Origin of the sequence: Vibrio sp. 10N.261.45.E2 (assembly GCF_002875705.1) — a bacterium.
In the GTDB taxonomy this organism is placed as follows: domain Bacteria; phylum Pseudomonadota; class Gammaproteobacteria; order Enterobacterales; family Vibrionaceae; genus Vibrio.
The window spans coordinates 21,490-77,324 of sequence record NZ_MCZZ01000130.1 but is presented as its reverse complement, the minus strand read 5'-3'; the positions used below and the strand labels follow the sequence as shown (position 1 = coordinate 77,324).

Here is a 55,835-nt window from a genome sequence, read left to right as displayed (position 1 = left end):
CAAGCCGTATCGCTCATGGTGTTCCCGTTGGTGGTGAGCTAGAGCTGGTGGATGGCACCACGCTTTCGCACTCCTTACTCGGTCGTCATAAGATCTAAAAAAGCCGCTTGGTGAATCATCACCAAGCGGCTTTTTCTTTTATTACATTAGACGTTTTTTCAGAGCTTAATCTGATCCTCTCACCGCTTTGTATATCATTGCGCCAATTACGGCACCAATAATCGGTGCTATCCAGAATAGCCATAACTGTGATACTGCCCAGTCACCGACAAACACAGCTACGCCAGTACTTCGAGCGGGGTTCACTGAGGTATTGGTTACAGGGATACTGATAAGGTGAATTAGGGTTAAACAGAGACCAATCGCAATGGGTGCAAATCCCGCGGGCGCTTTAGAATCGGTTGCTCCCATGATCACGAATAGGAATACCATGGTCATGACCACCTCACAGACTAGAGCTGCAGTTAGTGAGTAACCACCGGGAGAGTGCTCTCCAAAACCATTCGATGCGAAGCCTGATGAGACAGCATCAAAACCAGCTTGGCCAGAAGCAATAACAAATAATACACCGCCGGCAATAATACCTCCGAGCACTTGAGCAATGATGTAAGGGACAACATCTTTGGCGTCAAAGCGACCACCACTCCACAGTCCAATAGTAACAGCAGGGTTTAGATGACAGCCGGATATGTGACCAATAGCGAAAGCCATGGTGAGCACTGTTAAACCAAAGGCGAGGGAAACCCCGAGCAAGCCTATACCTACATCGGGAAAAGCTGCGGCTAATACGGCACTACCACAACCACCTAACACCAACCAAAACGTACCAAACATTTCTGCGATATACCTATTCATAACTATCCTTATTAATCTGTACCAGTATCAACAAGATAGTTTAGATTTCGCAACTTTGTGAAATCTTGGGCATATAGGAGAAAGAAAAGGGCAAATACGCTTAAGTAATGGCTTCTAACTCGATCAAATTATCAAGGGCTTCTTGGTCGGTTTTACCACAAATGACAGGGCAGGCTTTGAACTGATGGCATACCTTAGGGCGTGAAGGTTGACCAAATAATTTACACAGGTCTTGCTCATTTAATTGGATGCAGCGTACGCCAGCAGGCTTACCATTAGGCATACCAGGAATAGCAGATGTAATACTTGGAGCGATACAACATGCTCCACAACCTAGGCGACATTCCATCAAATTAAACTCACAAAATAACAGGGTGCGCGATAGTAGCAAAAAATGACGAGAGTGACAGCTGTTGATTGAATCAAAGAATGAACAATTATTATCCTTGAACTTTTTATGGGCTAGCGGTATAACACGCACCCCAGTAAAAGAGTAAGAAGTAATCCTATGACGAATCCATTTTGGCAAGAAAAAACACTAGAACAGATGACCGAGAATGAGTGGGAATCACTTTGTGACGGTTGTGGTAAGTGCTGCCTGCATAAACTAATGGATGAAGATAGCGATGAAGTTTACTACACCAATGTAGCGTGTAGCTGGTTAAACGACAAAACATGTTCGTGTAAAGACTACCCGAACCGTTTCACTTCAGGTGAAGAGTGCTTGAAGCTGACTCGTGACAAGATCGATGAGTTCCACTGGCTACCAGACACTTGTGCTTACCGTCTTCTATCTGAATCTAAGCCTATCCCTGAATGGCACCCATTGATCACAGGTTCTAAATCTGAGATGCATGCTGCTGGTGAAAGCGTTCGTAATAAAGTGGTTTATGAAATTGATGTAGTGGATTGGGAAGATCACATCTTAAACCATCCTAACAGGAGCTAGGCATAGCAAGGTATGTCAAGGCTTTGCTTGTGGTCATTTCATCAATAACCATCAATATTTATCTATATTCTGAAAATTTGTGGACATAATGTGGACGTTTTAGTGTCCACATTAGCCACTTATTTGAGGTTCGCTAAAGGGTTTTTCGTGACCACATCTTCTAGGTGATCGGGGGCTAGGTGAGCGTATCGCATGGTTTGTTTTATGTCACTGTGACCAAGGATTCGTTGCAGGGCGATAATGTTACCACCGTTCATCATGTAGTAAGACGCAAAAGTATGGCGCAGAACGTGGGCAGCTTGCTGCTTTAATCTTGGAATGTTCTTGGTAATAAAGCGATAGATTGTAGTGTAACCGATGTTAAATAGTGGCCCTGAACCCTCTTTGTAAATCACATCATAAAGTTCTGGGCTGATCGGTACCGAGCGATTCTTTTTACCTTTCGTCTGCGTAAATGTGACTTTGTATTTAGTTAATTGAGAACCCGTTAAATTTGCTGTTTCTTTAAAGCGACCACCTGTCGCTAGACAAAGCTTAATGATTTTATGAATATCTTGATGGAACTCGTGGGCCTCTGCTTTTGCAATTAAGTCTTGCATTTCCTCAACGGTCAAAAACTCCATTTCCGTTTCATGTAGTTTGAATTGTCGAACAGACTGCAGAGGGTTTTCACCTTTCCATTCGCCCATTCGTTGCAGTTCAACAATCACCGCATTTAGCAAGTCTTGTTCGTTATTACAGGTGCGAAACGTTACCGCCACTTTTCGCCCGTTCAGGTCTGCGACTTCTCCGGCAATGCGTCGAGTTCGATAGTCGGTGAACATAGCTGGCGTGACTTTTTGATAAAGAGGATCGCCCATTGCTAACCCAATAACCTTTAGTTTGTTGTAGGTGTATTTGGAATGGGCTAATGACTGGCCGTGGCGTTCCTGCCATAAATCAATCATATCCAGTAGGCTGCGAGTTTGGCTTTTTTCACCTAACCACGGTTTATCGTCTGTCTCTTTTAAAACAAACTTTTCATAAGCCATCGCTTCGCCCTTAGTAGCGAAGCGTTTTCTTATGCGTTTGCCGTTGCGACCATTTGGCCGAACATCGCAAATCCATGGCTTTTTATTTCCATCTTCTAGTTTACGCACGCTCATTTTTGTTGAGGCCGAGTAAGCAAGCGTTGTTCGAATATCATTTCGTCTGGTTGGGTCTTGGTAAGGGAAGTTTGCCCTTGTGATGTGGCAACTTTAATGGTTATAGCCTCAAAACTAGATAAACCAATCTGAGGAAGAATTTTTCTAAGCTCTTTTGGAGTGGAGTTTCCTCTATCGAAATAGTCATAGAGACGAATTTGAGAGGAACATAAGTCATTTTTATTTTTCGCTAGAAGTTGTTTGAAATAGCCACCATGAGAAAAGGCTTTGCCGTCAGTAACTTCAAATTCAAGAGAGTATATGAGCTTTTCATTTTTGAATGGTTCATTGAAACAGATTTGAAATGAATCGTGTGACACCGCCTTAATTTCGTTAACTTCTGGATTAGAAAACCATGCTAAAGCCACGCTAGGCGCTAGCAGTGGAATCAGAGCTAATTTAAACGGTTTCATAATGTGGCTAGCCATATTTACACCTACTCTTTGACCATGCTCATGGTTACTCGACCAAGCACATTTATGTCTTCTTCTGATGCTTCAATGGTTGAGTTGCCGAAACTGATAGCAAGCTTTTTTCCGGGTAGTCGCTGAACATGATTTATTGAATGAGCACCGTCAATTTGAATCAGATAGCGTCCTGATGTGGCATGAGTTTCTTCTGAGTTGATAAAGCATCGCTGTCCGTCATGATCTACGATAATTGTCTTGCTAGCTTTCAGTCCGTAACCATCCAGTGTAAGAGAGTCCAAAGAAAGTGATCCCCTTTCTTCTAATTGACCATTTACTATTGAATTAACTTTGATGGAGTCAGCAGGGACTTGTTCGTCATCAAATGGCTGGCCCTCACCTAAAGCAAGGTATCTTACAGAAGCTCCAGATTTCAGATGTTCTCTGACAATAAGTTCAAACCCTGTTCGATCATGATGATGCCAAGTCGAGAATGTAGAACTTGGTATGCCGTAGTAGTCACTCATAAGCTCATATGTCTTACATCCAGTAACTTCTTTTAGCTTTTTTGTAAATTCTCGCCCTTTCAAATACTCAAATGGAGGGACTTTTGATTTTAGTCTGCTCATATAACAAGCCTGCTTTCACTTAAATGACAAACTGACTCCAAAAAAACACTTTAAATGAGATCTAAAAGTAATTTCTTATTTTAAATCTTGTAAATGAAAGAATTTGATCGTAAGTTTGTCTCATACGAAATGATGGTTAACCAATATCACTCAATTACCATCAAATACACTCAAACAAGTAGGATACCACTTATGGCAACTCTACAAATAGCAATTGATGCGCCTATCTGCACAAAAAAAGAATTTTTACGTCGCACTGGCATGTCCTCATCTACGTTCGACCGTCAAAAAGACCTTGGCAACATTCCTGTAGTTCCAAAGCAAGACACCAAGGGCCTGATTATGGTCAACATGGTGAAGTACATGGAAAAGCTAGCGGCGCAACAAGTATGAAGTTCGCTATCCCACCTAAAACCAAACTCACCCTGCAAGATGCAATGAGTGAGTCTTGGGAAGATAAATACCCGAACAAATGTCCGCTATGGCTCAATATCGTTGGCTGGTCATTCGTTTTCGCACCGTTCTTCTTCATTTGAGTATTAGTTATGGACGCAAATAACTCAATGTGCGTATTACGTGAACGCAAACAACAAGCTTTTGATGCAGCTTGCTGTGATTTTGTTGTCAATCACGATGTTGAAGCGATTGCCCGAAAGCTAGAACTTAGCGGCACTATGCTTCGCAACATGCTGAACCCAAACCAACCGCACGTGCTTAAACCTGTTGTGCTTGCTTCTATCAGCCGTGTTTCTGGTGACTACTCAATCGTAAATACGTTATTTGCAGATGATGGGGTGGTCACTATCCCACTACCAAAAGCAGAGGATGATCTGAACCTGCTTGAACGAGTTCTACAACTCAACACCCATTCTGGTGAGCTTTCTAGCGATGCGTTAGCCATGTGCACCGCAGAGCGTTTACCGCGATCTACCAAACGCAAAACACTAGCCAAGAAAAGGAGAGAAAACACCATGAGTCAGTTAGCTAATAAACAAGACCTACAACCGCCTGTTCATCAAGTAGGTACGCCAAGCGCACTAGAAAGTATTGCTGCGTGTAAGTCGCTTTTCGATAAAGGCGTAAAGCGTCAAAAGCTTCGCAAGATGTATGACGAAATGAGTGATCGCAGCCGTGGGCTAATCCTGATCGCAGGTGGTATGCCAGCGAAAGACTATAACCGTTCATTCGATTCATTTGATGATTTAGAGCTGCAGAAAGTCCGTTCTGGTATGCAGCTTTTAAAAGAAATGGTGTTGAAGTTTGACCGCAAAGTGGGCGATGTCCGCCGCTTGAAACACGCCGATATTTGTAATGTGAATTAGATAACGAGCCAGCCCCTTTGCCCCTGCAGTATTCCTCACGGAATAGGGGCTTTTTTCGTCTTAGCGTAGGAGCATAGAAGATGAGTGAACTAGAACAAGCCAATAAAATCTTGGCTCAAGCCGAAACCGTTTTAGAACAATCAACGCAGAATTTAGAAAAGTCACAGACATTCAATGAACTGATGGTGGAACAAAACCGCCTTCGTCCACTTGCGCTGTCTAATCTGTTGCCAAAGCAATATGTACTAACTCTTAACCCTTGCGAAGAGAAGCAGTTTACTGAATTAGCGAAAGCTATGAAGTCAGGTTCTTTTGAAGTGATTGCAGAAGAACTAGCAGAGAACTTTAAGCAAAGAGAAGCCTTTGACATTGTTCATGCTATCAATGTGTTAGCAATGGCTAACACGGATGTTATCCAAGTTATTGCTTGTTTCTCAGGGAACATTAACGAGTTCTTCGTTAACGCATTCGATGCCCCTGATGATCTCGGCGAGTATGTGGAGATTTTCAGAAAATCAGTGACGCTAAGTGATGAAGATGCACTTGAAAAGTTACTTGCTATTGAAAGCCAACTAACCGAGCTGATCATTGAAGCCCGTGAAGAAGCCGAAGCAAAAGCAGAGGTGGAAGCATGAGCAACATCTACGCACAACTATTCAACCAATCATTTGAGCAGATTGCCGCACGCTTTGAAAAAAGCAGCATAGCGCAGCAAGAAGAAATCGTGATTCAGCTTGATGCTATCGCTAAAGAGTTAACTCCTGTTCAAACACACCGTCCACTAGAAGACGTTTTAGCCGACATCAAAGAAGCGATGCAGGGTGATCGTGCAAGCGTGTTCTTCGCTCACACCTATGTGAGCTGGTACCGATCTTATCAAAACGAGAACGCCAAGCCACAGCTACACCATTGGTCACAGTTAGATATGAAAAACCGCAGCCTGTTTATTGAAATGCTTGCCTTGCGTGATCTTGGTCGTTGGGACGATGAAGCACTTTTTCAATTCGAACAGTACTGCTTGTCAGTCATTGGTAAATAAGGGAATAGGCATGGCATCACTAACGCAGCTACTTAATGAAATAGGTGACGAGAACGTAACCGTTCAAGCACTGCACCAGTGCATGGATTCAGCTCAGTTCAACAAAGGGCTAACCACTATCAAGTTTAAAACCGATGGGCTAGGAGCTACAGACCTAGCGGACAACAAGAAAACAGCTTTGATTGTTTGGGTTGATTCTGACCAGTACAACAACGCACTAGCAAAATGTAAGGGATAAATCATGAGTTCAACTAGCGGAAAAGTGCAACCTCGTGAGCTGTACCCAACGCCGCCAGAAGTTGTCGACGCATTGCTATCAAAGTTAACCGTTCGCCCAACCGACAAGTTCTTAGAACCTTGTTACGGTACTGGCGCAATATTCGACAAGATAGCTTTGCCACAAAGCCAAAAGTCATTTGCTGAAATCGAAAAAGGTATTGATTACCTAACAACTGACTTCGGTACTCAAGACGTGATCATCACCAATCCACCGTTTTCACTAACGGAAGAATTCATTCGCAAAAGCCTAAGTGAGTTAGCCCCAGACGGGACAATGGCGTACCTGCAGCGTGTTAACTATTTAGGCTATAAGAAGCGTTTGCCTTTCTGGTTTGAAATCGGCTTTCCGCCAAAGTGTCCAATCATCGTTCCTCGTCCTCGCTTTGTGGGCGGCGGTTCAGATTCGTGTGAATACGCTTGGTTTATCTGGGATAACGGCAACCGCTTCGATATTCCTCAAGGGCTGAGCCATATCGTTTCAGTTGGTCATGAGGTGGCGGCATGAGTGAACAACAAGTGATTTGCCAAGACTGCTTGAAGCTTAAGCCTTTCACTGTTGCTCGCCATAACTCAGAAGAGCAATGCGAATGTGGCGGTGATTTCTGCGGTTGTAGTGGTTGCCAGCACACTATCAAAGGTCTGTTGGCAGGTAAAACAAGTGCAAAAGAGCTAGGCACAGTAAAAGACATTCACGGATGGACACCAGAGGGAGTTGAATGATGAAAAGAGTTTTGCATCTTCCTCTCAAGAAAATCTATTTTGACCAAATTAAAGCTGGTACCAAAACGGAGGAATACCGCTTACAGAATGATTACTGGGCTAAACGTCTAGAAGATAGGGAGTATGATGAAATTCATATCAAACTTGGCTATCCCAAAGCGGATGATAGTGAGCGCATTATAGTTTTACCTTGGCTTGGAGTGACCAAGAAAACTATCGAGCATGAACACTTTGGTGGATTGGCTCATGTTTATGCAATCAAAGTTGATGTGCTTGCATGAACACCCTAATCGAACCAACTGAAATCGACCTATACGATTTTCCATGGCAAGCCCCTTTAACTGAGGTTGAAGCGGGCTGCTTTGGTTCGCGTCGATACAACTCAATTATTGAACCTGATGATCTTAGTGTTCTGGAACGTAAGCTATTTGATGCTAACCCAGACGATTTCGAGTGGGCGAAAGATAAGATTAAAGACCTGCCGGACTACCTAACCAAGTACTTTGTTACTCGTTACGTTTCAGTGTTCGAAAAGAAAGGTCGTAAAGATGCCAACATATTTTTGCGTGAGCGTATGGGGCCAGCCGCAGAACGTGCGCTGATGGTTTTACGCAAATACAAAAAGTTACCGACAACCCAAAAGGTTTCTTTGCTTAGTGAAGAGTTTAGCGACACTGAGCAAAGCGACTTTGCACAAAAAGAACAAATGCGCTTTGACTTCGAAAAGGCGGAGCGTAATCGCAAGCCAGTTAAAAGCCGACTACTGGCAGAACTTGAGCCGTCAGAAGTTAAAGACATGGCTTTCAAGATTAGCCAAATCACTAAGGCTAAATTCCCTCTTATCGCTGCTCGTGTGGCTAACCGTGATCTGGATGAAGACGAAATTCCAGAGGTGATCGGCTATGAAGAATTAGCCGAATTTGTCTGCCACTTTGGCATGACTCCGCCTCGCAAGAAAAAGAAACAAACCGACCTAACCGCACTGAATGACATTTCACGCATGTTAGATGAAAAGTGGTGGTATGGACGTCTTAACAAAATACGCAAAATTATGCGTGAACACCTAGCCATTGCTATGGGGCAAGTCTCTTCAAAAGCATCACCTTATGCGTCATGGGATTGTGTTCGTGAACACCAAGCGCAGCAAACTGCCAACTATGAATACATTAAGCAATGTCAGTTATTAGATGAAGAAACAGGTGAAGAAGCAGATCTATGGGATATGGTCAAAAAGAGTGTGGCTAACCCTGCCATTCGTCGTCATGAATTGATGGTGCGTTGCCGTGGTTGTGAAGACATTGGCAATGAGCTGGGTTTACAAGGTCTGTTCTTAACGTTGACCACTCCATCTAAGTATCACAACTCATACAAGAAAGGCGGCTTTATTGGTCACTGGAACGGTGCAAGCCCACGTGATGCGCAATCTTACCTAAACAACGTATGGCAGCGAATCCGCGCTAAATTAGGTCGTGAAGAAATCCGTTGGTTTGGTGTTCGTGTCGCTGAGCCACACCATGACGGCACACCACACTGGCATTTGCTTATCTGGGTAAAACCAGAAGACGTGATGCAAGTGCGTGACATCTTTATTTCTTACGCCACGCAAGAAGACCGTGGCGAACTGCACCCAGAACTTGAGAAAGAGAAGAAAAAGCCATTTCGCAAATGTGCTTACGTTGGGCCGCTAGATTACCGCCCACGTTGTGACTTTGGTTTTATTGACCCAGAGAAAGGCACTGCAACGGGCTACATCGCCAAATACATTTCAAAGAACATTGACGGCTTTGCAATGGACGGGGAGATCTCGGACGAAACAGGCAAGCCAGTCAAAGATATGGCGAAGAATGTTAGTGCTTGGAAAAGCCGTTGGAACATTCGCCAGTTCCAGTTCTTCGGTGGTGCACCAGTCACGACTTACCGTGAACTACGCCGCTTCGCTAACCAGAACAAAAAAGCGTTTATGGAATACCTCTTCATGCAAGAGCGTGTCGACCTACTCACTATTTACTCAATGCTGCAGCGTGATCTTGTTGGGCCTATTAAACCTAGCAAGCTGATCACTAATGAAGAGTTAATGAAAGTGATTGGTGATAGCTACCAGTCACGCATGAAGACCGAAGACGCAAGCATCACAGACACTTTAAAAGCTGCTGACCATGGTAACTGGCAAGGTTACATCATGGGACAAGGTGGCCCATTCGTTAAGCGTGAAGACTTACTGATCGTGAACTCTTATGAAGTACTGCCGTTCGCTTCACCACATGGAGAAGACGTCCGCAAAATTGAGGGTTTCACTACACCAGAAGAAACCATCAAAACACGCACCAAAGTTTGGACGATTCAGAAGAAGTCAAAGGTTAACGATGAAGCTAAAGCGTGCGCTCTTGGGAGCGAAGCGACCGCTTTTGGAGCCTCTGGCTCCTCTCGGAGTTCTGTCAATAACTGTACGGAGCCTGAGAAAGTACAGGTCTGCGATCAGCTAACCCGATTATTAGACCCACGTTCTTCACAGAGTAAAGAGGATAAACGGGCGAATAAATCACCAAATATTGATGAAGCGGCACTGGCCGCACTGCTAAAAGGCAGTTCAATTCGCATCGACGATGCAACAAGTATTCAAATCCGCCCTGCGGAGGTAGACGAACACGGCAATAAACGCCCTGCCCAGTTGGTAGAAGTGAGCCGTCAACGTTCGGACGACACCAATTGGATGGATTTCGAGGGTTGGGACAACCTATTCGCCCAACCAGAAAAGCAAGAGTATCAACAACCCGACTTGTCGATTTTCCCTGATGGGGACGACTGGCCGTTAATGTAGGAGAAAGGAACTATGAAATTGAACAAACAAGAACAACAAGCACTAGTTGTTTTAGAAAAGATTGTTGAGGCAATTAAGAACCCGGGCAGTTTCCCTTTAGATATTAGTGAGGGTGAAGATTCAGCATTGCTTAGAACTTTCGGATGGAGTCCTAAAATAACAACAATTAGTAAAGGGGAGCTTGAGAGTACTGTACGTGGTAAAGAAACGCCATTACTTACCGTTTCAGGCTATGGGCCAAGCGGTAGCTACAGTCGACAGTGTTTTTTCCCTTTTCAGGTGAAATCGAGAAAACCAAAGAAGATAGATCCTGAGCTGAAAGCGAGAAGAGAGAAATACGCAGCGTTAGAGCACCAATTGAGTATTACGGTGGTTCGAGGTGGCAAGAAAGAAGATATCGAAAAGCTGATAGATATGATTGGAATGACAACCACCGAAAAAAGAGAACGAGCTAGCTACTAACAGCCTTTATCAACTCAAGTATTGGTTGGCGGATATGAAGAGGGACATGCTTTATAGCTGCCGCCAAGTCCATATCACTGATTGACCGTTTACCAAGTTCTGCCCAAGCAAAGTCTAACCAAGTAATACCGTAGTACTCAAAGAGTCCTTGTAGTTCACTCAGCCTTGGGTCACGTCTTCCCTGTTCGATACGCTGGTAAGACGTAAGCGAGATGTCAATTTGATTCGCAATTTGCTCTTGGCTTTTGCGATTTTTCACCCTTAATTGGATTAAATACTCAACTATTGGCTCTAATTGTTTGTTTTTACTCGGCAAAGATTCAAATCCCTAAGTCAGTTCTGACTAGTAGTTGCGATTTATATGCCAACGGTGACGAGCCTTTATGGAATGGTGATCCACATATGTTTTGTGGTTATGCACCTTATGTATTATGCGCTGGCTAGGTAAAAAGCTAAGTCGCATAACACAAATTATAGGCGACAAAAATCCATAATAAATTTGTTAGATAAAAACTACTGTATTAATATACAGTAAATCGTCAGTTAGGAGGCTAAATGTCTGAACTACATAACAATGCGGAGGCGTTTGTTTTATGCGCTTTGGCTGAGGATACAAGCGGGAACCACGAAGAAAACCAAGACATTGGCATGTTCTTAATTTCGTTGATTCTTGCCCACAAAAAAGGACAGCTAAAAGCTGTCCATGTTAATGGGTCTGAATGCGAGAATGAATTGGTTAAAACAAAGCTAACTGCTGCTTTAAGTGGTCACGGTGATCAGGCTTTAGCACCTTGATTAAGCAGTTAGCCAGTTCACTGGTATCTTTCGATGATGGGCTTAGTGTGTGACTAAAATACAAAGACATAACAAACTGATGTTCACACGCTGGGTTCTTACACTCACAATACAAATCTGCACAGTCGTTCGATAGGCGGTTGGTTTTATTAATCACCGCCCGTTCGCCACAACCGCAAGTAATGCGACTACCAAATAAAGACGGCTTACTAGTCGCACCAATTCCGAAATGAAGCTTTGACTGTTTGAGTGAGTGGCGATAGCCGATAGAACTCACAAAGGTATGCCCACATTCTGGGTTAGAACAGGAACAAGATAAATCTGCGCAATTGGCATCTTTAGCGATGCTTCTACTTACAATCGCGCGTTCACCACATTTGCAATAAACTCGCATACATTGACCTAACTTAACTGACTGACAGCATAATATTACGTCAATGGCTGTGTTTTTGTACAGGTTTATGAGTTTTCCCCGGTAGTAACATCAAACTTTAGATGTAGGCTTTTTATGTTTCTGATTTCCGGGTCATTGTTCACTTCATCCATAATCAGTTCGCAAACAGGTATGATCTCGTCTTTGGCGTATTCACTACCAATCTTGATCGGGTCGCCTAAGCTAGTTGTCCCTTGTGGAATAATGCCAGCCTTACCCACTGGGAAACGATGCCCCACTAAGATGTCTTGCGCTGTAATATTCTTGATGCGTTCGAATTCATCTTTTGTTGCAATGTCACCTACAGGGATTAGCTGAATACCTTTCTCTGCACCACCGGGAATATTGACGAACATACTGCGGAAGTTACCAACGCCTTTAGAGCTGGCAATCTTATCTTTCAACATCTTTTCGTCATCATCACTCAAGTTTGGGTCAGTCGCATAGAAGATAAAACCCATGTGAGCACCGTTCTTGTAGTATCGGCGACGAAATAGTGTGGCGTCTTTGTTTAGTAAGCTGCTTTGTAAGCTGCCCAAATAGTCAGGTAAGCCATAAATCTGTTGCTGTAAGTCTTCTTGCGGTAAGAAAATAATGTCATTCGCCTTATAGACACGTTGCTTGTTGTCACGCTCAAGTAGCACAAAGTCACCGTTTTTACGTCGGCGTAAGTACATCGTTGGTAAAGGGAACAAACGAACAACACGCTTGAAGTGATCGCGGATTTTTAAAAAAGCAGCGTCACCAAAAGTGAAGTAGTTATTGCAAAAAGATTGAATCTGCCGACGTCTAGCACCTCCGCCAGTGGTGAAACGAGCAGCAACATAGTTTGCTCGAGCCTTTAAAAGTGAACCATGATAGGCGTTTGCGCGTGAAGTCTCTGCCAAACCTTGTCGTGAGATTGGCGGTTCCCAATAGTCGTCGGAGTCGTTGTAGAACAATTCAGAGTAAGACGTCATCCAACTGGTTGAGTCGATTGCTTCTGGCGAAGAGTCAATGTGGTAAACAGACTCTGCATGTTGTTCTTCTTGATTAACTAGTGTTTCTGTTGTGTCGGTCATGCTGCAGTGGCCCAAGTTGATTTCGTTGGAGTATCGTGATCTAACGGTTCGTTAATAATGGCGTGTGAAATAGCCCAAAAAGCATCGGCGTGGCCTGTTGTTTCACTTCGCTCAGCTTTAAAGGTCATAGCGTTACCGCTATTGGTCGGTACTCGCTTAATAGCCATAAATGCCATTGCAATGTCTTTGTGTTCGGCATCAAACTGCAGTCGCTTGGCTTCTACAATGTCGATCATCTTCATCACAAGGCGATTTTTGTTTTCGTTGCTGTAATGTATGGCGTGGGCTTCACGTGGGTGTTTTTTCTTGATTAAGTCCCAAACACCGCCGCCAATCCCAGTAGTGTCAACGCCTATGTAAGTGACTTTGTAGCGTTTAAATACCTTTTCAATTTCACTTACGTGGTACTGGAAGTTAAGGCCTTTCCAGTAGTGTTTCTCTAAAACACGGAATTTCTCACCTGCAACTGCAGGCGGGGCTATGACTACTAAGCAAGCATTGTCACGTGTTCGGCTTGGGTCATAACCCAGCCATACTTCACGCCCAGCAAACGGTGATTTTGTTTTCGGTTTAAAGTCCTGCCAGTGGGCAGAGTCAACCATGCCTTTTTCGAGGTCAGAGAATTTGAATACAGACAAAGAGCCGTCGACGAAGACACACATAAACAGGTTATCGAAATCGTCTTTACTGTATTCGTCCTGTAGTTCTTCAATATCAAATAGGTCACAACCGCCTGCTGCTGCGTCTTCAATAGTAACGACATAACGCCACTGCTTATCAGGACAAAGCACACCACCATCGCGGTATTCATCGAACGTTGGAAACTCAATCTTAGAGCGTGAATCTCTCCCTTTTCGCCATTGGTCGCCCGTCCAAAATGGGTATGCCTGGTGCATTTTCGATGATGGGGTCGAAAAGTAGGTTTTACGCCATTTCTTATGGGTAGCCATTGCCGAAGCGAGTTTGTTTAGTTCGTCAAACTTCGGTATCCAGAAGTATTCATCAACATACACATGGCCGTGGTAACTTTGCGCGGTTTTGCTGTTGGTTGATAAAAAGCGAAGTTCAGCACCATTAGAGAGAATGATCGGGTTCCCGGTCAGCTCTATGTCTAAGAACTCTTTTGCAATAGCAATGATGTAGCTGCGAAAAACTTCCGCTTGAGCGCGTGACGCTGACAAAAAGATTTGGTTGTCACCAGTCAGAATCGCATCTTCTAAAGCTTCACCACTGAAATAGTAGGTTGCACCAATCTGGCGGGATTTAAGAATGTTTCGAATACGCTGTTTGATGTTGTTGCGCATTACGTGTTGATAGGCGAAAAGCGAATCGTGCCACGTTGCAAAGTCTTCTTCACTCAGTTCGCTAATGTCATTCTTTTTGCCTTTACGTTTCTTATTCGACTTTGAGTTGCTGCCAGATTGCTGATCACCACGGTTACTTTTGTTCTCGTGTTTTTTGTTGCCAGCATTTAAAGGCTGTTCACCTTGCTGCTTTTCTTGTGCCCTTTGTTTCTTCAAAGCTGCGTGATGCTTGATAAGCCTATCGAGCATGTCTAGCTGGTTCTTGCTTGGGTCTTCCAACTCGAGCAACGTTTGAATGCGGTTTGCTATTGCTTCATCAATAGTTTGTTCACGCAACATATCGCGCCAACCGAATTTATCTGCCCAGTAATAAATGATGCGCTCATTATTCAGGTTCAGTTCGGTAGCGATTTCACGTGGCGTCCAAGCTTTCAAATAGAGTGCTCGGGCGGCTTGTCGTACTTCGGGAGAATATGCCATAAGCGCATCATACGCCCCGAAATCTCGCAAATGACTAACTTAAATTCGGATGAATTCGGATATGGGCTAAATCCGAATTTCTAGGAATTGAAGTGGCTGAAACCACCCATTCAAAGGCGTATTGTTTGCCGTGACCGAGATTTATTTGACGTGATTTAACTAGGCAAACGACAAACATGAGCAAAACCAGTGATTGGAAAATTGTTGCAACTGAGGGGGCTACTGTAGATGGTCGCCAAATAACTGCAGCATGGATTAAAGACATGGCATCGCTGTATTCAACTTCTGAGTACACCGCGATGATCTGGCCTGAACACGCACGTTCTCACTGGAATGTGTTTGAGGGTAAAAACTGGGGTGTGGTTGAAGAACTAAAAGCCGAAAAGAAAGACGGCAAGTTGAGACTATTCGCCAAGATTACGCCAAACCAATATTTGCTTGATGCTAACCAAGATGGACAAAAGCTATTTACATCTATTGAGCCTAATCCTGATTACAAGGGCGAGGGGCGATGTTACCTTATGGGCCTAGCTGTGACTGACTCCCCAGCATCTACAGGAACAGACCGCCTTGAGTTCTCACGCAAGCAAGGTGAAGTGACCAAGATTGAATGTAGTGATCTTGAAGAGTTAGACGTGTCCGAATGCTTCACAACAAATCCTATCTCTAAGTTTTTCTCAGATTTGGCAAAACATTTCCAATCTGGCGGGGCACTGCCAGAAATTACACCTGTAGAGCCTGAACCAGAGGACATTGACGTGACTCCAGAGCAACTAGAAGCACTATTTGATAAAAAATTTAGTGCCTTAAAAACCGAGCTGAAAGATGAACTCAAACAAGAGTTTTCGCAGCAAAACCCAGAACCAGAGCCGGAAGTAAATACAGGGGCAACTGTTGAACAGTTCTCTGCAGCTTTGGATGACAAGCTAAACCCACTGGTAGAAACAGTGAACGGTTTGGTATCGAAATTTAACAAACTTTCACAAGAAGTGCCGGGACAAGAGCCGGGTAGTGAGGGTGCGAGTGACAAAATGGAAGGAGTATTTTAATGCTGAATGCTGTTTCAACGAAATACTTAGCGGAGTTTAGTTTATCCGTAGCTCAAGCCGCTGGTTTAGACGTCCCTTATGGAACGTTTAACATCACACCGCCGATGGAAACTGCTCTACGTCAGGCAATCCTAGAGTCTCATGAATTCTTAAACATGATCTCTCTGCTACCTGTGCAGCAGATTAAAGGTCAAGTGGTAGATGTTGGTAATGATGGTCTTTCTACAGGTCGTACTTCATCAGGTCGTTTCAGTCGTGAAATGGGTCAAAGTGGTAATACCTACGAACTGACCAAAACGGATTCTGGTGCTCATATTCTTTGGGAAACAATGACCCAATGGGCGAACTCAGGGAAGAAAGGCGAATGGTTGAAACTAATGCTAAACGCGATTTCTCGTGTGTTTGCATTGGATATTCTCCGTGTAGGTTTCAACGGTACATCAATCGCAACGCCTACTGACCCAGATGCTAATCCACTAGGCCAAGACGTAAACAAGGGCTGGCTTACAGTTGTAAAAGAGAAGAAAGCTAGTCAAGTTTTGGCATCTGCGAAGCTAGACCCTACTGGTGCGGCAGCGGATTCGTACAAAAACCTTGATTCGTTGGTACAAGACCTAATCAACACAACTATTGCTCCAGAACATCGCCAAGACCCTGATCTTGTCGTGTTAGTTGGTTCTGATTTGGTCGCGGCTGAACAACATCGTTTGCTAGAAGCGGCAAATTCACCGACAGAACATAAAGCGGCACAAGCTCTTGCAAAAACCATTGCAGGCAAAAAAGCTTATACGCCTCCGTTCTTCCCTGCTGACCAAGTGTGGGTGACAAATACTAAGAACCTACAAGTTCTTACCCAAGCAAACACACAACAGCGTCGCCAGAAAAACAATGACGATGAGCTACGTTTCGAATCTAACCATATTCGTATGGAAGGCTACGCAGTGGGCAACCTTAAAAAGTTTGCTGCAATCGAAACTGTCACTGTTGTTGACCCTGCGCCAGCAGCATAAGGGGTGAAACATGGTTAGCCCATTAGCAAGACAGCGTAAACAAATGCTTGAAAAGCAAGCTAACCAGTCTGCATCGGAATTGATTTCCGGTGCAGATACCGAAAGCCTGCACATCAAGCTGATCGACTTTGAAGAAGATCGTAAGTATCTAAAACAGCTCAATGCTATCGAAGACAAAGTGAAGCATAAGCGAGAAGTTTTAGTGCCTAAGTACAAACCGTACGTGGAAGCTTACTTAGCAAAAGGCGAAGTATTCGAAAACCCAATTTTTACCAACATGGTGATCTGGCTGTTTGATGTCAACGACATGGAAACCGCTATTGATTGGTGTTTGAAAGCTATCGAGCTGGATTTGCCTACACCGGACAACTTCCGCCGTGATTGGCCGACTGTCTGTGCTGATGCAGTGCTTGAGTGGGCAGAAAAAGAATCTGGCCGTGGTCATTCAATTGAGCCTTATTTCAGCAAGGTGTTTGAAAAGGTCGAAAAAGAGTGGCGATTGCATGAAGAAGTTCATGCCAAGTGGTACCGATTCGCAGGGTTGTACCTTATTCGAAATGAAGAGGGCCAACCACAACCAACGGCTATCGGGTGCTTAGAAACACTAGAAAAAGCTTTGGTGCTATTGCAACACGCTAACGACAAGTACGACAAAGTGGGTGTGAAAACCAAGATTGGTCAAATCGAGCAACGCATTCGTGCCATTAAAGATGGCAAGAATTTGTAAAGACTCCTACGCCGCCGAGCCTCGGCTGGTGAGGTAAGAGTGCCAATAGGTTAACTCAATACCGTCGACCCAGTGGCTAGAGGCTCACTTATTCCTTAATACAAAGAGCAAGGGCAATTCGATGTTTAATGGTTCATCTGGAACAGATTATCAAGATACAAACATCACCAATGACGGCTTTTGGCCAGACATCAATGCAGGTGATTTTGAAAAACGTCGTGGTGTTCCTGCACATATGGACAAAGAAGCCATTGCCTACGCCGTAGCTGCTGCGATTGCACAGCTAAACATTGAATTACAAACGACCAAAGAGAAATACCAAGAAAGCGGATTCGCTAAAGCTTCTGATGTGACAGGGCAACCGAGTATCGGTGAAAAGAATCTTTTGGTCATTTTGTATGAAAAGGCTGTGTATGCGAGAGCTAAGGCCGATTTATTGCCAGAGTTCGCAACCCAACAAACTAAAGATGCCGGTGATCGAGTAGCTGAAAAAGAAACTGACACAAAGGATAGCTTGCTTGCAGAAAGTCAGCAGCACGTTAGAGCAATTAAAGGCAAAGGCCGAGTGGGTGTGGAGCTTATATGAGTATTGAGTCTAAAGGTCAAAGCGAGATGGGCTATTTGCTCCAAACGCTAACTGCTCACCTACTGACAGTAATCCCTAAAAAGTGCCACAAGTTACTTGAATCGTGGATGGATGGTGCAGAACTGCAACTTACACCAAAGCATCAAGGCTTGGGGTTTGATTTAGGAATGATGGAATACGAAGCCGTCATTTCAATAGAGCGGTTTCCCTTTAGAGAGTTTGAGCCAGCTATCGTCATGGCTTCGGTTATGGCTTGGTTACAAAGCAATGACCCATACCGTGAAACTTATGAACTGCAAGATCCTAGATTCAAAGTTGAGCCTGAAAGTGACAATACCGCCAATGTAGAAATTGATATTCAGTTTATTGAACCTGTCACGATGATCGAAGACGAAAGCGGGGCTATTCATTGGCATGGGAAGCAATACAGCTTAGCCGAATATGAAGTTTGGATAGCTGAGCGATTCACCTTGGATTTAAAACAATGATTGAAGTCCAGTGGGATCAAAAGGGTGTGCTTAGAACAGGCGAGATCTTGAAAACCCTTGCCATGCCAGCAAAAAAACGAGAGCGCCTTTTGCGAAGAGTCGCTAAAGAAGTTCAAAAAATATCAAAGCGGAATATTACCAAACAGCAAAGCCCTGATGGTAAGGCGTGGAAAGCTCGAAAGAACAAGCGTAAGGGTAAGAGCAAAAAAATGCTCACAGGCTTTAAGAAGCTGATTTATGTCGAGGCCAACAAAGACGCCGCGACAATCTCAGTGGGAAAAGGTAGTTACGGCATCCACGGTGCATATGTCGCCAATTTCCATCAGCAAGGACACAAGCGCAGAGCGCACAAAAACAACACTCCATCGGGGCGAAAAAATCAGCTTAGTGACACTGCTATGTGTACTCGTGGTCAAGCAAAAGCCTTACGGGATATTGGTTATGAAGTCTATGCAAGGCGAATTAACCCTAAAGCTAAAAGAGGCTCAAAGCGAGTCCCAACGATTAAGTGGATGACTCAAAACCTAACTCAGTACGAAGTTAGAGGCGCATTTAAGCAACTGAGGAAACTTGGTCTAGTTCGGATTAAGAGTACTTGGGAAATTGTTGTACCGCCTCGCAAGTTCCTAGGGGCTTCAAGAACAAACTTGAGAAAGGCATGGACAAGAGCTTTCCAAGGCATTGATTACGGTTGGAACGTTCAACCTAAACACCTAAAAAGAGGATAAATACTCATGGCATGGCCTACCGTCATTATTAAAATTCTGAACATGATGCGCGGCCCGATTCCGGGCGTTGAATTTCACTTTCTGTTTGTTGTGTACGGCACAGTCGCAGGAACAGAGCGCAACCTAATCATGGTGGACAACACCACGGATTTTGCAGATAGCACGTTCGATAACATCGACCCTGTGCACATGCTTACGCTAAAAGCTGCCCAGTTAAACGGGAAACAAAACTGGACTGCAGGTGTGATCGTCTTAGACCCCGCAGACAGTTGGCAAGCCGCAGTGTTTAAAGCCAATGAAACATCAAGCTTTGAAGCCGTAGTGCTTGATAAGCCAGATACAGGCACATCGACTCTTGAAGAAGCTGTTGCTTTCCGTACTGAACTGAAAAGTAAGTTAGGCCGTGAAGTATTCATGATCTGCACCTTGCCGGGTATCAATGATGATTCGGTGACGGGTGAAACATGGGCGGAGTGGTTGGCAGCAACAGTCGCGGTACCAACAAGCAGAGCAAGTGAGTACATCACCGTTGTTCCTCAAGTCCATAAAGAAAACTCAACAGTAGGTATTTACGCTGGCCGTTTAGCAAACCAAGAAGTGTCTATTGCTGATTCCCCTGCACGAGTCAAAACAGGCAGCGTACTGGGTAGCATGACTCTGGCAACGGATAAAGACGGCAAGCCGTTGGAGTTGGCAACCCTTAAAGCACTGGAAGCCGGTCGAATTGCGGTTCCGATGTGGTACCCAGATTATCCGGGGCAGTACTGGACAACGGGCCGTACTTTAGATGTTTCGGGTGGTGACTTTCAAGATATTCGCCATATCCGTGTTGCGATGAAAGCAGCTCGTAAAGTTCGTGTACGTGCGATTGCTCGAATCGCTGATCGTGAGTTCAATTCAACGCCGGGCAGTGAAGCAAGCGCAAAACTCTACTTTACCCAAGACCTGCGCGAAATGGCGGTAGTAACGAAAATCGGCGATTACGAGTTCCCCGGTGAAATCAAACCGCCACAAGATGAAGATATCACCATCACTTGGATTAACAGTGAAGAAGTGGAAATTCTGCTAGCTGTTACGCCTTATGAGTGCCCAGTGAAAATCACAATCGGCATCATGCTTAACCAACGTCTAGGAGAGTAATAAATGACTTCTCGTTATACAGGTCGAAGTTTCGACATCAATGTTCTTGGCGTCATGCTTCATGTGGAGTCGGCAACCGCAACCATTAATGATGAATCAGCCGTTGATAAAGAGCGCGGAATTCCAACGGGCTTTACGCATGGTGCGGTTGGCTGTGATGTGGAATATGAGTTTGATTTAAACAATTTCCGCAAGCTGCAGCAAAAAGCACGTGAAGCAGGTAGCTGGCGTGGCATCAAGCCTCATGATTGCATGTTCTATGCAAATACAGGCGATGCGGAAGACAAAGTGGAACTGTTTGGTGTGAAGCTTCAAATCTCTGATCTACTAAGTGTCGACCCTAACAGCAGTGATAAGACCAAGCGCAAACTGAAAGGTTTTGTAACGAGTCCGCACTTTGTCCGCATCAATGGTATTCCATACCTAAGTTCAGACGATACACGCGGTCTGCTTTAAGCCTAACCAGAGAGATAACGAATGCCGGATTTTATCGACCATGCCAGTAGTAATGAAGCCAAATTCACCGAAATGGCTATTGCAAGCCAACTTAAACGGTCAGTGCAGACAGGCCAACAAGAAAGCGCGAAAGAGTGCTACGAGTGTGGCGATGAAATCCCAGAAGCGCGTCGAGTTGCTATAGCGGGGTGTCGTTACTGTGCATCTTGCCAAGCAGAGCGGGAGTAACGGAATGAAAGACTGGTACGACAAAATAACCAGCGGAATTGCTTACCTAATGTCATTGGCAGGTATGACTATCAGCAAACTGACATTTGAACAGTGGTACTTCATCTTATCGCTTGCCATTGGTCTGGCAGCTCTAGGGTTGAATTACTGGCATAAACGAGCGATGCAGCGTATTGCAAGCGAAAAAGGAGTGGCACTAAGTGAAACTGACTAAACGAATTATTTGTTCTGTCGCTGCTGTGATCGGTTTGGTTACAGGTGGTGTGACACTGAATAGTTCAGAACGCCCAACAGGCACCGTGACGATTTCAGGTGTGCAAGTAGGCGAGCTAAGAACTAGCCCAATTGGTTTGGAAATTATCGGTGATGCAGAGGGGTGCCGACAAGACCCGTACACATGCCCTGCAGGACTGGCCACTAATGGCATTGGAAACACTCATGGCGTAAATGACCAAGTGGTGTCTTTGGAGCAAATAGCAACCGACTGGGTGAAGAACTTGCAGCAGGCTGAACAATGTATCAGTCGTGCAGAGGCAGATTCTGGTAAACAGATGTCACAAGGTCAGTTCGATGCATTCACTTCTTTTAGCTTTAACACCGGCTGTACTCGATTTATGCGAAATCGTGATGGTAGTGAAACGCAGATTTATCGCTTCATCAAACAGGGTGACTTTACGAAAGCCTGTCATGAGTTGCCAAGATGGGTTTATGGCGGTGGTGTGAAGTTGAAAGGTTTAATTGACCGTAGGGATAAAGAGCATGATCGCTGCCTTTCCATTCAAAAACATCAAATGGGTTAAGTGGCTAGTTATTGCTGCAGTGGGGGTCGCTATGGTGTCGATGTGGTTAATGTTGAAAGCAAGTAAGTCAGAGCAGGCCGCTTTAAGGGCACGTTTAGATAATGCGTTATCAACTAATCAAGTTAGCCAAGCAACCATTGAAACACTCACCCAAGAAAACAGTGATGCAAATCAGTTACTGGTAGATAGAACAAGGCTGCACAGCACTATAGAGGGAAAGCTCAATGAAGACATTGAAATGCTTCGACGTCAATTGGCCGATGATGAGTGTTATCAAGAGCCTTGGCCTAGTGATGTTGCTAACCGGTTGCGCGAACCGTACTGAGTTGATTGCAACTCAAGTCGTCGTCAAGTTACCTCCTGCTGGGCTGATTGTTCCGTGTCATAAACCAGAAATTAAAGGTACTAGCCCGTTAATAACTGCTAGTGAAGATGTACCCAAATTAAAAGCGGCCCTGAGTAAATGCGCACAGCAGGCCGAAGATTATTTGCAATGGCGTGCCAAGCACGAAGCTAAGCACACAAAAGACGAAGAGAGAAGAAAATGACTAAACCTGCTTTCACATCAAAACCTGTAGTAGTGGCTATCGGTGGTACTGATTTCGAATTCACCCCAACGGTGCAAGATGCGAACAACCATACCAATGACATGATGCCGAATAACAAAGTGGCTCCTGCATACACGTATTTGACTCGCACTGTTAAACCAGAGCAGAAAGATGCGCTGATCGAGTTACTTGATAGCGTGCCCGGTCTAACCATTGAGCTGTTCGCAACGGTGAGTAATGCCTCTAAAGGTGGCATTGAAATCTCACTAAAAAAATAACTGACAGGGCAAAGCGGATTGAAGATAACCCACTTGAACAAGCCTTTGCCCTGCGTCGTCATTTTCTACCCAATGAACCAGACGACGAACAAAGTTTAAGCCGCGCTATCTGGCTGGATAAACACCAGTTCGAACGCGAAGAAAGAGCAGTAATGAGCGCAATTAGCCGATTGTTCAACCATTAGTTTCAGTAAAGAGCAGGTAAGCATTACGCAATGAGTATGGAAAAGCTATTAATGCACGTGGCATTGGTTGACCAAGTTACCAAGCCACTGCAAGGCATTACCAAAGAAGTGCAATCTTCCATGGAAGCAGGCAAACAAGGTATGCAGAACATGGCGACAGGTGGCGCAGGTTTGGTTGCTACCGGTTTTGCTATCCAAAATGCGTTGATGCCTGCCATTGAAATGGACAGAAAACTAGGTGAGGTTAAATCACTTGGTGTCACTGATGATGCGTTAAAGCAGTTACAAGCAACGGCTTTAGATTTTGCTGCTGAGTACGGTAAATCAGCAACTGAGTTTGTTGGTGCTTCCTATGATATTCAATCCGCTATTGCGGGTTTAAGCGGTGATGAGCTTTCCCAGTTTACTAAAGCTTCGGGTGTGCTTGCTGCCGCTACTAAAGCTGACACTGCCACTATCACCAGTTACATGGGCACCATGTACGGGATATTTAAGAACCAAGCCACAGAAATGGGCAAAGGTGAATGGGTTGAACAAGTAGCAGGCATGACCGCCAGTGCCGTTCAAATGTTCAAGACAACGGGTAGTGAAATGAGTAGTGCCTTCACCAGTGTGGGTGCTAACGCTACATCGGCAGGTATTGCGATGTATGAACAAATGGCGATCTTAGGTACGTTGCAAGCAACTATGAGCGGCAGTGAAGCGGGTACCAAGTATAAAGCGTTCCTAGCTGGCGTTGCCAATGCTCAAGACAAACTTAATTTGTCTTTTACAGACAGCCAAGGGCAAATGCTGCCAATGCTGGATATTCTCGATCAGTTGAAAGGTAAGTACGGTGACACGCTCAGCGTTGCCGAATCTGCTGACTTGAAAAAAGCATTTGGTTCAGAGGAAGCGGTAAGCATGATCAAGTTGCTTATGGCTGATACTGATGGGTTAGCAGGAAGCATTGAACAACTGGGCCAAGTCCAAGGCATGTCAAAAGCCGAAGAAATGGCAAGTGCAATGACCGACCAATGGGAACGGCTCGAAGCTTCATGGTTTGCCGTTCGTGCTGCAGTTTTTGGTGCCATTCTACCGTCTATCAATGCCATTGTGGGTTCAATGGCTAATGGCTTGGTTTATATCACTGGTTGGACGGATGAATTTCCGTGGCTTGCTGAAATTCTGGGTTATGTTGCTATTGCGGGTTTATCCCTTGGTGGTGTAGTCGCAACACTCTCGCTCGCTATGGGTATTGGGCAAATGATGTCTGCAGGTTGGGCCGTCACCATGACGGGCTTGAACAGCATCATGAAACTGCTACGCATTACCACAATTGCAAGCACCGCCGCCGCTTGGTTATTCAATGCCGCTTTATGGGCGAACCCAATCACGTGGGTAGTAGCTGGTATTGCACTGCTAATTGGTGGTGTAGCCGCTGCAATCTATTGGTGGGACGACTTAACCGCAGCATTCAAAGATACGGCTTGGTTTAATGTTATTGCCGGAGCTATTGAGGGCATTGTTGACCTGCTGAACATGATCCCCGGTGTGGATATTGAACTGGGTAGCAAGGTTGATACACCAGAAGTGAGTGCAGCAGTGCAAGCCGAACGCAACGCCCCAACATCTATTCAGCCAATGGCGTTCGACGCCCCAGAAATGCCAACGGGTAACGGTGGCAGCATTGCCGAATACAAACAGCCGGGAGCAATGCCAACACTACCGCCAGGCATGGTTCAAAACGTAACGACTACCCATAAGCCACAAGGCGGCAACATGAACTCATACGGTGACGTTTACATCACTGCGCCGAATGGAATTACACCAGACCAGTTAGCCGAATGGGATGAACTCAATGCCGGATAGCCATTTATCAGAAAGCAAAAAGTACATCGACATTAAAGTGATTGACGGTGGCTGGGATATGGACGCAGGTCAACAGCCTGCTGAATGCAGCGATTTATACAGCATCGCACAAGATATTAAGCACGCCATTATGGAATCGGGTTTAGCCCGTCAATTGGTTGCTGAACGTAACCCAGCGTTACGCGCTGATGTGATGGTGCAGATTGAGCAGTTAGCCGAGCGTGATGTGAGAGTCGTTCCCGGTACCGCAACCGCAACAGAATTAGAAGCGGGTGAAATTACCTTAACCGCAACCGCTTATGAATATGGTGATCTAGAACTTTCTGTAGGAGAGAACGGGGCATGAGCAAACGACCAAACGCAGACTTTGTTGAGATTCTAAGTGAATCGGGTGTGCCTGTTACCGAAGATGAATTCGAAGCCAAGCTAAAACAAGAAGTCGCGGGAGCTGGTAGTAAGGTATCTAACGACTCTGAAATGTCACCGTTTTGGCGATGGGTTCGCGCCGCTGTAGTTACACCATGTGTGTGGCTGATCAGAACACTACTAGCAGAACACGTCATGCCAAATATGTTTGTGGCAACGGCAGAACGTTGGGCTTTAGAGCTGAAAGCTTGGGAGCATGACATCGAGCCGAAAGACGCAGAGAAAACACAAGGCAATATCACCTTAACCAAGGCGAACGCTGCTGATGCTGTCACGATAGAAGCGGGTAAAGTGGTTCAAACCCTGCCAATTGATGGTGTGGTGTATAAGGTTCGAGTGCTTGCTGAAACCGTGATTGATGCGGGTCAGCTAACAGGCAAAGCTCTGGTTGAAGCATTCGAAGTAGGCGCAGCTTTTAACTTGCCTGCAGGTTACTTCAATATCATTCCAGAAGAGATTCCGGGCATTGTTGATGCGGTTAACGAACCTGACTGGATAACCAAATTAGGCGCAGACGCTGAAAGTGAAGAAGAACTGGCACTGCGTATTCAGAACGCTTTCACCAGTTCGGGTGAATGGCACATTGATGATGTTTACCGCTCCATTATTTCCAGTGTTGCCGGGATTCGTAGCGATAACATCTATTTCAACAATACAGGTGAAGTAACACCGGGCACTGCAGAAGCATTGATCTTGATGGAAGTCGGAGCAACACCACAGCCCGTTCTTGACCAGTTAAATGACCACATTATGGCTAAAGGGCATCACGGGCATGGTGATGTGCTGACTTGTAAAGCTATTCCAGATACTGAGCACGATGTGATCGCTGATGTTGTTTTGGTGGCGAACTTAGACGAAGCAACCAAAGTTAATGAGCTGCTAGAAGTCGAAGACCGTATCAGGGCAGCATTTCGTGAGACTGCCGCTTATCCAGAAATGACCCGCGCAAAACCAGAAAGCCGCTTTAGCCTTTCTCTGCTTGGTACTGAGATTCATACCAATATGGCGCAGGTCGAGTCGGTAAAGTTCACCGTAGGCGGAAAGGTTCAAGAGGACATTATCAGCGACCTAGAGCAGCCACGTTTGAAAACGCTAACGGTAAGGTAGTAAGCCATGTCTGAACCTCAAAGCTACAACCAAGAGCAACATGCACCAGAGTTACCGGAAACGGTTATTCCATGGTGGCAAGACGGCAGCACCACATCGGAAGAAGTCAAAGAGCCGCACTTTCTATCAAAAGGCGTGTTTGCATTCTTCCAAATGGTTTGGGGTTGGTTGCTGTTCCCGCTTCGCCAAATGGATGCGCTGACATGCAGCGAAAACACCTTGGAGCTAATGGCTTGGGATAGAGACATCAAACGCTTTGAGGGTGAACCGCTTTCGCTGTTTCGTAAGCGAGTGAAATACGCTGCCGTGAATGCCAAAGACGCAGGTAGTGTTGCAGGGTTTAAGCGAATTTTTGAAAGGTTGGGCATTGGTATCGTTGCGTTTAAAGAACGTGAAGATGCAGTGCAGTGGGACGTTTGCACCATTGAACTAACAGATGGTGATATTTCCAATAATACCAAGTTGGTTCAAACACTAATTGAACAGTATGGCCGGACGTGTCGCCGCTACCGTTTTCAAGTGACGTTCCCGACAACCTTAACCGTTGCCAGTGGTGAGTTCTCACACAATTTCAGCCTGTTTTTAGCAGAGACTAAACAAGCCGTTGAAATGAATGTGAAACCACAGCCAGTTGAACATCAACAACAAGTATTCATTGCCAGCCTTTAGTTGGTAAACATTTGTATAGCCAGTTAAAGAAAACAGGGGGAGGTACCCAATGAGCCAAACGGCAATCCCGCTCGAATTTGAGCGTTACTTGCAAAATCAGATTAGTGTCGGTGATGCACCAGACATGAACGAAATGATTTTTGCGCACATTCCGGGGTTAGACCCAAGCCAACCAATTAACCGTGAAAATGGTTTGCCTGATGTTTCGCTATGGGTACATCAACAAGACATCGACCAAGTGGGTAAACTTGGTGACAACGCACTGGCGTATTCTGTTGTGATCCCCGGTACCGTTGCAGAGTTCACCTTTAACGCGATTTATCTACGTGACAAGAATGTGCCGAGTTCTTGCGGAATGGTGGTACACAAAGCCGAAGAAACCAAAGAAAACGGTATGGCTAGCACTAAGTCATTGGTGCAAGCCTATGACGGAGCCGCGCAAATTGCTGGTATTACCGTTGATGCGTCGACTTGGCAGATTGACTATCAAGCACGTTTAAAAGGCATCGAAGAAGACCACCGTTTGGCCTGCTTAGATAACTATGGTCATACCGCTTTTGTTGATGGGTTCGACGTAACCCAACAAGCTGACCCAAACAAATACAAAGTGACTCCTGGTGTTGTTTATGTCGGTGGTTTACGTGGTGTGTTAACTGGTGAAGTGTTGCAAACCATCACCACTAAACCCAACGGTTTATATGTAGATGTTGTTCGCCAAGGTACCGCGCTGTCAGTGTGGGAAAACAAAGTCACGATTGCAGTTTCTGAAACCGAGCTAACCGATTATGTGGACGGTAACGGTGATAAGCACTATGTCGCAAAACTGGCCGGAATTAATGGCGATGGTTCTGTGGTTGATTGGCGGGTTAATACTCATAACGAGAATCTGATGCAAAGCATGGTAGGCATGGTTGTCCCTTTTCATATGGAAGGTGAGAAAAAAGGCTGGCTTGATGCGAAAGGCGGTGAGTTTTCAAGAGTAGTAGATAAGGTTTTGTGGGAGTATGCGCAAGGCACTGGATTGGTGGTGTCTCAAGCAACCAAAGACGCTGACCCTATGACTCACGCCATGAAGTTTGGTGATGGTGATGGTGCAACCACGTTCACATTGCCAAATCATCATTTAGGGCATTTTGTTCGCGGTAATCCTAGTGGCATAAATCATGGTTCCACACAAGGCGATGCGATTCGAAATATTACTGGTTCGGTGGATGGTTATTTTGATTTCAAAGCAGCAAATGGAGCTTTTTCGTCGGGAAATTGGCAACTACAAATTCAAGCATTGCAATCTGGTCTTTCCGGTTATCATGCTTTTGCGTTTGATGCGTCACGAGTCGTTCCTACTGCTAATGAGAATCGCCCATACACTGCAAACCTTTCAATCAAAATTCACCGAGGTTGGATGTAATGAAATTAGCCTATCACTACGATTACAAGACCCTTATTTATCAGGGGGAGAGTAAAGTCCATAAGGTGGCTGGATATGATGAATATATCTTGCCTCAGTTTTCTACGTGGGTAGCTAACCCCACTTTTGATCAAGAAACCGAACAAGCCAAGTTTGATGTTAATAATCAGAAATGGGTTGTTGAATTAAGGCCAGTTGAAGTAACGGCTCACAATAAGCAAAATCACAAAACGAAAGTGTTTGATGATGCGTCTTTGGTCACTGATGAATACACGTTAGAAAAGCCAGTTACGCAATGGGATGAGTGGATTAATGACGCTTGGGTAACTAACGAAAGCAATAAATACATTGCTGAATATGATCAAGTAGATAGTGCACGTCGAGCAGCTTACCGTGAAGTTAGTGATCCTCTATACATGGAAGCATGGCGCAAAGAGTCGAAAGGCTTAACTGATGAGGCGGCAGCGTTCATACAGCAAGCTGATGCGGCAGTCGAGTTAATCCAATCCGAAAACCCTTGGCCGACTCCGCCAGAGCTTTACTCCGAGGTATAAGCCGTATGTGGAAACAATCCCCACTTAGTTGGCCTAGCAGTTCACAAGCAATTCAAACCAGTGCCGAGCAGGTAATAGACCTAATCGGCACAACGATGAATGATGCAGTTAGCCGCTTAACTAACCTTGAAAGTGACGCCAGTTATGGGCGTCACTCTTTAAGTGAAGAAGCGAGTGCGTTAATTGGGTTACGTGGTGATCTTGAATCTTTGTTAAGAAAAGGCACTGTACTAACCGCCACACCTTATCAGTTTCAAGTTGGTACCAAGTTGGATTCGGGTTGTTACCTGAACCCACAGGCAGCCGTCAAAGTGCTATCTGGTAAACTCCGTGATCATGCTGATAAGTACCGACCTTTACCTAAAACCAAGGGCGGCAATCTTCACTGTATCGCACTTATGGTGACAGCTTCACAATTAGCACAGTTCACTAATCAGTTGGCGGATCTTGTTTCCGTGTTTCCTTTACCAGATTGGTGTCAGGTGGGTAGGCAAACTAAGGCACTAGTGACTAATGAAACCGATAAGCTTCACCAATCTGCTGCAATCGTCCAGCCTCGCTTTAAACCTATGGCGAAACTCAATGCCAACCCATTGCATGATGCTTTGCGTTGGCAGGGTGCACAAATTGCCACACTAGAATCGTTAGCCGATGACGAGAACCATGTGATCGGTAAACTGCAGGTGCTGGCAGCAAAGAGAGCTACTAGGTTGGGTGATGTCAAAGCCCAGATAAATGCACTTAAAAACCTAAAAGGTAGTGTTTACGCTTTTTCTGTTTCTGGTAGTGCTGAAAGCATCGCAACGCAGATTAGCCAAGCAGGTGCGCCAAACAATCATCAATTCACCGTGGCGAGTCTATTGCTTAGCCATGAACCAATGACCTTTTTTGAGGAGTTGCTATGTTAGCTCTCGATGGTGTGCCGGTTAACTTAGACTCGATGAAAGTTGAAATGTCGATGGAGTTAAAAGACCAAGACATGAGCGGCCAATCATCGGGTACCGATACTGCGGAGCAAGGCGATAAAGGTAAGAAACTGACCTTTAGTGGCCGTGTCCCTTTCACACGTGTAGAAACGCTCACCCAGTTGTATTCGCTTGCATCGGACAAAGACGAAACCAATACACGCAGGGTTTATCGGATTGGTAATGATATTGCGTTAGCACTCAAGATTCGAAACGTGAAATTCACAGGCCGTATCAATGCAAGAGAGCATGAAACCTTACAGGCTTGGAATGTCTCTTTTGAGCTGAGAGAGCACAACAGTGTGGCAGAGCAAAAAGAACAACGTGCGAAAGAGCAAACCAAGCCAGAACAACGAGAAAATACACGACTAAAACAGGCTCTGAATAACGCAGAGGAAGCAACGCAATGAAGCTAGAAAAACGCCTGTTTATTAGTGGTGAAGAAGTCAAACTGGTTAGTAACATGGTGAGCTTAAAGCTATCACTAGGCAGTGTTGCGATCTTCGAAGTTGAAACCAAGGAAAAGCCAGAGCAGTTTGCGTCTGTACGTTTTGATATTGGTTATGAGAATAAAACGGCCCCATGGTTTGAGGGGTATATCGACAAAGTGCAACCTGCTGCTAATGGCTATCATAAAATTACGGTAAAAGAACTGGCTGGCATTTTGTCAAAACGTTGGGCGGTTAGCCTAGAGCACCCAACCGCAGAGCAGGTGATCGGCGTTCTTTCAGATTTGACAGGGCTTGAATTCAATCTGCCTGATGCTGACTACATCAAAACCACGATTCCAAACTTTGTTTGCCAAGGAACGGGCTATCAATGTTTAGAGCAAATCGCCAAGGCGTTTTCGATTCCAGATTGTGTTTGGTTCCAACATACTGATCAGGTCGTGTACTTCGGTTCGTATCAAGATAGCCACTTCAACGACAAACCTATGCCGATACCGGAAGAGTTCACCAGTCGCCAAAGTGGTAACAGTGTCACCTTTGTTCCGTTTCCTATGCTAAGGCCGGGCAGAGTCATGAACCACAAGCGCATCAATCGAGTTGATTTGATTCAAGACGAAATGACCGCTTATTGGAAGACTGAACAATCAGAAGTGTCACCAAAGAAACGTGAAACGCTGCAGAACTTCCCAGAGTTGGCAGCAGGTTTTCATTTGCCTATGTTTGGCCGTGTTGAGGTAGTAAGGGATACAGCAACAGCCGGGCAAGTTGCTGACCCATTCCGCCCAAGGTTTGCGGTAGATGTTCAGGTGCTTGATGAAAACTTAAACCCAGACATTAGCGTGCCTGTTTATCGTTCGATTCCATTACCTGTTCATATGAGTGGGCATGAATCTGGATTGCTGTCTTACCCTCTAGAGGGAACATTGGTTGAAATCGCTTTCGCCTATGGCCGGAATGACAGACCTATCATTCGTGGTGTTTATGGCCGTGAATATGCATTGCCGTCGATAGAGCCGGGGGAACAACTGCAGCAGCAGCGTGAAGAGGTCAGCAACCGAATTGATGCAGCAGGAAACACTACCCAGAAAACCGACCAAACGCAAAGCCAAAGAGCATTCGAAAAGCTCGACCAAGTGGAACGCTATCGTGGTGAATTTGGTCAGCACCATATTTTGGTTGATGAGCACAGCATTGAAGAAGTGATCGGCAAAAAGCTTATTGAAGCACTAGGCGCGATTAACCTAATTGCAGGTGATGACATTGTGCTAGGCAGCTTGGGCAACATGCAAACCGCGACTGCTGGCGAATTGGTGGAGACTATCGGCAAAGTTCGCCGAAGTATTGCTGCTGATCACCAGTGGCTGCAGTCACCAAAAACGTGGGTAGGCTCTAAGCAAGAGAACGTCTTGATTCTTCTGTCTGAACTTATGCAGGTAGTGAAAGAATTTGCCGACACATTAGCGACTCATACGCATAGTGGTGTAGTAGCTGGCCCGGCAACAACTAAAGCACCAGTTCAAGCGAGTGTCATTAGTGGCCATGGCTCGGATAGTTCCAACCTTAAAGGGAGACTCGACCAAATTACACAAACAAGTTAGCCCACAGAAACGCCCACAATCAACGCAGCCAAACGGCTGCGTTTCTTTATGTCTGCATCAAGGCAAAACCGGAACAACATCACTACGGGGCAAACAGCGACCACAGAGCCACGAAACACAAAGACCGGATGACAAAATCCGCACTCTCCTCACCCGCCTGCGCGGTTTTTCGATCAGTTTTTTTACAGTTTTTGAGTTATGAAAAACCATGAGGTCAGGAAGCCAAGCGGATAAGGTGCAAAGCCTTTTGCTACAAAGGGGTTTGGGGCGGGGTAAACCCTCTCAAAATGGCTTATATAGCCCTATATAGAATTTCAGTCATTTCAGTTTTTTTCAGCAAATTGAAAAATTAACGATCAGAAAAGATCTGGTGATTATTTGTAAGTTATTGATAAATAATGGTTGAGCTGTTTTTTGTCACTGTTTCGACGATCTGAAAGGGATTTTTAAAGATCTCTTTTGTGTCTTGTTAAGCTAGATAGGGCAAGGCTTGAAAGCGAATTTTAGTGGATTTGTATTTTTTCAAAACAGAACAGCCAAAAAATCAAAACTCTCGTTGTTGAATTCGAGTTTGTGGGGTGACGAAAAGCGGGTTTTCGTTTTGGAGTGCAGGGAAGAGTAACAAAGTACCGTGAAGTTGTGGTGTGGACATTTTTGGGACAAACTCAATGTGGTTGGTGTTTATCTAATTGTTTTAATTGAATTAAATATTTAGTGCTCAATAAGACCACATCTTGAACCACCCAAATCGTTAGTTATTTAGTTATTAGCAAACGATCCAGACAAAAAAAGGCTCACAATTCTGTGAGCCTTTGTCGTATTTAGGAGGGTCCAAATCAATGGACTGCGTCATGGCTAATGTCAAGCAAGCGGTAAGTCTGCAACCACCTGGTTGAACGTGATACGAGCACTCTGAGCTTGCTCAGATAACTCGATCTTTTTCGCTTGTGCGGCACTAAGATTGCTCTCGGCCTGCTCAAGTGCTTGTTGTAGGTTCTCTGGTAACTCGTGAGTTTCCATTTGCGAACCTTGTTCTAGCACATAAGCGCGAATTTCTTTCTTCACTGCTGCTAGTTCTGTGTAAGCAACACGCTCAAGTTCCGCAGCTTCTTGCGCAGCATCTCTCTCTTTCTCAAATTGAGCCAGTGCCATACCTTCTGCAGACCATGGGTCCATGTCTGGTAGTTCTTCGATATTGATCGTTGGTTCGATGTATGCATCTTGATGGCGTAAATCGAGGCTAGTCGCACGAACCGCTGAAATCATCAACATTACAGAGATAGCAAGTAGTGGTAAGCCACCAACAATCGCTGCTGTTTGTAGCGTGCTTAGACCGCCCAAGAACATCAGAATCGTTGGCAAGAACGACAGAGTGAATGCCCAGAACATACGGTTCCAACGCATTGGCTCTTCAGTCACATTGTTTTGTACAACAGACGCAAGGATGTATGAGATAGAGTCAAACGTCGTTGCTGTAAAGATAATACAAAGCAAAGTGAATACTGCGATAACTAACGTGCTCATTGGCAACTGCGCTAGCATCGAGAAGATTGCTTTAGTTGCACCTTCTGCATTCAGGATAGCAACTACATCTAGCTCACCAGAAAGCTGTAGTGATAAGCCGTAGTTACCTAGAATCATGAAGAACAAAAAGCAACCTAGTGAACCGAAGAAGATAGAACCTGACACCATTTGCTTGATGGTTCTGCCACGAGAAATACGCGCAACAAACAGACCCATACTTGGCGCAAATACTAGCCACCATGCCCAGTAGAAAATCGTCCAGTCTTGTGGGAAATGAGTGTTTTCGAACGTACCGTAACCACCAAATGGTTCAGCCCACGTTGCCATCACGAAGAAGTTAGACAGTAAGCGACCAATTGAGTCTAAACCTGTTTCTAGCATGAAGATTGTTGGGCCAGCAATCAGAACGAAAGCCAACAGCCCCATCGCACCCCAGAAGTTGATATTACTTAGGATCTTAATGCCTTTTTCCAAACCAGCATAAGAAGAGTAAGCAAAAATCGCAGTACACACTAAAAGCACCATCACTTGCGTTAGGTTATTTTTAGGCAGACCAAATAGGTGATTTAGACCTTCAGTGATTAGAGGTGCAGCTAAACCGAGGGTTGTTGCAGCGCCACCTAGTAGACCGAAAATGAAAAGGATATCGACGATTTTCCCCGGTACGCCTTTGCTGCGGTGTTCACCAAGAACTGGCATCAACGCGCTAGAAATTTTTAGAACTGGCTGTTTACGTACATAAAAGAAGTAAGCGATAGGAATTGCAGGAATCAAGTAGATAGACCAAGCGATTGGTCCCCAGTGGAACAAACCGTAAGTTGCTGCCCAACGAACAGCTTCTTCACTGCCTGGTTCTAGTTGGAAAGGCGGTGATTGGTAGTAGTAAGCCCACTCAATACAGCCCCAGTAAAGGATACTTGCACCGATACCGCCACAAAATAGCATTGCAGCCCATGATGCTGTTTTGAATTCAGGCTCTTCATCTGCTTCGCCCAGTTTAATCTGTCCCATGTCACTGAACACAACGTAAACCATAAATGCACAGGCAGCGAGCCCTAGAGCAAGATATAAAAATCCAAGTTGATCCGTCATGAATGTTTTCGCAATCGCAATCCAGTCTGCACCCTGAGCAGGGAACAAAATTAGCGGGAAAACTATCGTGAGTAGGAGTGCAATAGCACCAAAGAAGGTTGGCTTGTCAATAAGCTCAAAAGTGTTTTTCACGAGTATTATTCCATTAAAATGAGAGCGGAATTATGGAATGAACTTGTTTTTTAGACCAAATCGGGTCTGTTATCGTGACGATAAATTACTTTTTGCGACGGGTGATAGGCAAGGCATGCATTGGCCAATGTAAAAGAGGTCAGTGGAGGGAAGGGTACAGGTTGAAGGTAGCGTTAAATCAGAGCGAGAAGAATGCCACCAACGGTTGCCGCTGCGGATAGATATTGCCCTGCTGAATAAGAACCATCGTCTTCCTCTTCAATCTTATCAGGGTGATCCATACCTAGTGCACCATGAGCAAATGACTCAACCTTATCGGTCACTGTTTCATTTTCCGCTTCGATTTTCTTGGCTTCTTTATCGATTTCTTTAAGAGCAGATAATAAGGCTTTACCCTCATCAGAGAGCTTTACGGTATTTTGCTCAACCTTAAGAGGGGCAGGCTTTTCAGCTTCTGCACTCTTGGTTTGTGTGTTCATTTGCGAAGGTGAATACAGCTGAGTATTACTCGTTCCTACTGGCGTCATATCGCTCTCCTTACCTATCCTTAAATATAGTATCGGCAGAGGTGTGAAAAACTTGTGCAATTAATCATCGATAGTGATGTTTTTTTGTTCGCACATTATATTTTCATCTGCTTTGTTAAATTGCCTATTGCCTATTGCCTATTGCCTATTGCCTAAGCAAAGCAAGTCTTGTGCCGATAAGAATGTTTAATTTTAGATAGAGTTAGGATGAATGATGGGAACGTGAGCAAGTTGTGACGATGGACTAATTATCTAGGATTAGCCCATCGACTCTCTAGCTTATAAGGATGGTTTAGTCACACTCTAGGCTAGCGCTACGTTTTGATAGGTGTTTGTATGCCTTCATTCGGTTCTCTTTTTTTACAAAGCGAGCCGGTGGCGAAAGCACTTCAAGTTGATAATCACTGCTATCCGATGAGATTTCTTCAACTGGGCTGATGATGGCAATTTTCAAATCAGGGTTACGACGCAGAATCGATGCCGCCGTACCTAAACCTCCCTCTGTGTGGAACTTACCTGCCACATGAATCACTTGTTTACCAGGATTTGATGCTAGGTATTTCACAATCGATTCTGCCATGGTTTCGTCCCAGGTGACCTGAGCGGCAAACTGTTTTTCTGTTTGTCCTGGGGTGCCGTGATGCATAGAAGCCATGAACTTTTCTTTGTAAGGGCTATCGCCGGTATCCACTTCAGAAGCAATCCATTGACGCTGCTCGGTTGATAGCTGGTCTAGATAAGGCAAGCCTTTACGGCCAATACACTGCACAAATGGCTTTGGTGCATTTGCCGCAATAACATCGACGTCGTTGGCTTTGGCGAACTCAACTAACGCGCGGTAATCACTTTCGTAGTTTGGCCAAGCTGCCGCTTCAGACATGAGAATTTGTTCGCCAATTTCGCCGTTTAAGTATTGGTCGAGTGTGGCTTGATGCTCTCGAGTGAACTGTTCCATTGAAAGCGCAATGTTTGAGGTTGCGTTGCGGCGCGTTTTTAAGAAGTCAGTTTGGAAGCGGTGAATAGCAGAATGAGTGTGCCATTCCCCAATAAGAACCACATCAGCGTCAATCAACTGCTGAGGTAATACATCGAGAGACAGTGTTTCGCCTTGTGGAGAAGCGAACTGGTAGTCATAGAATGTGGAAACGGTTTCCGGTTGAACCACTTTTTGAGAAGTGTCTTTTGCAGGTTGACTAGCACAAGCCGTGAGAAGAGTAGCTAATCCGATAAGAATAATACGTTGCATAAAATGCCTCCTTGAAGAACACGCATACTAAAGGAGGCAAGATAAGAATTCAATGCAAACGATAATCAATATCAATTAAATGTGTTTGCGGTACACTCGCAGCATAAAGTCAGCCTCACAGTTGAATTGCTCTGCCTCGGTGAGTTGTTGTTTAAACTCTTCACTCGCCTTCCAAGCAAACGGCGTCATCTGTAGCAGGTCGAATGCATCTGACCCCGATAGTTCCATCATATAGTTTAGTTGCTCTTGGTGTTCAAGCGTAAAACCTTCGATCACTTCTGGATTTTCGTCGTGTAAGCGAACGCCATCATAAATTGCATCACGCAGTTGGTATAGGTGTCGGCTAGCGGGTGTCACGGTGATCACCACACCATTCTCTTTGATGGTGCGCTGTAGCTCTTCAGCTTTGCAAGGCGCGTAAATGCGTAGAATACCGTCTAAGCTGTTTTCAGCAAAGGGTAGACGATGGCTAGAAGCAACAGAGAAGTCGACAGCAGGGTAGCGTTTAGCGGCGTATTTGATAGCGATCTTAGATATATCTAGGCCAAAAGTAGCACCATTTTTTTCTTGAAGATTCACAGCAATTTCGTTGGTGTAATAACCTTCGCCACAACCAATATCCAACAGGCTAGGCGCCTCTTCTGGTAGATAGTGAGAACACAATGTCACCACAGCTTGGCGCATTGGATCGTAGTGGGTGCCTTCAAGGAAGCGACGACGTGCCTGCATCATCTCTTTGTTGTCACCTGGATCTTTTGAACGTTTGTGGTGCGCAGGCATCAAATTGACATAGCCTTCTTTTGCTAAATCGAACTGATGGTTCTTTACACACTTAAACGTACGATCGTTTTGAGATAAAGGCTGGTGACACAAAGGGCATTGGTAAGTCATTGCGAACTCGAGGTAGAAATTTCAAGTCCAAAATTTTAACAGGAAGCATAGTGGGGCGCTAGAATAAACGCAGCTGTCTTGGTTAACGACAATCTGTGAATAATAGAACCAGTCAGTGAAAAGGTAGAGCCAACACATGGTTGGCTCTATTGGTTATGAATGAGTCGTTGATAAAACAGTGAACTCAGCTTCTAGCTAAAGAAGTTAACTTGATCTTTCAACGACTCCGCTTGTTTTTGGAGCTCGTCAGCACTGTGAGAGGTCTTAGCGCTGGTTTCTCGGCTCTGCTGGTTCAAATCGCTGATCGCATGCGCGTTCGCTGCTATCTCTTGAGAAACCTGTGCTTGCTCTTCTGATGTTGCAGCAATGGTTTCTGCTTGAGAAGCAATGGATTCAACTTGAGAGGCTATTGACTCTAGTGCGGTGCCAGCCTCTTGCGCTTTATCGAGAACTTGGTTGGCATTCGATTGGCTTTGCGTCATCAGGTTTACGGCATTGTGGGTTGAAGACTTTAGCTTCTCTATAATGCTTACTACGTCTTGGACTGATGTTTGTGTGCGGTGAGCCAGTGTTCTTACTTCATCGGCTACCACAGCAAAGCCACGACCTTGCTCACCCGCACGCGCCGCTTCTATCGCAGCGTTTAATGCAAGCAAGTTGGTTTGTTCTGCAATGTCATCAATCATCTTGGTGACGGTTTGAATACTTTCGCTATCAGAGCTTACTTGCTCGATGGCCGATGCTGATTTGTCTAATTGATCATTCAGCTGGGCAACATCAATACACACACCTTCAACGACCTCTAAACCCTTCTGGCTGTCTTCATTAGCAAGGCGAACATTTTCAGCAATGCTGTTCACTTGCTGAGCCACTGATTCAGCAGAGGTGGCCATCTCTTCTATGGCAGTAACGACTTGCTCAACCTGTGCTTGCTGGCGATCAGATTGGCTCAAATTGTGGCTAGCATCTTGTGAGACACTGCTTGAGCTGTTCTGTACTTGGTCGCTGGTCGCGCGAATTTCACCCACAAGAGTATTTAGTTGAGCAGCCATGTTCGCTACTCCGGTATTTAGGTTGCTGATTTCGTTCTTAGTTTGCTTACCATTGTTTGGAATATGTAAGCTTACTTCGCCTTTTCCTAAACGCAGCATGTACTCATTTAAAGTCGTGAGTGGCGTGAGTGTGCGGTTCAACACAAAGGTCAACGCGACAATGGTAGCAGCAGCAATTAAGGTCGCAATAATGGCGATGAGTTTCAACAATTCGTCGCTGCCTTTAGTCACTTCTTTGATAAAGGTACCGCCGAGTAGTTTCCAGTTCCAACCTGGAACTTCGGTATACACCAAGTACTTCTCACCAACCGTTTCTTGATACTCATATGGGTATCGAATCAGGCCTGATGATTGTTCGAAGAGTTGATAGAAAGGTTTGTTGCCATCGTAATCGGCAACATCAATAATCGATTTGCCGCCGCCAGCAAGGGTAGGGTGCAATAAGTACTGACCTTGATGTTCTTTCTCGTTATCTACAATGATGGTGTATCCGGTGTCACCCCATGATACAGAGCGCAAAGATTCAAATAGGCTTTGTGTTGCCTCTTCTACAGGCAAGCCAATGAAAGAAACACCGTTTACTTTGCCTTGTGCATTGGTTAAAGGTGCATAGTAGGTAATGTAACGCTGACCAAACAGTTGTACCTGAGCATAATAAGGCTGGCCATTTTTGAGCTTGTTATAGCCCGGATGGTTTTGGCCTAGTGTGGTCGCAACAACTCGCTCACCAGAAGGTTTTTTAAGAGACGTAGACACACGAATAAAGTCATCGCCAAATGGGGCAAACAAAGTCGCTACAGCGCCCGTGTCGCGGGTAAAGCTATCAACCAGCTTGGTGTCGTTGATTAGGCTCTCACCGTATTGAGTCATGTTGGGAATTGAATGGCCGTTGAATTCAACGTCATAATTTTCAACATAAACACCTGCTAGGTAACCGTTACGAAAAGTGGATTCTAAAACTTTGGCGGTATGCAGGTAGGCATCGAATTGACCCGAGATGGTTTTGGCCATCGCTTCTACTTTGGATTGGTGTTCCCTTAACGTATTGTCTAATAACACCTGTGAGGCATTGCGGTACACGAGTGTTGCAATGGAGCTAAAGGCGATAAGCAAGCACAGCAAAATGACCAACTTAAGTTGGAAGCCAACACTTTGATTTTTGTATTTCTCGAGCATGAATTCACTATCCTGTCTTCATTGAGGTGTTGTTAAGTGGTTTTAAGGATGTTTGTTATTGAGCTTTCTATCATAGGTACTTATTTATCGGCAGTAATTGATAATAATTAATGAATTGATGCTTATATTTATAAATTTAAGTGATGAATGCTAAGTGGTGTGGCTTTGAACGAAGAGGAGGTAGCTCAATTGACTTTTGCTAAAACGCTGATTAGTAAGCGATACGAGAGAAGTTCGAACAATAAAAAAATGCAGCTCAATGAGCTGCATTTTTGTTTTTAATTAAATTAGCTAGAGGTCTAGTTTGAGGAAATAACTGTAATCAGCTGGTGGCTCTCGCCAGGCTGAAGTGTTTTGCCAGCTTCTAGACTTGGTGCGTGCAGTGTTGATTCAACACATAGCATGGTTAGGTAACCGTCGTCTTGCATGTCGCCCATACTGGTTGCACCTTCTGCCCACGGGTTCCACAGTACGGCAGAGTTATGGCCGTGGTTTTCAACTGTTAGTGTGCGATCCAGCTTCTTGTCAGCAACAAAGATTTGCGCTTCTGGTTGTGTGTAAACGCGATCAATCGTGTCGGTTAGTACCAGTTCTGAGCCACCTTGACAGATCTTGCCACCTTGCAGGCTATCAATGTACTCAGCACCCATACCCGTTGTGGTTGTATTGTGAATATCACCAACGTTTAGGTAGGTGTGCAGCGCGCCAGAGAAAGTCCATGGTTGCTCATCGGTATTCTTCACGTCCAAAGTCACTTTTAGCTCGTCGCTAATCTCTACATTCAAACGAGCATCGAACTGATGAGGCCATACTGCTAGCGTTTCTTCGCTTGGCTTCAGACCTAAGCTAACAATCACGCCAGCTTCGCTTTCACGGTGTTCAACCAACTGCCACTCGCTTGAACGAGCAAAACCATGTGCAGGTGCTGCAATGCGACCAAACCAAGGCCAACATACTGGAATACCACCACGCAGAGCCGTTTTACCGTCGAATTTAGCCTGTTGGCTCATCCAAATTAGGTCTTCTTGACCTTGCGGTTGGAATGACACCACATGGCCGCCAAACAGTGAAATCGCTGCGTTTGCTTTATCGTGAATAACGCGAACCAGTTTTACACCTTCATGCTCAACGATAGTCACGTTATCAGAAAGTACAGCTAGTGCAGGTAGAGTAGATAAATCCATTACATGATCCTTCTAAGGAAATTGAATTCAAATACTGACTAGAGCGATGCTTGTGTTTTCATGAGTAACAAGCAGAGTCAGTATTAGAATTGAATTTTGCGTTTTGGCTATCTTGATTAGTTTAATTAGACGCGATTTAAAAGATAGCAGGTATTAAAAAGGCGACACTAAGGTCGCCTTTTTCAAAGTCTGCTCAAAACAGTCTTCGCTAATGCTTATCTAAAGCTATTTCTAAAAAGAAATTACTTAGAGATGTGAGCGATTAGGTCTAGAACTTTGTTTGAGTAACCGATTTCGTTGTCGTACCAAGATACAACTTTAACGAATTTGTCAGTTAGAGCAACACCAGCTTTAGCATCGAATACTGAAGTTTGAACTTCACCGATGAAATCTTGTGATACTACTTGGTCTTCAGTGTAACCAAGAACGCCAGCCATTTCGCCTTCAGAAGCTTCTTTCATTGCAGCACAAATTTCTTCGTAAGATGCAGCTTCTTTTAGGTTAACTGTTAGGTCAACGACAGATACGTTAGCAGTTGGTACACGGAAAGCCATACCAGTTAGAAGGCCGTTTAGTTCTGGAAGAACAACGCCTACAGCTTTAGCAGCACCAGTTGAAGATGGGATGATGTTTTGAGAAGCACCACGGCCACCGCGCCAGTCTTTAGCAGAAGGGCCATCTACAGTTTTTTGAGTTGCTGTAGTAGCGTGAACTGTAGTCATAAGACCAGACTCAATGCCCCACTTATCGTTAAGTACTTTAGCGATAGGTGCAAGACAGTTAGTAGTACAAGAAGCGTTAGAAACGATGTCTTGACCAGCGTAAGATGCTTGGTTAACGCCCATTACGAACATTGGAGTTGCATCTTTAGAAGGACCAGTAAGAACTACTTTTTTAGCGCCAGCAGTGATGTGCTTACGTGCAGTCTCGTCAGTTAGGAAAAGACCAGTTGCTTCAGCAACTACGTCTACGTCGATTGCATCCCACTTAAGGTCTTCTGGGTTACGCTCAGCTGTAACACGTACAGTTTTACCGTTAACGATTAGGTTACCGCCTTCAACTTCAACAGTACCGTTGAAACGGCCGTGAGTTGAGTCGTACTTAAGCATGTATGCCATGTACTCTACGTCGATTAGATCGTTAATACCTACTACTTCGATGTCTGCACGCTCTTGAGCTGCGCGGAATACGAAACGGCCGATACGGCCAAAACCGTTAATACCTACTTTGATAGTCATTGTAGTTGCTCCACAACTTAATTTCTGATTAAAGATAACTGGTAGTAAAATTACAGAATCCAGTATACATCTGCAATAGATAATCCGACTTAACTTGTTTAATGTCAAAAAAAAGCGACGCTTTTCTTAACAATTGGGTGTAAGTGATTGAAAATTGACCATTGCAAGTGGCTCTGTACCCTTCCAGTTGGGTAAAATACCCCTAAATGATGATTCACTTATGAGTGTATATGTACAATGTTTCCTGGTGAGAAAGTATGTGCTACAAAACGACTCATATGCAAGCCTTTATAGAAAAAAGTAAATATAATAACTGAGAATGTGGAGAGATATTAACGTGATTCAAAAGGGAGGAAAGATGATAAAGCCTGATGAATACTGGCGTGAACGCCTAACAGACGACGAATTTTCAGTGTGTCGTGAGCGTGGTACTGAAGCCCCATATAGCGGTAAGTTACTGCACAACCATAAGACTGGTGTCTATAGTTGCACATGCTGTGAAAGCCCTTTGTTTCTGTCGGATAACAAATACGACTCTGGGTGTGGTTGGCCAAGCTTTGATGCACCAGTCAATGATGAAGCAGTACGCTATCTAGAGGATCTAAGTCACGGAATGAAGCGTGTAGAGATTCGTTGTGCTGCTTGTGATAGCCATTTAGGTCACGTTTTTCCTGATGGTCCGAAGACGACAGGTGAACGGTTCTGTGTTAATTCGGTGTCGTTAATTTTCAACAAAAATGACGAAAGTACGAAATAACTTGTAACTATTGTCTAATCCTTACAAGTCGCATTTGTCGATTTAGGAATACTGAACCGCCCAAGATTTCGGAATTTCAGAGTTAACTCTAGTACAAATAAAAACAGCTACCAGAAAGGTAGCTGTTTTTTTGAAAACGGGCGAATAGGAAGCTTAGGTTAGAACACAATAAACGGTGTGATCAGTAACTCGGAACGATTGAAGGGCTGTAAATCCCATCCTCAATAGCTTCGACAATGTTGTCTGCGTCTTTATTTAGCTTTTTATAGGTCGTCTTGTCGAAGTGGTACAACACTGTGAGCTCGGCTTCAGAAGCAATTGGTACATCAAAGTCTTTAGCAACCATTGCCCAAACGTACGCTTTTTCCATATGACCTAGGCTATGGTTAATGCTGGCCATCGACTTGAAAATCTCAGTGTTCGCGACTGAACCGTTTGAAAGCGTGAGCGCGTTATTGAGTAGTTTAAGTGTCTTTATATGATCGCGGGTAGTATAGAAGGTCGCTAAAGCATATTGCATCTCGGCCGTGTTCAACGCTTCTGTGCCTTCTAGTTGTAGGAAGCTGCGTCTGGCGTTGGTGTCCCCTGTTTGCGACCACAAGAAGTAAAGTGTTTCTGGAGTATCGGATTGTGATAATTCACCAACAATACGCTCAGACTCTTCGATGCTGTGCATTAAGGAGGTAAAGCGACGCTCTTGCAGTTTAGATTGATCAATCGTCTCAATTTGTGCGGCAAGCTCTAGGCACTTTTTATAGGCAGTGACTAACTCGAATTCTTTAATCTTATTGATTTCGGAGGGTTGCTTCTGAACTTCAAATCGATGCCAGATAAGGTCGGTACGAGCGACACGACATTGACCATCATTCATGTTCAATTGTTCACACTGAAGACCAGGGTTGCTTTGGCAAAGTTGGTCGGTATTTTTATTCCCTTCAAGACACCCAACCAGAGTGAAAGGCAATAGGCTGATCGCCAACCATTTCATAATTTTCATATTCCTTCACTTGTGATCAAATGCACTTATTATTGGTCAGGTTCTTGACTCAATCCTGTTACGGGTTATTTTCTGGTGAAAATTGTTAAAACTAAGGCTTTTCCATGGATGCAGAACAACTTCTTAGCGCAATGACACCCGAGGTCTACGAACGTTTAACCTACGCCGTTGAAACGGGTAAATGGCCAGAAGGTACGGCGCTCTCAAAAGAACAGCGCGACTCGTGTATGCAAGCGGTGATGTTATATCAATCTAAACATAACTCTGAAGCTCAACATATGACAATTGCAGCTGGTGGTGAGATTAGCTTTAAATCTAAGTCTGAACTAAAGAAACAGTTTAAGTCAGATCAAGAAGACATCGTTAGAGTTAACCCGAATCATTAAGCTTAAATTACAACAAAGGGGTGGCAATGTGCCACCCCTTTTAGTTTAACTTGTTTATTTATAAGTAATAAAACGATTTAGTTCACGTTAAGCTACCATTACTTTTATAGAGTAACCGAGCTTAACGTGAATCCCTGAACGGGTTATAAGCTCATCTCACCGCGCAACACTTGTTGCATCTGAGCTTTCACTTCTTCGTAGCTTAGGTTTTGGCTCAATAGATAATGTAACTTCGCCAGTGCTGCTTCAGGTGTCATATCATAACCACTCACAACGCCAGCTTCTGCAAGTGCACAACCCGTCGCGTAACCACCCATGTTCACTTTACCCGCCAAACATTGAGTTAGGTTCACTACAATCACGCCGCGCTCTGAGGCATCTTTTAGGTGCTGAAGTAGTTCTGGATTTTGTGGTGCGTTACCCACACCAAAAGTCAGCAGGATCATCGCATTAACAGGCTGTAAAAGCGTGTTACGGATCACTTCGTGTGAGATGCCTGGGTACATTGTGATTACGCCGATAGGTTGTGGCGTAATGTTATGAACCTTGAAAGCACCTTCAGGTTGTTCGTTTACCTTAACGTTATTGCTGAGCTGGATATTGATACCCGCTTCTAGCAATGGATTTAGGTTTGGAGAAGTAAACGCATTGAAGCCATCTGCGTGTGATTTTGTGCTGCGGTTACCACGCATCAACTTGTTGTTGAAGAACAGTGTCACTTCATTGATTGGGTAGTTTGCAGCAATGTGCAGCGCATTTAGCAGGTTGGCTTGTCCATCCGAACGAAGCTCTGCTAATGGGATCTGAGAGCCCGTAACAATCACAGGTTTGCCGAGGTTCTCAAGCATGAAAGACAGCGCTGAGGCAGTGTAAGCCATAGTGTCTGTGCCATGCAGGATAACGAAACCATCGTACTTATCGTAGTTCGCGCGAATGTCATCAGCGATAGTCTGCCAATCAAGTGGCGTCATATCTGAAGAGTCCATTAATGGAGAGTATTCGTGAATGGTGTACTCAGGCATCTCTGGGCGATGGAATTCAGGCATGCCAGCTAGTTGCTTATCCATGAAACCTGCGACTGGAACATAGCCGTGGTCAATAGACTTCTGCATGCCAATTGTGCCGCCGGTATACGCGATATAGATGTGTTTTCTTTCCATGGCGATTAATACTTAGTGTGATATAGGGAACAGGGGGGCGATTATAGCGAATTATCATGCAATAAAAAGAGGCGCCTAACACAGAGACGCCTCTTGAATATTTAACTATTGGCTTAACTTATTGAACTTGGCAATTTAAGCAAAAAGCGTATCGGCCTTGTGGGTCGTTAAAGTTGCCTAACAGCTGGCTATCTTGAGCTAACTGCTGAGTAACAGGCTGTAAACTGCTTGGAATCATCGACTGAATATCAAGACCTAGCGACATCTGAACTTGGTTCATAAATTCTTGAATAAATTGTTCAGTGGCTGAAAGTGGCTCTTCTACCCAGTAGATGTTGTAGTTTTCAAGCTCTGCAAGTGAAGCTGCCGCTGCAATCGCATCATCGAAATCACCAATCTCATCGACTAGGCCTTTCTGGATCGCATCTTGACCTGTCCAGACTCGACCTTGAGCAATCTTGTCGACAGCATCGACGTCCATGCCTCGATTTTCCCCAACTAAGCTAATGAATCGGCGGTATCCGTTTTCAATGCCCATTTGGAATGCATCTTTTGCGCCGTCGCTAAGTCCAGTGGTAATACCAAGACCAGAAAAAGGTGAGGTACCAACGCCATCCGTGTAAACACCAATATCGTTTAGCCCTTTTTCGAAGGTGGTAATAACACTAAAGATACCTATAGAACCCGTTAGTGTGGTTGGCTGAGCTAGGATCTTATCCGCGCCCATCGAGATCCAGTAACCACCAGAAGCGGCAAGGCTCGACATCGAGACAACAACCGGCTTGCCCGCTTGCTTGATTGTTTCTATTTCATTACGAATCACTTCTGAAGCAAAGGCACTGCCGCCAGGGCTATCTACACGAAGTACAACAGCTTTAACCTTATCGTCGTTACGTGCTTGGCGAAGTAGGGCTGCAGTGGTATCTCCGCCAACGGTGCCGCGTGGTTGCTTGCCATCCATAATTGCGCCGCTCGCTACAATCACGGCAACGTCGTGTGATTCATTGGTCATATCTGGAAGCATGGTTGCACGGTAATCGTAATAGCTAAACGCGTTGTAGCTGTCTTGACCGTCACTACCGAAAACATCTGCTAGCTCGAGTCGAACTTGTTGGCGCGTTGCTAACTCATCCACTAAGCCAAGTTTCTCAGCCAGTTTTGCAATGTCACCGTCCACAGATTCAAGTTCCTTCAAGAAAGTGTCCATGCTTGGGTTCAGTGTTTTAGCGTCGATCTGACGGTTGTTACTGACGTCATCAACGTACGCACCCCATAGCTGGTTTAGCCAGCGAGATGCCGACTCTTTGGCTGCATCTGACATGTCGTCACGAATGAAAGGCTCGATAGCTGACTTGTAAGTACCCACACGGAACACGTGCGTGTTTACGTCTAGTTTCTCTAATAAGGTTTTGTAGTAAAGCGAGTAAGCACTGTAGCCTTTAAGAAGCACGCCACCATCTGGTGATAGGAAGACTTTAGTTGCGTAGCTGGCTAGGTAGTATTGGCTTTGGTTGTAAAAGTCACCCACCGCATAAATCGGTTTGCCTGTTGCTTTGAACTCGTTCAACGCTTTAGCAATGTAGCGAAGCTTGGTCAGGTTGGTTTCAGGCAACTCTTTAAGTGCTAAAACGATACCAGTAACTTTGTCATCGTCTTTTGCGTAGCGAATCGTTTCAACGATATCAAACAGGATGTTCTCTTTTGGAAGATCTTTACCAAGCAGTGAACCTGTGACTGAATCCATTGGGTTAATGTAGCGGCTTTGTTCCACGATAGGGCCAGACAGGTTAAGCACTAAAGCCGAATCTTGTGGAACCGTCGGTTGAGCCGTGTCTGAATGGAAGTACACAAAGTAGATGATGGCGATACTGAGTAAAAAGACTAGGTTAACCAGCGCAAGACGCACAAACGTAATGAGCTTCCAAATCCCTTTAAAGATCATGCCTATAAATTTGAATATTTTTTTCATTCTGTCTCCGCAGTGAGATCACGTTGCTTTAACAAGCCGTAGTACCATTAATCTCAATAATATGAACTGCTTAGTATCCTACGATAATTCCCAAGCTCAAACTACACCAAGAATTGTTAATCGATATATATTCTCATTAAGTGTAGACAAATTAGGGGCTTCTGAACGATTAATACGCTCTGCATTATGATCGGTGTTACAAAAATGTAAACGGTTGTTTGAACTTTTGGTAATTGAACTATACTGTGGTCAGACCACAAGGATAAAATAATAGAAGTGATGTCTGCCATGTACCCACATTTACTTGAACCACTCGATCTTGGATTTACCCAGTTACGTAACCGTGTATTGATGGGATCAATGCATACAGGTTTAGAAGAAAATAAAGAAGGTCTCCACAAACTCGCCGCGTTTTATGAAGAGCGAGCAAAAGGAGGCGTTGGCCTTATTGTTACCGGTGGTTTCTCTCCTAATTTACGTGGCAGATTGACCCCATTCAGTGCTGAATTCAGCAAGGTTAAGCACGCAAAAGCGCACCAAGTTGTTACCGAAGCTGTGCACAAGCATGGTGGTAAAATTGCCCTTCAGTTGCTGCACGCTGGTCGTTATGCCATGCATCCATTCGCGCAAAGTGCTTCGGGCATCAAAGCGCCAATCGCTAAGTTTGCACCGAGCGAAATGAGCCCTCGTCAAATTAAAAAGACCATCGGTGCCTTTGCCAACAGTGCAGAGCTAGCTCAGGTTGCTGGCTATGATGGCATTGAGATCATGGGTTCTGAGGGTTACTTGATTAACCAATTCATTTGTAAGCGTACTAACATGCGTTATGACGAATGGGGCGGTTCTTACGAGAAGCGTATGCGCTTCCCGTTAGAGATCGTTAAATCGATTCGCGAAGCGGTGGGTAAGGATTTCATTATTATTTTCCGCTTGTCGATGCTTGATTTGGTTGAGCAAGGCAGCACGTTTGAAGATGTCGTGCTACTGGCTCAAAAGCTAGAAGAGGCCGGCGTGACTATCATCAATACGGGTATCGGTTGGCACGAAGCTCGTATTCCGACTATCGCGACGCAAGTACCACGCGGTGCATTCTCTTGGGTGACGGAAAAAGTAAAACCGCACGTTTCTATTCCTGTGATCACTTGTAACCGTATTAATACACCAGAAGAAGCAGAACGTATTCTTAGCTCTGGGCAGGCGGATATGGTGTCTATGGCTCGTCCTTTCTTGGCAGATCCTGATTTCGTCAACAAAGCCGCTCAAGACCAAGCGCAGTTCATCAATACCTGTATCGGTTGTAACCAAGCCTGTCTGGATAATGTGTTTAAAGGTAAACGCGCGAGCTGTTTGGTCAACCCACGTGCTTGTTACGAAACTGAAATTGTTGTTCAACCAGCTCCAGCGACTAAGACCATAGCGGTTGTCGGAGCCGGCCCTGCAGGTTTAGCCTGTGCAACGACTTTAGCGCAGCGTGGACACAAGGTTGACTTGATCGAGAAGAATGACCGTATCGGCGGCCAGTTTAGATTAGCAATGCAGATTCCGGGTAAAGAAGAGTTCAGAGAAACGATCCGTTACTTTGCTAACCAAATCGATGCCTCCGGCGTGAATCTGAAACTGGATACCGAAGCAACGTTTGAGATGTTGTTGAAGTACGATGAAGTAGTGATGGCGGCTGGCGTAGAGCCAAGAAAGCTCGATATTGAGGGCATTGACCAAGAAAACGTAGTCGATTACCAAACCTTGATTCGCGACAAGACACCAGTAGGCGAAAAAGTCGCGATTGTTGGTGCTGGTGGTATTGGTGTCGATGTGGCCACCATGCTGACAGAGCCGACTTCACACAGTCTAGATGATTGGCTGCATGAGTGGGGTATCGATAAGAACATGGAACACCCGGGTGGTTTGTATCCTTACCCTGATTCATTCAGCGACAAAACGGTTTGGGTGATGCAGCGTAAAGCGGGTCGTGTTGGTAAAGGCCCGGGCAAAACCACAGGTTGGATTCACAAGCGCACACTAGAGAAACGAGGTGTAAATCTTTTAGGCGGTGTGAGCTACAACAAGATTGATGATAAAGGCCTGCATATTAGCGTTGGCAAGAAAGAACAGGTATTAGATGCAGATTCGGTTATCGTATGTGCGGGTCAAGTGTCGGTTCGCCCGTTCGAAGATATGTGGCAAGAGTTTGGTGGCAAACTGCATGTGATAGGCGGTGCTGATTATGCCGGTGAGTTGGATGCAGTACGCGCTATTCGCCAAGGTGTTGAGTTAGCGATTAAGCTCTAATAAACAGAATACACCCGTTCATCAATTTGAAAGAAACCGGTAAATAAGGCTCCTAGGTCATAGATTTAGGAGCCTTTATTGTTTTTAATTTAGCCCAAATGGACAGCCGTTGAGATTTATTATCGTTTGTATTCTGTGCTAAAGTTCAAGTATACAAATAATAAAGAAATAGTAAGGACTTCAAATGGATGCTTTGGATCTATTGCTTAATAGACGCTCAATCGCAAAACTCTCTGATCCCGCACCTGAAGGTGTCGCGTTAGAAAATATCATCAAAGCCGGGTTACGAGCTCCTGACCATGGCGCATTGACACCATGGCGCTTTGTTATCGCGCAAGGTTCTGGTCTACAAAAGCTTTCAGACATCTTGGTGCGCGCCGCTGAAGCGGATGAAAGCGAAGAAGTGGTTATCGAGAAAGTAAAAAAAGCGCCGTTCCGAGCTCCAATGGTGATCACTGTCATAGCAAAGGTAACTGAGCATGAGAAAGTGCCTGCATTCGAACAACACCTGTCTGCGGGTTGTGCTGCACAGGCAATGCAAATGGCTGCAGTCGCACAAGGTTTCCAAGGCTTTTGGCGCTCAGGTAAATGGATGTTCCACCCAGAAGTACACCAAGCATTTGGCCTAGAAGGCGACGATGAAATTGTTGGCTTCCTATACCTAGGTACTCCGGGCTGTACGCCAATGAAAGTGCCAGAGCGCGATTTCTCTAAGTTCGTTGAGTTCTTATAAAGAAAGCAGAAGCTTGAATAGTGGAATGCTAACTGTATAAACAACCAGTTTTTCTTGATTTATTAGGGTCACATTAGATAATGTGGCCCTAATTGTTTGTAGCATCTGGAAAAACATGTCTCGCCTTATTATTGCTGAAAAACCAAGCCTCGGCCGCGCGATTGCCGCCGCACTGCCTAATCCACAGAAGAAAGACCAAGGGTTTATCAAATGTGGCAATGGAGATGTGGTGACTTGGTGTATTGGACATTTATTGGAGCAGGTTGAGCCAGATGCTTATGATGATCGTTATAAGAAGTGGAATTTAGCCGATCTTCCTATTGTGCCAGAGCAGTGGCAGTTAAGACCACGCAAGACGTCAAGCAAACAGCTCACGGTGATCCGAAAGCTATTGAAGGACGCGACCCAAATTGTTCACGCTGGAGACCCGGATAGAGAAGGGCAGCTGCTAGTTGATGAAGTGATTGATTACTGCAAGGTGTCTAAGGCCAAGAAAGAGTCGATGGACAGGCTGCTGATCAGCGACCTGAATTTACCTGCCGTAAAACGAGCGCTCTCTCAAATGCGCAGTAACCGTGACTTTATCCCTCTGTCTATTTCAGCTTTAGCACGTTCTAGAGCCGATTGGCTGTATGGAATGAATATGACTCGCGCTTATACCTTGCTTGGCCAAAAGGCGGGTTATCAAGGCGTATTGTCGGTTGGGCGAGTGCAAACTCCCGTACTTGGTTTGGTCGTAAGGCGCGATGAAGAGATCGAAAACTTCATCCCTAAAGATTACTTTACTCTACATGCTTTGATCCCTTATCAAAACAACGGTCAGAGCTTTGATATTCGTGCTCGTTGGAAACCAAGCGAAGCGTGTAAGCCATGGCAAGATGAAGAAGGACGTGTTCTCAATCGCAAGCTTGTTGAGAACGTTGCTAACCGAATTGCGAATCAACCCGCGACGGTAACGGAATCAGAACAAAAGCAAAGTAAACAAGCCGCGCCACTGCCTTACTCCTTGTCTGCTTTGCAGATTGATGCGTCTAAGCGTTTTGGTATGAGTGCTCAACAGGTTCTCGACACTTGTCAGTCGTTGTACGAGAAACACAAACTCATCACTTACCCACGTTCTGATAGTCGCTATCTACCTAAAGATCACTACTCACAGCGAGAGTCGGTAGTAGATGCTATCGCTAACAATGCGAAAGAGCTGCAAAGTGGTGCTCAAGGTACGGATCTTTCACTTAAATCAAAAGCATGGAACGACAGTAAGGTCGATGCTCACCACGCGATTATACCTACTCCGAAGAAATCATCGGTGAATGGCTTGTCTGCGAATGAGATGAAAATTTATCAGCAAATCGCTCGCCAGTATCTGATGCAGTTCTATCCACCTGCGGTTTTCGCTGATGCCAAGTTGGTATTCGATATCGCTGGTGGCGTGTTCATTGCTAAAGGACGTCAGCTTATCAATCCTGGTTGGAAGGTGTTGATGGGTAAAACAGACACTGAAGATAAAGGTGATGGTACTGATACGGTTCCTCCTTTAGATAAAGGGACTGTGCTCACGTGTCGTGAAGGTGTGATTGGTGATAAGAAAACCGAACCGCCAAAATACTTCACAGAAGCGACATTGCTTCAAGCGATGACAGGTATCGCGCGTTTTGTTGCGAACAAAGATCTGAAAGCCATTTTGAAAGAGACCGATGGCCTTGGCACTGAGGCAACCCGTGCGGGTATTCTCGATACACTGTTCAAAAGACAGCTATTAACGCGACAAGGTAAGAGCATTCACAGCAGCCCTGCAGGTAGAGGTTTGATTCATGCTTTACCTGAGGATTCTACCTTCCCAGACATGACGGCACACTGGGAACACCAGTTGCAAGGCATGGCAGAACGAAATCAAGCGTATCAACCTTTCATGCAAGCGCTAGAAAGCAAGATTGATGGTTTGATGGGGAAGGTAAAAACAGGGGAAGTGCCAGAATCGCTTCGTCATCTCCCTAAAGTTGAGAGACCCGCTTTTAAACGCCGTAAAGGTGGTGGAACGAAGAAGTCTTATGCCAAGAAAGGTACGTACGCTAAGAAGGGCACTAAAAGTTAATACTGATATCGAACAGTTGTTTATTCGAGATACTGGAATTAGCGTCCAACTTTACGCCCACAACGTTTAAACAGCTGCTGCCAATAGTCGACATGGCGGCGAGTCGATAAACGAAAGGCTTGATGCGCATCTTGAATGGGAAAGTAGTAACTGTGCAGTTTAGGTTGCGCGTTAAACATCATTAGTTGCGGTGCTAACTGTTGATAGTAGCCATCTAGCTGCGCCATGTAAGGCTGAACCTTGCCAATGTATTGTTGCTCGAACACATTGTTGAGATAGCGAAACTTAGTGGTGTCTCGCTGTTTACCACAGATAATGTTGTCATCAAAAGTTGTCAGCTGTTGGGTGATGGTATCCAGTTCCGCCGAAGCACGAGCCAGCGAGTAGTATAAATCCCCAAGCGTTGAACTCTTCTCCAGTACTTCTTGAACCTCTGTGGTTTTACCCGAAACGAGCGGAACGTTTAACGCTTGATTGATATGTTCTAAGGCATCACTGGTTTGTCGTACTTGGTCGCCGATATCAGCACTTAACCACTGACTGCCACGCAGCTGAGACTGCATCGCATCGCTGGCATAGAGGAGATTCCATTGATGTAGAGGAAACTGTGCGAGCTTCTGCTGCTCGATTTCTTTGAGTAGTTCCACGATCTCTGGGTCTAACTCATTATTAGCTAAACATTGACCGACACCTTCCAGTAGAGCGACTTGATAATCATAATTGCGGAACTCGTCCGCGACCTTGCCTAGAACTGAGTTTCTTTCGGCAATCAGATTGAATAACCCACACTGACGAAGCTGGTAGCTGTCGATAAGACCGATAGAGAGTGAAGGTACATCGAGTAACAGCTCTCGTTTTCTCGGTAGGCTTTCAAACTCCCAGTTCTCTTTGATCTCTTCAGCATCTTGCACTCTTGCTACCTTGGTTTGATAGTCGTCGAACAAGTCGCCAGGACCTTCACCAAAACACCCACCGAGCACCACGGTTAACAAAACTAGTGGTGAGCTTCGCAGTAAATTTGAAAGAAGGCGATGATTCATGGGGAGCCTACCAGTCTATTTCGGTGCCATCGAAATTGAAGAAGTGACCACTTACTTTGGTATTAGCAGATTCGATGACTTTGATTAAGCCAGATGCCGAAGTGTCTGTGTCGATGAGAGCATTTGGCCCACCCATTTCGGTCTGTACCCAACCTGGATGCAGAGCTAACACCGTAAAGCCATCATCGGTTAGGTCGTTACTTAAACTCTTCACAACGGAGTTAAGAGCCGCTTTAGAAGAACGATAGATGTAGCCACCGCCAGAGGTGTTCTCTGTCATGCTGCCCACTCGAGAAGACAAGCAAGCGACCTTTTTTACATCACTGTTTTCTAGAACAGGCAATAGCGTTTCGACAAGCTTCAATGGAGCAATCGTATTGACTTCGAATACACGTCGCCACTCTTCTACGTCGGTATTACCTAGTCCGTAACCTTTTGGCCCATAGTAGCCAGCATTGTTAATCAAAATATCTATCGACGGAATTTGAGAGGGAAGTTGGTTCACCGTTTGATAATCGGTGATCTCTAACTGAATGCAGGAAAGGTTAGTGTTGTACTCGGCGAGTGAGAGCAGTTCCTTTGCTGAATTGGCATCACGATAAGTCGCATACACCTTATGATTAGCTTTCAAATATTGTTGAGTTAGGCTTAAGCCAATGCCGCGGTTCGCTCCAGTAATAAAAATTACGCTCATGGTGATTCCTTTTCTGTTCAATTAGTTAAGTTTGATGGCTTAACACGAGAAAATCAACGCTCCACCAACTGGCCATTAGCATTCCTATAAAAATCATTACTGCTGCCGCTGAGCCGCAGATCACCTCAAAGATGAGTATTAAGGTTGTCGCCAAGTCTGAGACTGTTATGATTTTGAGAAAGATGTGCAATTAACTCGATTATGATTCCTTTAATTTACCACCCAATTTATTCGCAGCTGCCTTTACCAGAAGGCCATCGTTACCCAATCAACAAATACCAGCTGTTACATGGCGCGGTTGAGGCGTTAATGAATAGCGATCCACTCTGGAAGAGTAAGTTTGAAGTGTTCCAACCAGAGCCGGTTTCGGTTGAACAGGTAAAACAGGTTCACGATAGTGAGTATGTGGATTTGCTTGTTTCTGGTAGTTTGCCCGCGGCGAAAATGAGACGCATCGGGTTTCCGTGGAGCGAGCAGCTTATTGAAAGGACACTCTACTCAAGTGGGGGAACCTGCTTGGCCGCTGAAATGGCAATAGAGAGTGGTTTAGCGATTCATTTGAGTGGTGGTTATCATCACGCGCATCATGATTTTGGTAGTGGCTTTTGTTTGTTGAACGATCTGGTGTTAGCGGCAAAACATGCGCTGACCTTTGAACATATCGATAAAGTGCTTATCGTCGACAGCGATGTTCATCATGGTGATGGCACAGCAACTCTTTGCCAAGAGAATGACGACATCATTACTCTGTCGTTCCACTGCGACAAAAACTTTCCTGCACGAAAACCGTTATCTGATTTAGATGTTCCGTTGAGTCGTGAAACAGAAGATGAAGAGTTTTTGCGTTGTTTTGAACAAGTCACTAAGTTAGCGATTGCTCACCATCAACCTGATCTGATTATTTATGATGCAGGGATCGATATCCATCAAGATGATGAACTGGGTTACTTGAACGTTTCGACGCAAGGGATCTTTGAACGCGATTGCTTCATGATTAATTTAGCGAAATCAGAATCTATTCCAATGGCGTGTGTTGTTGGGGGAGGCTATCGAACTGAGCATCAAGATTTGGTACCGATTCACATGCAATTATTGAAAGCGGCACTCGCTGTGAATAGTTGACCTGCTAAGCGGGGTTTTCTCCAGATACAAAAAAGCCGCTGATTTCTCAGCGGCTTTCTTTAATGTGGTGGAGGGATAGGGATTTGAACCCTAGAACCGCTATTAACGGTTGCCGGTTTTCAAGACCGGTGCTTTCGACCACTCAGCCATCCCTCCGATGGCGTGCATAATATAAGGGTGGCCTTCGCTTGTAAATACCCTTATCAACTGACTGCTTTTTTTATGAACGCTTTTGGGTGTTTTTATTCTGAATGATTGTTTGTTGTTCGTTTTATTAAGAAGCAGGCAAGATTTAATACTCAATAAGCCAAGTATTCCTAACTCTCGTTATACGTGAAGATGTTTCAGTGCCATCTAAAAAGAGAGTATTTAATTGGTTGGAGGCAAAATTATGAGAGTTTTTAACTAGGAACTTTGCGCTTAGAACGGTGAGCTAGGTATTTAAAACTTAGTATAAAGTGGATGAGTAAATGAGAATGGAGAAAACCTTGCCATATGAGCTTTGTATTTTAACAAGCATTCAAATGCAAAAAAGCCGCTGATTTCT

Annotated in this window: 62 protein-coding genes, 1 tRNA gene and 3 pseudogenes (1 of these 66 running past the window's edge); 43 read left to right on the top strand and 23 right to left on the bottom strand. The window is 44.9% G+C overall.

The genetic code is table 11. The annotated features are described in order from the left end of the window. A protein-coding gene (recR, locus tag BCT34_RS14785) for a recombination mediator RecR (RefSeq protein ID WP_019823189.1) crosses the window boundary here: on the top strand, positions 1-98 show its 3' portion. Its footprint begins 502 nt before the window's first position; only the last 98 of its 600 coding nucleotides appear in the window; its start codon lies beyond the left edge, outside the window; the stop codon is at positions 96-98. A 67-nt stretch (positions 99-165) separates the two neighbouring features. Here the strand turns inward: recR and aqpZ are convergent, their stop codons facing one another. Further along, a complete protein-coding gene (gene aqpZ, locus BCT34_RS14780) occupies positions 166-855 on the bottom strand; it encodes an aquaporin Z (protein WP_076653656.1) in 690 nt (229 codons plus the stop codon). A 100-nt stretch (positions 856-955) separates the two neighbouring features. After that, on the bottom strand, positions 956-1,204 hold the full coding sequence (locus BCT34_RS14775; RefSeq protein ID WP_017059389.1) for a YkgJ family cysteine cluster protein: 249 nt from the start codon (positions 1,202-1,204) through the stop codon (positions 956-958). A 159-nt stretch (positions 1,205-1,363) separates the two neighbouring features. Here BCT34_RS14775 and BCT34_RS14770 point away from each other — a divergent pair, with 159 nt between their 5' ends. Further along, positions 1,364-1,804, top strand: coding sequence for a YcgN family cysteine cluster protein (locus tag BCT34_RS14770; RefSeq protein WP_076653653.1), 441 nt, complete (start codon positions 1,364-1,366; stop codon positions 1,802-1,804). A 119-nt stretch (positions 1,805-1,923) separates the two neighbouring features. Here BCT34_RS14770 and BCT34_RS14765 read toward each other — a convergent pair whose 3' ends face one another. From BCT34_RS14765 to BCT34_RS14755, 3 genes are read right to left on the bottom strand one after another with little or no spacing between them, the layout of a single operon-like run. Next, on the bottom strand, positions 1,924-2,949 hold the full coding sequence (locus tag BCT34_RS14765) for a tyrosine-type recombinase/integrase (protein WP_076653651.1): 1,026 nt from the start codon (positions 2,947-2,949) through the stop codon (positions 1,924-1,926). Next, a complete protein-coding gene (locus tag BCT34_RS14760) occupies positions 2,946-3,416 on the bottom strand; it encodes a hypothetical protein (protein ID WP_076653649.1) in 471 nt (156 codons plus the stop codon). Before BCT34_RS14760 ends, BCT34_RS14765 begins: the two co-directional genes overlap by 4 nt. A gap of 8 nt (positions 3,417-3,424) precedes the next feature. Further along, positions 3,425-4,024 (bottom strand): helix-turn-helix domain-containing protein, encoded by a 600-nt coding sequence (locus tag BCT34_RS14755; RefSeq protein ID WP_076653647.1) that lies wholly within the window; start codon positions 4,022-4,024, stop codon positions 3,425-3,427. 192 nt (positions 4,025-4,216) lie between these two features. Here BCT34_RS14755 and BCT34_RS14750 point away from each other — a divergent pair, with 192 nt between their 5' ends. From BCT34_RS14750 to BCT34_RS14700, 12 genes and pseudogenes are all read left to right on the top strand, one after another. Continuing rightward, the gene (locus tag BCT34_RS14750; RefSeq protein WP_029856908.1) at positions 4,217-4,417 is read left to right on the top strand and encodes a hypothetical protein; all 201 of its coding nucleotides are present in this window, start codon (positions 4,217-4,219) and stop codon (positions 4,415-4,417) included. Next, complete coding sequence (locus BCT34_RS24455; RefSeq protein WP_165690296.1) at positions 4,414-4,560, top strand: hypothetical protein; 147 nt, start codon at positions 4,414-4,416, stop codon at positions 4,558-4,560. The genes BCT34_RS14750 and BCT34_RS24455 overlap by 4 nt, the downstream gene beginning before the upstream one ends. A gap of 9 nt (positions 4,561-4,569) precedes the next feature. Then, positions 4,570-4,965, top strand: a pseudogene (locus BCT34_RS14745) (phage regulatory CII family protein); the annotation flags it as partial. Positions 4,966-4,995: 30 nt separating this feature from the next. Further along, positions 4,996-5,346: a hypothetical protein gene (locus BCT34_RS14740; RefSeq protein ID WP_076653683.1), complete on the top strand. Its 351-nt coding sequence runs from the start codon at positions 4,996-4,998 to the stop codon at positions 5,344-5,346. A gap of 80 nt (positions 5,347-5,426) precedes the next feature. Next, positions 5,427-5,981, top strand: a complete 555-nt coding sequence (locus BCT34_RS14735; RefSeq protein ID WP_076653644.1) for a hypothetical protein — start codon at positions 5,427-5,429, stop codon at positions 5,979-5,981. Next, on the top strand, positions 5,978-6,385 hold the full coding sequence (locus BCT34_RS14730; RefSeq protein ID WP_076653641.1) for a hypothetical protein: 408 nt from the start codon (positions 5,978-5,980) through the stop codon (positions 6,383-6,385). The genes BCT34_RS14735 and BCT34_RS14730 overlap by 4 nt, the downstream gene beginning before the upstream one ends. Positions 6,386-6,395: 10 nt before the next feature. Beyond that, complete coding sequence (locus tag BCT34_RS14725; RefSeq protein ID WP_031844045.1) at positions 6,396-6,623, top strand: hypothetical protein; 228 nt, start codon at positions 6,396-6,398, stop codon at positions 6,621-6,623. 3 nt (positions 6,624-6,626) lie between these two features. Then, positions 6,627-7,169 (top strand): DNA methyltransferase, encoded by a 543-nt coding sequence (locus BCT34_RS14720; RefSeq protein WP_076653638.1) that lies wholly within the window; start codon positions 6,627-6,629, stop codon positions 7,167-7,169. Then, the gene (locus BCT34_RS14715) at positions 7,166-7,384 is read left to right on the top strand and encodes a hypothetical protein (RefSeq protein ID WP_076653635.1); all 219 of its coding nucleotides are present in this window, start codon (positions 7,166-7,168) and stop codon (positions 7,382-7,384) included. The genes BCT34_RS14720 and BCT34_RS14715 overlap by 4 nt, the downstream gene beginning before the upstream one ends. Continuing rightward, complete coding sequence (locus BCT34_RS14710) at positions 7,381-7,665, top strand: RNA-binding protein (RefSeq protein ID WP_076653633.1); 285 nt, start codon at positions 7,381-7,383, stop codon at positions 7,663-7,665. The genes BCT34_RS14715 and BCT34_RS14710 overlap by 4 nt, the downstream gene beginning before the upstream one ends. After that, entirely contained in the window at positions 7,662-10,202 is a 2,541-nt protein-coding gene (locus tag BCT34_RS14705) for a replication endonuclease (RefSeq protein WP_076653630.1), read from the top strand. The genes BCT34_RS14710 and BCT34_RS14705 overlap by 4 nt, the downstream gene beginning before the upstream one ends. Before the next feature lie 12 nt (positions 10,203-10,214). Continuing rightward, positions 10,215-10,664, top strand: a complete 450-nt coding sequence (locus BCT34_RS14700) for a hypothetical protein (RefSeq protein WP_076653627.1) — start codon at positions 10,215-10,217, stop codon at positions 10,662-10,664. Here the strand turns inward: BCT34_RS14700 and BCT34_RS14695 are convergent. Further along, on the bottom strand, positions 10,654-10,980 hold the full coding sequence (locus BCT34_RS14695; RefSeq protein WP_076653624.1) for a helix-turn-helix transcriptional regulator: 327 nt from the start codon (positions 10,978-10,980) through the stop codon (positions 10,654-10,656). The two genes, BCT34_RS14700 and BCT34_RS14695, sit on opposite strands and share 11 nt — an antisense overlap. 239 nt (positions 10,981-11,219) lie before the next feature. Between BCT34_RS14695 and BCT34_RS24450 the strand changes: the two genes are divergently transcribed. Beyond that, on the top strand, positions 11,220-11,459 hold the full coding sequence (locus BCT34_RS24450; protein WP_102315534.1) for a hypothetical protein: 240 nt from the start codon (positions 11,220-11,222) through the stop codon (positions 11,457-11,459). On the opposite strand, the gene BCT34_RS24645 is transcribed toward BCT34_RS24450, so the two are convergent. From BCT34_RS24645 to BCT34_RS14680, 4 genes and pseudogenes are all read right to left on the bottom strand, one after another. After that, the gene (locus tag BCT34_RS24645; protein ID WP_241902810.1) at positions 11,401-11,682 is read right to left on the bottom strand and encodes an ogr/Delta-like zinc finger family protein; all 282 of its coding nucleotides are present in this window, start codon (positions 11,680-11,682) and stop codon (positions 11,401-11,403) included. The two genes, BCT34_RS24450 and BCT34_RS24645, sit on opposite strands and share 59 nt — an antisense overlap. A 60-nt stretch (positions 11,683-11,742) precedes the next feature. Further along, positions 11,743-11,853, bottom strand: a pseudogene (locus BCT34_RS24755) (ogr/Delta-like zinc finger family protein); the annotation flags it as partial. A gap of 65 nt (positions 11,854-11,918) precedes the next feature. Then, entirely contained in the window at positions 11,919-12,953 is a 1,035-nt protein-coding gene (locus BCT34_RS14685) for a phage portal protein (protein ID WP_076653618.1), read from the bottom strand. Then, positions 12,950-14,737 carry a terminase family protein gene (locus tag BCT34_RS14680; RefSeq protein WP_076653615.1) on the bottom strand — a complete coding sequence of 596 codons (1,788 nt, stop codon included), beginning with the start codon at positions 14,735-14,737 and terminating at the stop codon, positions 12,950-12,952. The genes BCT34_RS14685 and BCT34_RS14680 overlap by 4 nt, the downstream gene beginning before the upstream one ends. Positions 14,738-14,913: 176 nt before the next feature. Between BCT34_RS14680 and BCT34_RS14675 the strand changes: the two genes are divergently transcribed. The 22 genes and pseudogenes from BCT34_RS14675 (at position 14,914) to BCT34_RS14565 (ending at position 31,987) form a co-directional block, all read left to right on the top strand. Further along, entirely contained in the window at positions 14,914-15,786 is an 873-nt protein-coding gene (locus BCT34_RS14675; protein ID WP_076653612.1) for a GPO family capsid scaffolding protein, read from the top strand. Beyond that, entirely contained in the window at positions 15,786-16,796 is a 1,011-nt protein-coding gene (locus tag BCT34_RS14670) for a phage major capsid protein, P2 family (protein ID WP_076653610.1), read from the top strand. Before BCT34_RS14675 ends, BCT34_RS14670 begins: the two co-directional genes overlap by 1 nt. Positions 16,797-16,806: 10 nt before the next feature. Beyond that, the gene (gene gpM, locus BCT34_RS14665; RefSeq protein ID WP_076653608.1) at positions 16,807-17,523 is read left to right on the top strand and encodes a phage terminase small subunit; all 717 of its coding nucleotides are present in this window, start codon (positions 16,807-16,809) and stop codon (positions 17,521-17,523) included. A gap of 121 nt (positions 17,524-17,644) precedes the next feature. After that, positions 17,645-18,109, top strand: coding sequence for a head completion/stabilization protein (locus BCT34_RS14660; RefSeq protein WP_076653605.1), 465 nt, complete (start codon positions 17,645-17,647; stop codon positions 18,107-18,109). Continuing rightward, positions 18,106-18,597, top strand: a complete 492-nt coding sequence (locus tag BCT34_RS14655) for a phage tail protein (RefSeq protein ID WP_076653602.1) — start codon at positions 18,106-18,108, stop codon at positions 18,595-18,597. Before BCT34_RS14660 ends, BCT34_RS14655 begins: the two co-directional genes overlap by 4 nt. Then, positions 18,594-19,325 (top strand): phage virion morphogenesis protein, encoded by a 732-nt coding sequence (locus tag BCT34_RS14650; RefSeq protein ID WP_076653600.1) that lies wholly within the window; start codon positions 18,594-18,596, stop codon positions 19,323-19,325. Before BCT34_RS14655 ends, BCT34_RS14650 begins: the two co-directional genes overlap by 4 nt. Before the next feature lie 6 nt (positions 19,326-19,331). Continuing rightward, complete coding sequence (locus BCT34_RS14645; protein ID WP_076653597.1) at positions 19,332-20,465, top strand: DUF2586 domain-containing protein; 1,134 nt, start codon at positions 19,332-19,334, stop codon at positions 20,463-20,465. Between the two features lie 3 nt (positions 20,466-20,468). Next, positions 20,469-20,921 carry a phage protein gene (locus BCT34_RS14640; protein ID WP_076653595.1) on the top strand — a complete coding sequence of 151 codons (453 nt, stop codon included), beginning with the start codon at positions 20,469-20,471 and terminating at the stop codon, positions 20,919-20,921. Between the two features lie 21 nt (positions 20,922-20,942). Further along, positions 20,943-21,149, top strand: coding sequence for a TraR/DksA C4-type zinc finger protein (locus tag BCT34_RS14635; protein ID WP_076653592.1), 207 nt, complete (start codon positions 20,943-20,945; stop codon positions 21,147-21,149). A 4-nt stretch (positions 21,150-21,153) separates the two neighbouring features. After that, entirely contained in the window at positions 21,154-21,363 is a 210-nt protein-coding gene (locus tag BCT34_RS14630) for an HP1 family phage holin (RefSeq protein WP_076653590.1), read from the top strand. Then, a complete protein-coding gene (locus tag BCT34_RS14625; protein ID WP_076653587.1) occupies positions 21,350-21,949 on the top strand; it encodes a lysozyme in 600 nt (199 codons plus the stop codon). The genes BCT34_RS14630 and BCT34_RS14625 overlap by 14 nt, the downstream gene beginning before the upstream one ends. Further along, positions 21,909-22,274: a hypothetical protein gene (locus BCT34_RS14620; RefSeq protein WP_076653585.1), complete on the top strand. Its 366-nt coding sequence runs from the start codon at positions 21,909-21,911 to the stop codon at positions 22,272-22,274. Before BCT34_RS14625 ends, BCT34_RS14620 begins: the two co-directional genes overlap by 41 nt. A 219-nt stretch (positions 22,275-22,493) precedes the next feature. Further along, entirely contained in the window at positions 22,494-22,775 is a 282-nt protein-coding gene (locus tag BCT34_RS14610) for a putative phage tail assembly chaperone (RefSeq protein WP_076653580.1), read from the top strand. A gap of 215 nt (positions 22,776-22,990) precedes the next feature. Next, positions 22,991-24,811, top strand: a complete 1,821-nt coding sequence (locus BCT34_RS14605) for a phage tail tape measure protein (protein ID WP_076653578.1) — start codon at positions 22,991-22,993, stop codon at positions 24,809-24,811. Then, positions 24,792-25,157: a DUF2590 family protein gene (locus BCT34_RS14600; protein ID WP_102300486.1), complete on the top strand. Its 366-nt coding sequence runs from the start codon at positions 24,792-24,794 to the stop codon at positions 25,155-25,157. Before BCT34_RS14605 ends, BCT34_RS14600 begins: the two co-directional genes overlap by 20 nt. Then, entirely contained in the window at positions 25,154-26,344 is a 1,191-nt protein-coding gene (locus BCT34_RS14595) for a baseplate J/gp47 family protein (RefSeq protein WP_076653576.1), read from the top strand. Before BCT34_RS14600 ends, BCT34_RS14595 begins: the two co-directional genes overlap by 4 nt. 6 nt (positions 26,345-26,350) lie before the next feature. After that, on the top strand, positions 26,351-27,013 hold the full coding sequence (locus tag BCT34_RS14590) for a phage tail protein (RefSeq protein ID WP_076653574.1): 663 nt from the start codon (positions 26,351-26,353) through the stop codon (positions 27,011-27,013). Positions 27,014-27,062: 49 nt separating this feature from the next. Continuing rightward, positions 27,063-27,893: pseudogene (locus tag BCT34_RS24800) on the top strand (phage tail protein); the annotation flags it as partial. Between the two features lie 527 nt (positions 27,894-28,420). Next, positions 28,421-28,975: a hypothetical protein gene (locus BCT34_RS14580; RefSeq protein ID WP_076653571.1), complete on the top strand. Its 555-nt coding sequence runs from the start codon at positions 28,421-28,423 to the stop codon at positions 28,973-28,975. Positions 28,976-28,980: 5 nt separating this feature from the next. Then, complete coding sequence (locus BCT34_RS14575) at positions 28,981-29,883, top strand: hypothetical protein (protein ID WP_076653569.1); 903 nt, start codon at positions 28,981-28,983, stop codon at positions 29,881-29,883. Further along, positions 29,877-30,350 carry a DNA-binding protein gene (locus BCT34_RS14570; RefSeq protein WP_076653566.1) on the top strand — a complete coding sequence of 158 codons (474 nt, stop codon included), beginning with the start codon at positions 29,877-29,879 and terminating at the stop codon, positions 30,348-30,350. Before BCT34_RS14575 ends, BCT34_RS14570 begins: the two co-directional genes overlap by 7 nt. Next, complete coding sequence (locus BCT34_RS14565; protein WP_076653564.1) at positions 30,347-31,987, top strand: hypothetical protein; 1,641 nt, start codon at positions 30,347-30,349, stop codon at positions 31,985-31,987. Before BCT34_RS14570 ends, BCT34_RS14565 begins: the two co-directional genes overlap by 4 nt. A gap of 861 nt (positions 31,988-32,848) precedes the next feature. Here the strand turns inward: BCT34_RS14565 and BCT34_RS14560 are convergent. The 7 genes from BCT34_RS14560 to gap all read right to left on the bottom strand — a co-directional run bounded on the left by BCT34_RS14560 (position 32,849) and on the right by gap (position 42,049). After that, positions 32,849-34,735 (bottom strand): BCCT family transporter, encoded by a 1,887-nt coding sequence (locus BCT34_RS14560; RefSeq protein WP_076653561.1) that lies wholly within the window; start codon positions 34,733-34,735, stop codon positions 32,849-32,851. A 173-nt stretch (positions 34,736-34,908) separates the two neighbouring features. Next, complete coding sequence (locus tag BCT34_RS14555) at positions 34,909-35,262, bottom strand: hypothetical protein (protein WP_076653558.1); 354 nt, start codon at positions 35,260-35,262, stop codon at positions 34,909-34,911. Positions 35,263-35,554: 292 nt separating this feature from the next. After that, positions 35,555-36,508, bottom strand: a complete 954-nt coding sequence (locus tag BCT34_RS14550) for a ChaN family lipoprotein (protein WP_076653556.1) — start codon at positions 36,506-36,508, stop codon at positions 35,555-35,557. Positions 36,509-36,583: 75 nt separating this feature from the next. Further along, positions 36,584-37,399, bottom strand: a complete 816-nt coding sequence (gene rlmA / locus BCT34_RS14545; protein WP_076653554.1) for a 23S rRNA (guanine(745)-N(1))-methyltransferase — start codon at positions 37,397-37,399, stop codon at positions 36,584-36,586. 191 nt (positions 37,400-37,590) lie between these two features. After that, on the bottom strand, positions 37,591-39,627 hold the full coding sequence (locus tag BCT34_RS14540) for a methyl-accepting chemotaxis protein (RefSeq protein WP_076653551.1): 2,037 nt from the start codon (positions 39,625-39,627) through the stop codon (positions 37,591-37,593). 299 nt (positions 39,628-39,926) lie between these two features. Further along, entirely contained in the window at positions 39,927-40,811 is an 885-nt protein-coding gene (locus tag BCT34_RS14535) for a D-hexose-6-phosphate mutarotase (RefSeq protein WP_076653548.1), read from the bottom strand. A gap of 242 nt (positions 40,812-41,053) precedes the next feature. Then, the gene (gene gap, locus BCT34_RS14530; protein WP_017059382.1) at positions 41,054-42,049 is read right to left on the bottom strand and encodes a type I glyceraldehyde-3-phosphate dehydrogenase; all 996 of its coding nucleotides are present in this window, start codon (positions 42,047-42,049) and stop codon (positions 41,054-41,056) included. A 319-nt stretch (positions 42,050-42,368) separates the two neighbouring features. Here gap and msrB point away from each other — a divergent pair, with 319 nt between their 5' ends. Continuing rightward, positions 42,369-42,806: a peptide-methionine (R)-S-oxide reductase MsrB gene (gene msrB / locus BCT34_RS14525; RefSeq protein WP_076653545.1), complete on the top strand. Its 438-nt coding sequence runs from the start codon at positions 42,369-42,371 to the stop codon at positions 42,804-42,806. A 181-nt stretch (positions 42,807-42,987) separates the two neighbouring features. On the opposite strand, the gene BCT34_RS14520 is transcribed toward msrB, so the two are convergent. After that, the gene (locus tag BCT34_RS14520) at positions 42,988-43,794 is read right to left on the bottom strand and encodes a DUF2989 domain-containing protein (RefSeq protein ID WP_076653543.1); all 807 of its coding nucleotides are present in this window, start codon (positions 43,792-43,794) and stop codon (positions 42,988-42,990) included. A gap of 113 nt (positions 43,795-43,907) precedes the next feature. On the opposite strand from BCT34_RS14520, the gene BCT34_RS14515 reads away from it, so the two are divergent. After that, positions 43,908-44,189: a DUF1315 family protein gene (locus BCT34_RS14515; protein WP_010437067.1), complete on the top strand. Its 282-nt coding sequence runs from the start codon at positions 43,908-43,910 to the stop codon at positions 44,187-44,189. Between the two features lie 143 nt (positions 44,190-44,332). On the opposite strand, the gene ansA is transcribed toward BCT34_RS14515, so the two are convergent. Next, positions 44,333-45,349, bottom strand: coding sequence for an asparaginase (gene ansA / locus BCT34_RS14510; RefSeq protein WP_076653540.1), 1,017 nt, complete (start codon positions 45,347-45,349; stop codon positions 44,333-44,335). 118 nt (positions 45,350-45,467) lie between these two features. After that, complete coding sequence (sppA, locus tag BCT34_RS14505) at positions 45,468-47,318, bottom strand: signal peptide peptidase SppA (protein ID WP_076653538.1); 1,851 nt, start codon at positions 47,316-47,318, stop codon at positions 45,468-45,470. A gap of 279 nt (positions 47,319-47,597) precedes the next feature. Between sppA and BCT34_RS14500 the strand changes: the two genes are divergently transcribed. From BCT34_RS14500 to BCT34_RS14490, 3 genes are all read left to right on the top strand, one after another. Continuing rightward, positions 47,598-49,607, top strand: a complete 2,010-nt coding sequence (locus tag BCT34_RS14500) for an NADPH-dependent 2,4-dienoyl-CoA reductase (RefSeq protein ID WP_076653535.1) — start codon at positions 47,598-47,600, stop codon at positions 49,605-49,607. Positions 49,608-49,791: 184 nt separating this feature from the next. Beyond that, positions 49,792-50,340 carry an NAD(P)H nitroreductase gene (locus tag BCT34_RS14495; RefSeq protein ID WP_076653532.1) on the top strand — a complete coding sequence of 183 codons (549 nt, stop codon included), beginning with the start codon at positions 49,792-49,794 and terminating at the stop codon, positions 50,338-50,340. A gap of 115 nt (positions 50,341-50,455) precedes the next feature. Then, entirely contained in the window at positions 50,456-52,432 is a 1,977-nt protein-coding gene (locus BCT34_RS14490; RefSeq protein ID WP_076653530.1) for a DNA topoisomerase III, read from the top strand. Positions 52,433-52,470: 38 nt separating this feature from the next. On the opposite strand, the gene BCT34_RS14485 is transcribed toward BCT34_RS14490, so the two are convergent. Further along, positions 52,471-53,472, bottom strand: coding sequence for a DUF3080 domain-containing protein (locus BCT34_RS14485; protein WP_076653528.1), 1,002 nt, complete (start codon positions 53,470-53,472; stop codon positions 52,471-52,473). A gap of 7 nt (positions 53,473-53,479) precedes the next feature. Further along, positions 53,480-54,166 carry an SDR family oxidoreductase gene (locus tag BCT34_RS14480; protein WP_076653526.1) on the bottom strand — a complete coding sequence of 229 codons (687 nt, stop codon included), beginning with the start codon at positions 54,164-54,166 and terminating at the stop codon, positions 53,480-53,482. 201 nt (positions 54,167-54,367) lie between these two features. On the opposite strand from BCT34_RS14480, the gene BCT34_RS14475 reads away from it, so the two are divergent. Beyond that, on the top strand, positions 54,368-55,288 hold the full coding sequence (locus BCT34_RS14475) for a histone deacetylase (protein WP_076653523.1): 921 nt from the start codon (positions 54,368-54,370) through the stop codon (positions 55,286-55,288). A gap of 65 nt (positions 55,289-55,353) precedes the next feature. Here the strand turns inward: BCT34_RS14475 and BCT34_RS14470 are convergent. Next, positions 55,354-55,444, bottom strand: a tRNA-Ser gene (locus BCT34_RS14470). Positions 55,445-55,835: the final 391 nt, after the last annotated feature.

Coding starts and splice junctions, on each gene's coding strand:
- BCT34_RS14660 (WP_076653605.1), top strand. CDS start 17,645: ATGTTTAATGGTTCATCTGGAACAGATTATCAAGATACAAACATCACC.
- BCT34_RS14570 (WP_076653566.1), top strand. CDS start 29,877: ATGTTAGCTCTCGATGGTGTGCCGGTTAACTTAGACTCGATGAAAGTT.
- BCT34_RS14490 (WP_076653530.1), top strand. CDS start 50,456: ATGTCTCGCCTTATTATTGCTGAAAAACCAAGCCTCGGCCGCGCGATT.
- BCT34_RS14680 (WP_076653615.1), bottom strand. CDS start 14,737: ATGGCATATTCTCCCGAAGTACGACAAGCCGCCCGAGCACTCTATTTG.
- BCT34_RS14605 (WP_076653578.1), top strand. CDS start 22,991: ATGAGTATGGAAAAGCTATTAATGCACGTGGCATTGGTTGACCAAGTT.
- BCT34_RS14575 (WP_076653569.1), top strand. CDS start 28,981: ATGTGGAAACAATCCCCACTTAGTTGGCCTAGCAGTTCACAAGCAATT.
- BCT34_RS14515 (WP_010437067.1), top strand. CDS start 43,908: ATGGATGCAGAACAACTTCTTAGCGCAATGACACCCGAGGTCTACGAA.
- BCT34_RS14685 (WP_076653618.1), bottom strand. CDS start 12,953: ATGACCGACACAACAGAAACACTAGTTAATCAAGAAGAACAACATGCA.
- BCT34_RS14670 (WP_076653610.1), top strand. CDS start 15,786: ATGCTGAATGCTGTTTCAACGAAATACTTAGCGGAGTTTAGTTTATCC.
- BCT34_RS14740 (WP_076653683.1), top strand. CDS start 4,996: ATGAGTCAGTTAGCTAATAAACAAGACCTACAACCGCCTGTTCATCAA.
- BCT34_RS14700 (WP_076653627.1), top strand. CDS start 10,215: ATGAAATTGAACAAACAAGAACAACAAGCACTAGTTGTTTTAGAAAAG.
- BCT34_RS24450 (WP_102315534.1), top strand. CDS start 11,220: ATGTCTGAACTACATAACAATGCGGAGGCGTTTGTTTTATGCGCTTTG.
- BCT34_RS14480 (WP_076653526.1), bottom strand. CDS start 54,166: ATGAGCGTAATTTTTATTACTGGAGCGAACCGCGGCATTGGCTTAAGC.
- BCT34_RS14620 (WP_076653585.1), top strand. CDS start 21,909: ATGATCGCTGCCTTTCCATTCAAAAACATCAAATGGGTTAAGTGGCTA.
- BCT34_RS14590 (WP_076653574.1), top strand. CDS start 26,351: ATGTCTGAACCTCAAAGCTACAACCAAGAGCAACATGCACCAGAGTTA.
- sppA (WP_076653538.1), bottom strand. CDS start 47,318: ATGAAAAAAATATTCAAATTTATAGGCATGATCTTTAAAGGGATTTGG.
- BCT34_RS14765 (WP_076653651.1), bottom strand. CDS start 2,949: ATGAGCGTGCGTAAACTAGAAGATGGAAATAAAAAGCCATGGATTTGC.
- BCT34_RS14710 (WP_076653633.1), top strand. CDS start 7,381: ATGATGAAAAGAGTTTTGCATCTTCCTCTCAAGAAAATCTATTTTGAC.
- BCT34_RS14655 (WP_076653602.1), top strand. CDS start 18,106: ATGAGTATTGAGTCTAAAGGTCAAAGCGAGATGGGCTATTTGCTCCAA.
- BCT34_RS14555 (WP_076653558.1), bottom strand. CDS start 35,262: ATGACGCCAGTAGGAACGAGTAATACTCAGCTGTATTCACCTTCGCAA.
- BCT34_RS14595 (WP_076653576.1), top strand. CDS start 25,154: ATGAGCAAACGACCAAACGCAGACTTTGTTGAGATTCTAAGTGAATCG.
- BCT34_RS14550 (WP_076653556.1), bottom strand. CDS start 36,508: ATGCAACGTATTATTCTTATCGGATTAGCTACTCTTCTCACGGCTTGT.
- gap (WP_017059382.1), bottom strand. CDS start 42,049: ATGACTATCAAAGTAGGTATTAACGGTTTTGGCCGTATCGGCCGTTTC.
- BCT34_RS14610 (WP_076653580.1), top strand. CDS start 22,494: ATGACTAAACCTGCTTTCACATCAAAACCTGTAGTAGTGGCTATCGGT.
- BCT34_RS14630 (WP_076653590.1), top strand. CDS start 21,154: ATGAAAGACTGGTACGACAAAATAACCAGCGGAATTGCTTACCTAATG.
- BCT34_RS14750 (WP_029856908.1), top strand. CDS start 4,217: ATGGCAACTCTACAAATAGCAATTGATGCGCCTATCTGCACAAAAAAA.
- BCT34_RS14650 (WP_076653600.1), top strand. CDS start 18,594: ATGATTGAAGTCCAGTGGGATCAAAAGGGTGTGCTTAGAACAGGCGAG.
- msrB (WP_076653545.1), top strand. CDS start 42,369: ATGTGGAGAGATATTAACGTGATTCAAAAGGGAGGAAAGATGATAAAG.
- BCT34_RS14730 (WP_076653641.1), top strand. CDS start 5,978: ATGAGCAACATCTACGCACAACTATTCAACCAATCATTTGAGCAGATT.
- BCT34_RS14775 (WP_017059389.1), bottom strand. CDS start 1,204: ATGGAATGTCGCCTAGGTTGTGGAGCATGTTGTATCGCTCCAAGTATT.
- BCT34_RS14535 (WP_076653548.1), bottom strand. CDS start 40,811: ATGGATTTATCTACTCTACCTGCACTAGCTGTACTTTCTGATAACGTG.
- BCT34_RS14635 (WP_076653592.1), top strand. CDS start 20,943: ATGCCGGATTTTATCGACCATGCCAGTAGTAATGAAGCCAAATTCACC.
- BCT34_RS14720 (WP_076653638.1), top strand. CDS start 6,627: ATGAGTTCAACTAGCGGAAAAGTGCAACCTCGTGAGCTGTACCCAACG.
- BCT34_RS14540 (WP_076653551.1), bottom strand. CDS start 39,627: ATGCTCGAGAAATACAAAAATCAAAGTGTTGGCTTCCAACTTAAGTTG.
- BCT34_RS14755 (WP_076653647.1), bottom strand. CDS start 4,024: ATGAGCAGACTAAAATCAAAAGTCCCTCCATTTGAGTATTTGAAAGGG.
- aqpZ (WP_076653656.1), bottom strand. CDS start 855: ATGAATAGGTATATCGCAGAAATGTTTGGTACGTTTTGGTTGGTGTTA.
- BCT34_RS14485 (WP_076653528.1), bottom strand. CDS start 53,472: ATGAATCATCGCCTTCTTTCAAATTTACTGCGAAGCTCACCACTAGTT.
- BCT34_RS14520 (WP_076653543.1), bottom strand. CDS start 43,794: ATGAAATGGTTGGCGATCAGCCTATTGCCTTTCACTCTGGTTGGGTGT.
- BCT34_RS14500 (WP_076653535.1), top strand. CDS start 47,598: ATGTCTGCCATGTACCCACATTTACTTGAACCACTCGATCTTGGATTT.
- BCT34_RS14705 (WP_076653630.1), top strand. CDS start 7,662: ATGAACACCCTAATCGAACCAACTGAAATCGACCTATACGATTTTCCA.
- BCT34_RS24455 (WP_165690296.1), top strand. CDS start 4,414: ATGAAGTTCGCTATCCCACCTAAAACCAAACTCACCCTGCAAGATGCA.
- BCT34_RS14675 (WP_076653612.1), top strand. CDS start 14,914: ATGAGCAAAACCAGTGATTGGAAAATTGTTGCAACTGAGGGGGCTACT.
- gpM (WP_076653608.1), top strand. CDS start 16,807: ATGGTTAGCCCATTAGCAAGACAGCGTAAACAAATGCTTGAAAAGCAA.
- BCT34_RS14495 (WP_076653532.1), top strand. CDS start 49,792: ATGGATGCTTTGGATCTATTGCTTAATAGACGCTCAATCGCAAAACTC.
- rlmA (WP_076653554.1), bottom strand. CDS start 37,399: ATGACTTACCAATGCCCTTTGTGTCACCAGCCTTTATCTCAAAACGAT.
- BCT34_RS14770 (WP_076653653.1), top strand. CDS start 1,364: ATGACGAATCCATTTTGGCAAGAAAAAACACTAGAACAGATGACCGAG.
- BCT34_RS14475 (WP_076653523.1), top strand. CDS start 54,368: ATGATTCCTTTAATTTACCACCCAATTTATTCGCAGCTGCCTTTACCA.
- BCT34_RS14735 (WP_076653644.1), top strand. CDS start 5,427: ATGAGTGAACTAGAACAAGCCAATAAAATCTTGGCTCAAGCCGAAACC.
- BCT34_RS14580 (WP_076653571.1), top strand. CDS start 28,421: ATGAAATTAGCCTATCACTACGATTACAAGACCCTTATTTATCAGGGG.
- BCT34_RS14600 (WP_102300486.1), top strand. CDS start 24,792: ATGAACTCAATGCCGGATAGCCATTTATCAGAAAGCAAAAAGTACATC.
- BCT34_RS14760 (WP_076653649.1), bottom strand. CDS start 3,416: ATGGCTAGCCACATTATGAAACCGTTTAAATTAGCTCTGATTCCACTG.
- BCT34_RS14640 (WP_076653595.1), top strand. CDS start 20,469: ATGACTTCTCGTTATACAGGTCGAAGTTTCGACATCAATGTTCTTGGC.
- ansA (WP_076653540.1), bottom strand. CDS start 45,349: ATGGAAAGAAAACACATCTATATCGCGTATACCGGCGGCACAATTGGC.
- BCT34_RS14715 (WP_076653635.1), top strand. CDS start 7,166: ATGAGTGAACAACAAGTGATTTGCCAAGACTGCTTGAAGCTTAAGCCT.
- BCT34_RS14565 (WP_076653564.1), top strand. CDS start 30,347: ATGAAGCTAGAAAAACGCCTGTTTATTAGTGGTGAAGAAGTCAAACTG.
- BCT34_RS14645 (WP_076653597.1), top strand. CDS start 19,332: ATGGCATGGCCTACCGTCATTATTAAAATTCTGAACATGATGCGCGGC.
- BCT34_RS14725 (WP_031844045.1), top strand. CDS start 6,396: ATGGCATCACTAACGCAGCTACTTAATGAAATAGGTGACGAGAACGTA.